Raw genomic sequence first — 54,865 nt, forward strand, 5'->3', positions numbered from 1 at the left:
CGATTCCAACGCGATGTGCAGCACCGTGTCCGTACTGACTTTGAGTCGGTAGACCGCTCGCTCAAGCCGCAACCGGCGCAGGTGCGCTTTCGGGTTCTCACCCACGACCGCACGGAAGACGCGGTGAAAGTGATGCGGCGAAAGACCAGCGACCGCCGCGATCTCGGCGAGGGTCACCGGCTCCTCGAGACGCTCCTCCATCCAGTGAAGTGCCCGGCTCACACGTTCCGCATGCCGCTGAGCGGTGAGTGGAAGGACGACTGAGGACACGCTTCGAATCTACGAGCGCCGGTCAGTCGGCGTCTCGACGTTTTTTGCGAATCCCACCGAAGCGACTCGCCCCAATGCCCCGAAAGGTCCATATGGACATCGCGTAGACATCTCCCCTGCGAAATGGACAACTCGGAGCGTGACATCTGTAGGAACCGGCTGACGATGAACTGCTGTCGGTCGTCAGAACTGGTCTGCGAGCGCCCTCCGCTGCGCATCCCAATCGAAGTCCTCCAACGTTTTGCGAGCCGGTAACCCGGCGGCCTTGATCCGCAGCTCTGCGCCCGAAGCGTTGCGCGCCGTGGTCTTCCGCGTGAAGGAGCCTGAGTGGGACACTTCTTCTGAGGGCCACCTGTAGGGATCGCTTTGGGGTCGTCGACCGCGCATGAAGGGAGAACCGTGATGACTGGGGATGAAGTGTTCGACACGATCGCTCACGAGATGACTGCGCTTGACGGTGTGTCACGGAACCACCGCGGCAGTCTCATCGTCTCGGGAAGCAGCAGTGGCGCCGTGCGCGCCATGACCAGCGGCGGGCAGGTGGTGGTGAAGCTTGACCCAATGCGCACGGCGGCTCTCGTTGACGCCGGCGTCGGGACACACTACAAGGGTCAGAAGAACGCGTGGCTCCAGCTTCCGGCCGACCTCGACTTTGATCACGTGCGCGGTCTCATCCTCGAGGCGCTGACTGCATGAGAAACCCTTCTTGATTGATGGTCCTGTCCCCTGGTGTGGTGGAGGATCCGGCCGGGTTGTCTTCGTCGTAGACGTTGGTGAGCCATCGTGGTGATAGTCAGTGAGGGCTCGTCGGATCTGATCGACGCGGGAAGCGACCGTGTGGATCGTTGCCGCTCCGCACGATCTCACCACGGAGCGCACCGCCCGCCGCAACTGGACCCGCCCGACGACGCTCGCCACCTGGCCGGGGAGGTCGACCTGAAGGTTCCCAAATACCCGGGGGCGTGACTCACGCCTCGAGGTTCTCGGTCCCGACGAACGCGTTGTGACGCCAATAGATGTTGTCCCGGAAGTGCGCAAACCCGACGCTTTCGTACGACGCAGCGACCTTCTTTCGGGAGCGCCGAAACTCGATCTCGGACAGGTGCTCCCACGGCACCGGTTGCGCGCGGAGAACGATGAGAGTCTCCCTCCCCGTGCCGGTCACCGTCTCCACCAGCGTCGTGAGCAGACGTGGACCAAGGCGCTGACCCCGGTACGGTGGCTCCACAAAGACGCCCTCGACGATCACGAGCTGCGACACCTGCTCGCCAACCAGCGGATCGCGGGAGTCGAGCCACTCGAAGACGTTCTCATCACCGAGAATCGACTCGGTGATCTCGAATGCTTCGCCGCCTACTTGATCGAACACGTCAACGACGTCACCCACCCGGTCGAGGTCGACGGTGTACGCAGTAGCGCGCGCGATGACACGACGCTCCGGCTCCCCCTCGTCGTCGTCATCGAAGATGTACAACGTCGCGTCAGCGGAGATCTTCGCGACGCCCGACGGCAACTCCGTCCAGTTCACGGAGTCCGGTACTCCGACCAGTGGCCGCGTGACCTTCACAATGCACTCAATATCCGTGAGGTCCACGTCAAGTCGCGCAACAACAGCAGACATACTCACCCCTTCAACAACGGATACGCGGCAACGGCATCGTGCCGACAATACCCGGGCGCTAGGGCGTGTCTCTTAAAGCCTTGAGCCAGATGGTGATGGCGCGTAGGACGACGCCGCCGCGATAGGTCAGGGCGAGTTTGTCGTAGCGGGTGGCCAAGGCGCGCCATTGCTTGAAGATGTTGAATCCGCGCTCGACGACGTTGCGGCGCTTGTAGGCCTCGGTGTCGTAGGTGACCGGGCGACCACCCTTGGCGCCGCGGCGCTTGCGGTTGGCGATCTGATCATCGCGTTCGGGGATGACGGCCTGGATGCCGCGCCGGCGCAACAGCTTGCGGTTGGCCCGGGAAGAGTAAGCCTTGTCACCCAGCGCCCGGTCGGGCCTGGTGCGTGGCCGGCCCCCACCCAGGCGCGGTACCCGCAGGGCGTTCATCACGTGCTCGAACATCGGGGAGTCCCCGCCCTGCCCGGGCCCGAGCAGCATCACCAGCGGCCGCATGTTCCCGTCGCACAGGTGGTGGATCTTCGTCGACAGGCCGCCGCGGGAGCGGCCGATGGCGTGATCAGGCGGCTCGATGCGCAGATTCGTGTAATTCGTCAGGTCCCCCTGTGTCCCGGGGCAGGTTGGTGGCGTGCTGATGGGCGCGGTTGATCGTGGAGTCCACCGAGACTTCCCAGTCGATCAGCCCGGCGGCGTCGGCATGGGCCAGCAGGACGCTGTGGATCTTGTCCCACGTCCCATCACCGCTGAAGCGGCGGTGCCGCTTCCACACCGTCTGCCACGGCCCGAAGCACCCGGGTAAGTCCCGCCACGCGATCCCGGTCCGGTAGCGATAGATGATGCCCTCCACCACGGTGCGATGATCGGCGAACGGCCGACCACGACGCCCCTGCGAGGACGGCATCAACGGAGCAATCAGCTCCCACTGCGCATCAGTCAGCAACTCCGTTCGAGACACACACCGAGCGTTCCAGCGACCAGCCCAAACCTTTGGGAGACACGCCCTAGTCGCTTTCCAGGAGAACTGGCTCTTCGCGCGGATGGCGAGCGACGTCTTGCCGAGTCTTTCCAGGATGATGATCGGGTTCATCGGCGCTGTGGTCATCGGCGTGGTCGTGGGGTTCGTTCTCGGTCAGGCGCACCGCCTCCAGGCGATGTTCGCACCCGTGCTCGAGTTCCTGCGCGCGATCCCTGCGGTCGCGTTGATTCCCCTCGTCATCATCGTGCTGGGCCTCGACGACACCGCGAAGGTGATTCTGATCACCTTCATCTGCCTCTGGCCCGTGCTCCTCAATACCGAAGCTGCAATCAGAGGAATGGACCCCGGACTGCGCGAGACCGCCCGGGTGTACGGCATCCACTGGTTCCGCTACGAGTTGCAGGTCGCACTTCCCGCGGCAGCTCCGCAGATCTTTGCCGGAATGCGCACGAGTCTTTCGCTCGCGCTCATCATGGTCGTCGTGAGCGAGATGATGGCGGGAGGCAACGGGATCGGCGTCTTCGTTCTTCAGTCGCAGAGGTCGTTCGCGATCACGGACATGTGGTCGGGCATCGTGCTCATCGGGATCTTCGGGTACGTGTTCAACCTGCTGCTCATCGTCGTCGAGAACCGGGTGCTCGCGTGGCACCACGGCGCGAACACCGCCGTGGAGTGACACCGCGGTCGAGAGGACGCCCTCACACCTCGATGCCGCCGCACCACACACGCAGAACGCGACGCGCGGCAGCGATGTCGGTGAGCGGATCGCCGTCCACCAGCACGAGGTCGGCTCGCAATCCGGGGGTGATCGCCCCCCGATCGTCGAGTGAGAACGCGTGCGCGGCCGTCGAGGTGGCAGCGCGCAGCGCTTCGGCTGTTGACAGGCCGGCGTCCACGAGCAGAGCGAGTTCGTCGTGCATGCTCTCGCCGTATGGCGGCATTGCCCGTTCGAGGAGCCCGATGTAGGCGTCTTCGTCGTGCATGCTCTCGCCGTATGGCGGCGATGCCCGTGTGAAGGACCCGATGTAGGCGTCGGTGCCGGCCAGGACCGGAACGCCCGCGGCATGCATCGCGCGCGTGCTCTCGTGGGCGTGTGCATAGCTCACACCGGGAACGCCCGCTGCGGTGAGATTCGCGGCGACGCCTTTCATCATCGTCAAGGTCGGGATGAACACCGTGCCCTGGGCGAGCATCGTCTCAGCCGTCGCATCGTCGAGCGCGCGGTCGAGTGGAGCATGGGTGATCATGTCGGCCCCCGCAGCGAGGCTCATACGCACAGCTTCGTACAGGGCTGCGTGCGCGATGACCTTGAGCCCCCGCGCGTGCGCAGCAGCCACGAGTGCATCGAGCACGTCCTGGGTGGGACCGGGCAGATCGGCGATGATCTTGATGTAATCCACCCCGTCTGCCACCTGCACCTCGACGAACCGCTCCGCCTTGTCGGGGGAATCGACCAGCGCGACGTCCGGATAGGTCGGAATGCGGCTGTGCGTGCTGCCCTGAGATGTCGCCGCCATGCCGGCGGTGCGGAAGTCAGCGACTCCCCTCAGTCCCCGCAACGACTGGAACTGTGATGCGGGCCATGTCGCCATGTCCAGGCCGGTGGTGACACCGTACGTGGCGAGCGTCTCGAGGGACTCGCGCCCCTTCAGGTGCATGTGACAGTCGATCAGGCCAGGAAGGAGCACCGTACCTTCCGCGTTGACGACAGCGGCACCGACGACGACCGCATCCGCTGATACGTCACCGATGCGCCCGTCGGGCTGGACGACGACCGTCGTGGGGGCGCTCAGACTGTGTCCGTCGAAGACCCTGGTGTTCGTGATCGCGGTCGCAGAGACTGCGCCGAGCGTGGAATCCGTCATGAACTGCTCCGTTCGAGGAGATGTAGATACGAGACATTATTGTTCACGGGCTGACTACTCTCCCGCCGACGCGTTGACGGCGGCGAGCTGCTCGTCGGGGGTCATGTTCATGAACGCCTCGAGCATCTCGGGAGTCATCTCGTAGACGGTCGGGAACTGCCCGATCGGCACGACGGAGTGCAGCACCCGGTCGCCGTAGACGTGCACGAGGTTGTAGGACTGGCCGCCGTCCTGGCCGCGGGCACCGGGGTAGGCGACGGCGAGGTCCTGCGTGTAGCAGGTCGCCGACGCGACCGACACGGGCACGCCCGCGAACGTGCTGGTGGTCGAGTAGTGCAGGTGACCGCCCAGGATGCCGCGCACGTCGGTGCCCCGGATGACCTCGGCGAGGCGCTCCTGGTCGCGCAGCTCGACCAGGGCGATGAGCCCGATCGGGCTCGGCACGGGCGGGTGGTGCAGCGCGATGAGGGTGCCGTCGGGCGCGGGGACTTCGAGCTCGCGGCGCAGCCACGCCAACTGCTCGTCGCTGATCTCGCCGTGGTGCTGCCCGGGCACCGTCGAGTCGAGCGCGATGATGCGCAGACCGTTGACGTCGTAGACGCGGTCGACGGGCTCGGACTGGTCGGCCTCCTCGTCGAGCAGGCCGCGGCGGAACGCGACGCGCTCGTCGTGATTGCCCATCACCCAGATCACCTGGGCACCGAGCTTCTCGGCGGCGGGCTCGACGATGGCCCGCAGGCGCTCGTAGGCGTCGGGGCGGCCGGTGTCGGCGAGGTCGCCGGTGAACACGATCGCTTCGGGGCGGGCGTTGGCCTTGGTGAAGCCGTCGAACAGCTCTGCGAGGTTCTTGTCACTGTCGATGCGCTCGTGCAGCAGGTCGCCGTCGCCCACGAAGTGGGTGTCAGAGACATGCAGGATGAAGTGCTCGGGAGCGGGATGCTGGCTCGCGATGTGCGACATGGTGTGTGTTCCTTCCGATCAGACCGCGGTGGCGGCGGGGTCGATGATCACGGCGGTGAGACGCTCGAGCTCGGTGGGGGTGAGTCCGTGGGCGAGGAGGTAGGCGCTGATCGACCCGTGCTCGCGGTCGATGCGCTCGAGCAGCGCCTCGAGCACCTCGGCGGGGCTCTCGGTGATGAGTTCGACCATTCCCGCGGTCAGTTCGATGCCGCGCTGTTCGAAGACGGCGGTCATCGCGTCTGACCACTCGCCGCGCAGGTTCTCGGCGGTGGCGGCGTAGTCGGCCACGACGTCGTCGCGGTCGACCCCGGCGGCGGCGAGCGCGAAGGCCACGACGAGACCGGTGCGGTCTTTGCCGGCGGTGCAGTGCACGAGCACCGCGTCGTCGTCGTCAGCCGCGATGATCACCCGGATCGCGTCGACCAGCTGCGCCCCGCGCTCGTCGACGATGTGGTCGTAGACGGGCACGAGTCCGACGTGCGTGGTGGCCTGCGCGGCCGGGTCGGCGTCGTCGAACACGGGCAGGTGGTGCACGGTGACCTCGAGCCCGTCGACCGCGCTCGGCGCTGTGGCGCGCTCGTCGCCGCCGCGCAGGTCGATGATGTGGGCGACGCCGATCTCGGCCAGCCGGTCGCGACCGGTCGCGTCGATGCGGTGCAGAGCATCTGACCGCAGCAGCTTGCCCCACCGGCTGGTGCCGCCGGCTGCACGGTAGCCGCCGGTGTCGCGCAGGTTGTAGAGGCCGGCCACGGCGTGGCGACGCTCACGAGGCGCCGCGGTCGCGGCATCCGGCGACGAAGCGGCCGCGGCATCCGTCGCCGAAGGCGTCAGGTCGAGGTCGATGGTCATTCGATCAGCCCCTGCGCGCGCTCGGCGGCCTCGGTCATAGTGGCGGCCGGGTCGGCGCCGTAGAAGACCGCGTCTTCGATGGCGGTGGCGAGCACCTGGTCGACCTGGGCGTAGCTGTCGCCGGGGTACGACACCCACGGCTCGAGCGCGTCGAGCTGCTCGAGGTTGGGCTTCACGAGCGGGTTGGCTTCGACCCAGTCATAGAGCGGTCCGCCCTCGTCGGCCATGCTGCTGCGCAGCGGTAGGTACCCGATCTGGGTCGAGATGATCTCGTAGGCGCGGGGGCTGGTCATGAACTGCATGAGCTCCCACGCGGCGGCCTGCTTGGCGGGGTCGGTGGCGAACATCGCGAGGAACGAGCCCGAGTTGGTGGGCACGACCGCCTGGTCTCCGAACGCGGGCAGGGTGTGAGCGTCGAGGGTCCAGCCACCGGCCTCGGCGCCCATCATGAACGCGCCCTGCAGGGCCGAGCTGTTGACGTGGATCGCGGTCTTCCCCTGCGCGAACGCCTCGTACTGGCTGGTGAAGTCCTCGTTGGTGAGCACGCCGTCCTCGTACATCTCGGTGAAGGTCGCGACCGTATCGATCGCGGCGTCCGAGCCGAACTCGATCGTCGTGCGGTCATCGCTCAGCACCTGGGCGCCGTTCGAGAGGAAGAGGCCCTGCATGCACCAGCTGCCGCCGGTGATCACGCACGACGCGCTCATCGAGGGGGCACCGGTGGACTCGGTGATCTGCGCGGCGGCGTCTTCGATGATCAGGTCGATATCACTGACGGCGGCGGTGCTCTTGAAGGAGCGACCGACACCAGAGAGCTGGATCGTTCCCATGAGTCGCCTTCTGCAAGCGACCTGACGAACCGGGGCCTTCCCGCGAAATCCGCTTGCAGAGCTATTGCAATCGAGGAAAGTGAATTTCCTGCAAACGGAGTGTCAACGCCCATCGCCGTGGTCGATAACGTCTGGCACGTCGGATGCCTCGGCGTCGGAGCCGTCGTCGGCGACGATGTCGAGCACCTCTTCGCGCACCGCGAGGCGCGCGCGGTCGGCGGCGTCGCTCATGCGGTCGGCGACGGCGATCTGCAGGGCGTTGAGCACGAGCAGCTGTACGAGCCCGCTGCCGAGAATGCCTTGATCCCACGCCTGGAAGCGCGCACCGGCGACGAGCAGGTGGTCGGCGCGGGTGGTGAGCGGGGTACGGGCGAAGCTCGTGACCCCGATCACGGTGGCGCCGGCGTCGACGGCGGCGTCCGCAACCGCGAGGGTCACCGAGTTGGCGCCACTCGAGCTGACGATGAGGCACACATCACCGGGGGCGAGCACGCGGGCGGTGAGGTGGGCGACCACGCCGTCAGCGGGCGCTTCGCAGGGCCGGCCGTTGACGGCGAACGCGACGGCCGACGCCTGGGCGGCGGCGTGCGAGGCGCCGGTGCCCGAGATCAGCAGGCGCGGCGCGCGGGCGATGGCGTCGGCAGCGGCGTCGAACGCGACCGGGTCGATCGAGGCGAGCGCGGTCTGCAGCATCCCACCCGCCCCTCGGCCAGCCACCGCAGAAAGCCCTCGGTGCCGGCGGGTGCGTCGGGCGCGGCGGTGGCGTCGGCGGCGAGGTCACGCACGAGCAGCATGCGCAGGTGCTGAAAGCTGCGCAGCCCCAGCGCCTGGGCGGTGCGGCTGACGGTGGCCGGCGACGTGTTGGCGGCTTCGGCGAGGTCGGCGCCCGACATGTCGACCACGTCGTGGGGTCGCTCGGCGCAGATGCGGGCGACGCGCTGCGCGCTCGGTACGAGCGACGGCAGGATCGAGAGGATGTGGTCGATGGTTCCGCCGAGCGGCGGCTCGTTGAGGGGCGAGTTCATGTAGCCGGTGATCACCTTTCGGGTTCGCCGCACATCGTATGGGCGCAATGCGACCACGACCCCAACCATAGGTGAACGCAGCGTTCATCGCCTCCGCTATCCGCGAAAGGCAATTTCATGACCTCCCTGCGTCCGCTCGAGCTCCCGAACAGTGCCATGCCCGCAAGGAAGTCGGCCAAGGGTGACTCGACCGAAGACGCCCACCTCGAGCGCCGCGATGGCGCCTACGATGACCGTCCGTGCGAGCCAGAGCCACGTGATCTGTCGATCCCGGCGGTCAAGCGCTCGAACGTTCCGCACGTCGATGTTCCGCTGGCGGGGGCGCCGGGGCAGCAGACACCGGTAACCAACGACGCGAAGAAGCCTGCCACGACGATGACGCCCGCAGCGCGGAACCAGAGGGCGGGGGCGACGCGCGAAACTGATCCTGCTCATGGCCCGATCAGACCGATGGCCACTCAGACGTGAAAGGGGAGACATCGCGTAGCCGCGATCCAGCAGAGAAGCTGAGGCGCTGTGAAACCGCCGCCCACATGATCGCGACGGTCGGCCGGCGTCCGAAATGTCCATATGGACATCGCGTGGACATTTCAACTGCGAAATGGACATTTCAGAAAGATCCCTACAAGATCGACGCTTGACCCGCACGCAGAAACCCCCTACTCTGTGAATGTCACATTCACTACTAACTGAGTAGAGGGAGACCCCACAGACCCACAGCCAGGGGAACCGCGCAACGCCGTTCCCCTCCCAGGGACAGGCGCCACACCGCAGCCTGACGAGCGCTCGCCGCGCTCTTCGCTCCGTCCCTCACGGCGACCGCCGTCCTCCCAACCAGGTCGCCGCCGCGGGGGCGGCTCCGTGACATAGCCGCCCCCGCACCTTCCCCTTCATGTCCGCGAAGAGAACGATCCGCGGCCTATACCCACAGACGCATCGGAGGATCCCATGGACAGCATCGACACCACCGCACCGGCAGACTGGCACGACTTCTACGTCGACCCCTTCCCCGGCCGCAAGGGCTCCGAGCGGATCACCGACACCTGCGGCAAGTGCATCGGCACCGGCCTGTACACCGGGCCCACCCACTTCACCGATGGCCACGGTCGCCCGATCTGCTTCGACTGCCACGGCACCGGCACTCGCAGCCGGCTCGTCAGCAGCGCTCGCGCCACCGCCCGCGCCCACGCGAAGGCGCACGCCGAGCACATCGACACGACGCGCGCGATCACCGCCCGTCGCGCTGCCTTCGAGGCCGAGCACCCCGGCCTGCGCGACCAGCTCACCGAAGCTCATCTGAGCATCCGGGAGGGCAACCCGCTGCGCGAGAAGATCGGCTACCTCCTCGACTCGCTCGAGGACTCCACCGGCACCCTCGACGCCGATGAGGTCCGCACTGCCCACGAGCTGCTCGAGCAGCTCGAGCGCGAGCTGGCAGCGCGCCGCCCCGTCCCCACGGGACGCACCCTCATCCAGGGTGAGATCCTCGCAACCAAGACCACCGACACCCAGTGGGGCATCACCGTCAAGATCCTCGTCCAGGGCGAAGGCTGGCGCGTGTGGGGCACCAAGCCCTCCGAGATCTCCTCCGCGACGCGCGGCGACGTCGTCGCATTCACCGCAACCGTCTCCGCCTCGGACGACGACGACAGCTTCGGCTTCTACTCCCGTCCCACCAAGGCGCACATCATCGCCGTAGGCATCCGCCGCACCGCATGAACGAGCGCCTCATGAACAGCCGCACCAGCCTGACGATCTACCCCGCCCACGACGAGCGGTCTCTGCATCCGCCGGCGCCGATACTCGTCGACGAGCACTACTTCGTCCGCTCCGGGCTCGAGCAGCTCCCCGCCCGCCTCATCGGGTTCAGTCCTGCCGGCGCGATCGCCATCACGGCATGGGTCCACGACGTGTTCCGCTCCCCCGAGCTCGCACGCGATCTGTACCCGACCTTCATCATCGCCGGCCGCGTCCACGCCCACCCAATCCCTGCTGCCCGAGTCACCGTGCGCGAGCCCTCCGGCGTCGTCCAGGTCGTCATCACCGACCCGCGAGGCAAGCGATACCGCCCCTACCTCGGCGAAGACCGCGACGTCGCCGACCGCATCGCCGCCGCCTGGGGTTCCCACCGCGGCTACTCAGCCACCGTCGAGCAGATCACCCCGGCGGCTACCGCCTGACCACACGATCGGAGATCACCATGCGCTGCCTGATGTGCGAAGAGCCCACCACCATGTACATCCCATCCGACGACGTCGATGGCGTCGGACTGCACAGCTGCGGCGCGTGCGGCTTCGAGATCGAAGCGCCTCGTGATGAGCCCATGCGCACCGTGCCCGCCGACAGGCAGCGCTCTCGACTTTCGGCGACGACGACGACGACGGTTGCGAGAACGCTGCAACCTCTCTAGTATCAGTGAATGTCACATTCACTACTTTCTGATTGATTGAGGAGATCGCCCATGAGCGAATCGGCAGAGACCGTCACTGAGGATGTCGTCTACGTCGGGCGCAGGCAGGCGGGCAATGGCAAGCTCGCGCACTGGTACCGCACGCTCGTCGACGGCGAGATCTCCGACAAGGAGCTCGGCTCGTACAAGCCGTACACGTCGGCGCCGGTCGGCGCGATCATCACGATCACTCGCCCGATCGACGAGCCGAACTCGCTCTACACCCGCGGGCTGCATGCGCCACGGATCACGGGCGCCTATGCCGACCGCGCGGCCACCGACGAGTGGCGTGTGACCGATCAGGCCGAGGCGCAGCGCGACGCGAACGAGCGGCGCGTCAAGCGGGATCTCGACGGGCTGCCTGCCGAGTTCACCGCAGCACTGGACACCCTGGGCGCGCACTTCTCCCGCCTCAACTCTCCGCAACGGGCGGCGCTGTTGTCGCTCGTCACCGCGAAGCTCCTGCGCTACTGAGGCCGAACGTGATGTCCACCCTCGACCTGCTCGACGACAGCTTCCCGCACGGCACCCCGGACGGGTACCGCCGCGGATGCCGCACTGCAGCGTGCCCCGCGCTCATCCCCTGCCGCACCATCCACACCCGCTATGCCGGCGACTTCTCCTTCGCGAAGCTCATCGACGCCGGCACGCCCCTTGCGGAGATCCTCGAGCGCGACGCAGCCGCACGCGACCAGTCCCGGCAGCGTGACAAGATCGCCGCTCGAGAAGAGCGCCGGGCCGCGGCCGAAGCCACGCAGCCCCGCCGACCCAAGCAGGCCTCGAAGCGCACACCGACAGCACGGCCCGCCCGCCCGCCGAAGACGGCGCCGCTGAGGATCGCGACCCCGCGACCGACGTTGCTGAGGACGCGCACGCATCCTGGCTATCAGTGGATCGACAAGGCCCGCCTCGCGGCCGAGACGCTCCCCGTCGAGCGTGCCAGCACGTTCGCGGAGACGGTCGACGGCTACGAAGCAGCGCTGGATCGTCACGTCGACGAGCTCGCACAGTGGCGCAGCGACCACCGGGATCTGCGCGTCCAGCTGCGTTCCGCGGTCGAGACGCTCAAGACGGCCACCATCGCCGCCGGAAGCGGCCTATCGGTCGGCGGCGTGATCGAGCGTGCTCTGCAGGACGCCACCGCCAGGCATCAGGCAGCAGTCGACGAGCTCGCGAAGCATGATCGCCCGGCACCGCCGGCCAGGCCGCGGATGCCGCGGCCGCAGACCCCGCGGGCCCCTCGCGTCTCCCGACCGCGGCAGCTGCAGCCGCACGGCACCAACGCCTGCCGGGCGCGTGGCTGCGATCGACCGGAGTGCATCGAGGCGGGCCGCGAGTATCACCGGCAGTGGATGGCAAACCGGAAGGAACAGAGCATCCCGGCCGAACACCACGGGACCGCCTACGGCTACCAGCTCGGCTGCAAGGACCGAGATCAATGCCCTGCCGAGATCTCCTGCGCCGACGCATCGCTGACCGAAGAGCGACGCCGGCGGCGGGAAGCCGGCATCGCCCCGCAGGCCCCGCGCGTGCCCGCTGACCCCGTTCGCCGGCACGTCCGACAACTGATGGCCTCCGGCATGACCATCCTCGAGATCGCCGACCGAGCGCAGGCCTCCAAGACCGGCGTGAAAGTCCTTCTCTACGGCCGCTCCGGCGCTCGTAAGGGAGAGCTGCCGGGCGAGATCGAAGCAGCGAAGGCGCAGCGGCTCCTCGCGCTGCAGCCGACCGCCTCCGCTGCGCAGCTCGCACGTTCCGCCTGACATCGACAGCTCAACCGCCGCAAGAAGGCCCCGCCGTTGAACTGGTCGCAGCGGGTCACCATGCGGATGATCGCCGATGGCCGGTCCCCCTCCGGTGGCGCCAGCTACCTCGATACGACAGGCCTGGGGATTCCCGGTGGCACCATCCAGTCTCTCCGCAGGCGCGGTCTGATCGAGCGCTACTCATGGGTCGAACCCGGCTGGGTGCTCACGAAAGCCGGCGTCGATGCCATCAACAGTGGCGCGTGTGACGAACCCGACAGCAGCATCGACGACTAACCTCACCGATCTTCGCAACTCGGGTGTCCGCGAACAGCGCCAAGACCGGCCTATACCCAGCAAGAAGGGCCTGCGGCACAGTCAGGCACGGGGGTTCCCCTACCAGACTCGCAGGCGTATAGTCAGTGAATGTCACATTCACTATTTGATTGAGGAGACAGGCCATGACCATCACCCAGGCCGCAGCCCCCACGGGCACCGCGGTCACCATCGCAGGAACCGTCCGCACACCGCTCACCCTCGTCCGCCGACTCACCGACCGTCAGGCGCGCGTAGGGTTCCGCGTCGAGACCGACGCCGGCTCATACAACGTCCACGCCAACGGGATCCTCGCCGAGATGCTCCGGCTGACGACCCACCGCGGCGACCGTGTAATCGTCCACGGCCCGGCTGTCACGTTCAGCCACCCTGCCCAGACCATCCCCGACCTCGAGGCCGACAGCGTCGAGCTCGACCTCCGCTGACCCACGACGAGGATGGACACCACGACGCATCAGCAGGAGAGAACCCCATGACCCGCATCTTCCACGTCAACGGCAAGCCCGTCGACGTCACCGACGCCGCCGCGGTCCAGGCACTCACCGCGGACGAGTACGCCGACCTGCTCGCTCAGACCCTCAACGACACCGACGCGACCGACACCGAGATCGTCGGACTGCGCCAGGACCAGCCCGACGCCGGCACAGGGTTCATCATCACCAACCCGCCCAACGAGAGCGGGAGCGAGCGATGACCGAGCGCCGGAACAACACAGCCCATCGCCGCGGCGTTGGTGTCCGCAGCGCGGAGGCTCGACGATGCCCCGTGTGCGGACGCGGCGCCGCGCTGGTGAGCGTCACTCCCCGCCCGCTCACGCCAGAGGAGACGACCACCTACTGCCGGTGGGACGACTGCACCTATGCGCGGGTGGTGCCCTCTTCGAGTGATCTGTCGCGGCTGCGAGACGGCACACATGCGACTGCGAGAGCGATCGCCGACGCCGAGGCTCGCGGAAGGATCGACGACGCTGCGAATCAGGTGCTGATCGACCGCCTGTACCCGCCGCTCGATTCGACCGGTCAGCCGTGGCGGAGCGCGTTCGATCATGCGCGCCAGGAAGGGCACAGCGAGGCCGAGGCATACGACTTCGCAGACGAGTACGCGGCCTACGTGGAGGACCGGCAGTACGAGATCCGCGATCCTGACCTGCCGATCCCGTCCCCGAGCGAGTACACGCGATGACCGGGCGTGAGAGTAGTAGGGATCGGCATCAGCGCACGCTGAGCGAGTGGACAACTCGCGCAATCCGGAGCATGTTGCGTTCCTCGGACCCGGCCACCGCCTTCGCACAGCAGGACGGGGTCATCAAGGATCGCATCAGGAACGAGCTCGGTCAGCACCGCCGCGCAACGCTGAGGGTGATCCTGCCGATCGTGCTGCTCGCTGTCGGCGTGGTGATCGTGGTCCCCGCCCCGATCGTGCTCCTGCCTCTTGCCGGCATTGCGGTGGTCTTCGTCATCATCGTGCGAGAGGACCGACTGGCCCGCCTGCACGAGGCGATCCAGCGTGTGGACCCCGACGAGGACACCCGATGAACGAGGCATCGCCGACCGTCACGCTGGACGTGCGCGCAACGATCGTGCGCACGATCCAGCAGCACACGGACGAGGCGGACGAGGAGGCCGGCTACATCGCGGACGACATCATGGACGCGCTGAGCCTGGGCAGCGAGCTCACGGTGACCGTCCCCAGGCTGCGGCGCCGCGGCGAGCACGAATGGCCGTGCGCGCTGTTCTACGTCGGGAACTGGAACGGTTCGCGGCCGCGTGCACGGTGCAGTTGCCCGCCTGCCGAGGCGGGAGCCGAAGGATGAAGGATCCCCGCCAGCTCTCCCAGGCTGAGCTCGACGAGTACCTCGACCAGCTCGTGCGTGACGGCGACGATGACAGCCCGGAGTTTCACCGCGCCTACCAGGTGTGGGAGGAGCTCAACGGCTGACGTTTGACCATGCCGCCCTCATCGGGGCCCTGCCGACCGGCGGGGCCCCGATTTCTGTCCGCGAACACCCCCAACCCCGGCCTATACCCAGCAGACGAACGGGAGAGGCCATGTGCGACGACATCGACCACGGAGGGCGGCGGTGCCCGTCGTCGACGGCCGAAGGGCAGCGGCGTCGCCGCGCCGAGAAGCGCGAGCGGAACGCCGAGAAGCAGCTTGAGGCCTTCATCGGCGCGACCCCGTTCCGGCCGGTCTCGGGCGAGCTGATGCGGATGAGCTCGCGCCCCAGCTATTGGGACACCGACGAGTGGATCGAGTACGAAGACACCCTGCGCGCGGCCGCGGAACGTCACGGGATCGAGATCTCCGAGCTGCAGCACGCGGACGGGCTCTGGGAGGGCACGTCGGAGCCTGCAGGCGCCTACATCGTCCACGCGGACAGCTTCGAGCAGGTCACCGACTGGGCCGGCGAGCTGGCGGGGCGGTATGAGCAGGACAGCATCATGGCCGGGTACTTCGACGCTGACGGCCCCGACCGGGTCTACAGCTTCGCCGCCGGCACCGGCTCGCAGCAGCAGGTCCAGGAGACCCTCGACATTCTCCGCGCCGCCGGCGCACCGGGAGGCAGGCTCTATGACGGCAAGCTCGAGATCGCGGAACCCGCCGAGTATCCGCTGCCGGCATCCGCCGTGAACGCGATCGCCGCCCGTCTCGGAACAGAACCCACCTTCGCTCGAGCGCACGTTGCCTTCGTGCCCGGCAACGACAGCTACCGTCACCACCAGCCGATCAAGGAGATCCAGTCGCTCAGAGAGCGGTACGCCGATGCGCACGGTTTCCCACAGCGCACGCCGATCCCCCGACTGACCGAGCTCGACGACATCGCTGCAGCGAGGGCATACGCGGCCGCACCGCACGAGCCCGCGCACCCGCAGGTCGCCCGCTCCTACCGATCACTGCGGCAGCACATCGGCGCTCAGTGGGACATGCTCACAGAAGCCGGCTACACCTTCGAGCCCTGGCACGGCGAGACCGAGCAACCCTACGCCGACTCTGCCGCGATGCTGGCCGATCTCCGCGAGAACAAGCACCTGTTCTACTTCCGCACCGAGGTCTCGCAGCACAGCGAGGGGGCCCTTCCGCCGGATCATCCGATGGCTCGCAGCGTTACGGTCACCCTGCCCACGGGCGAGCGGGCGCCGATGCTCGCCAACGACGTCTTCCGCGCCGTCCACGACGCGATCGCGCACAGCGAGGGCCACCAGTTCGGACCCTACGGCGAGAAGCGCGCCTGGTGGACACATCGTGCCTGCCTCCCCCGCGAAGCGCGGCTCGCGCTGTGGTGCGAGACGCGCGCGCAGAACTGCTGGACCAACGCCGGCCCCCACATGACCACGGAGGGGGAAGCCGGGCATCCCCGGCTCATTCGGCGAAGGGAACCGGGTTGGATGCCGCTGAGTGAACGCCCCTATGCGCAGCAGAAGTGCTGCCGCGTCGACTCAGCACTCCTCTAGTCCACGGCGGTTGACGAGGGTACGTCGCCCGCGTACCATCAGTGAATGTCACATTCACTACCGTTCTGATCTGAGGAGGACTCCATGACAACGGCCATCAAGATCACCCCCGCTGGCGAGATCGACACCATCCGCATCGACGAGCTGCCCGACTACCAGCGCGAGATCGGCGGCTGGGTCGCAGAGCTCCGCCTGACCAACGGCCACGCACTGCTCGTCGACGAGGAAGCCGGTCTCAAGGTCACAGAGCCGAACCTGCTCGCCTCGCTCTACCTGACCGAGCACGGCCGCAGCGCACTGCTGTTCAGCACCGCGCTCATCGTCGGGCTGCACCCCAGGACCGGTGAGTGGATCGACGTCGCCCCCGACGTCGACGAGCAGCTCCGCGCGATCGCTGCGCAGATCTGACCTCATGCCCACCCTGAACGCTCGGCCGGTACTCATGCCGGCCGAGCCGCCCTCCTCCCCCGCGAGCGACTACTGCCAGCGTTGGTCTCGCGGCGCCCATTCGTGGCGCCACATCTCCGAAGGCGGGTTCGACCCCCGTCTATACCAGGTGGCCCCGATCACGGAAGCCGCCGCGCGAGCATTCGTCATCGACGAGCACTACGCAGCATCCTTCCCCGCAGCACGCTTCTCGATCGGGCTGCTCACCCGCGACGACCGCTTCCCCATCAACGGCGCCATGGTCGACGAGATGGCACTGGTCGGCGTCGCCACCTTCTCCACCCCGATGAGCAGAGGAGTCCTCAGCTCCGTCTTCGGCACGCTCGAGCCCTACGAACAGAGCATCGAGCTCGGCCGATTCGTACTCACCGACACACCCGCGAACGCCGAATCCTGGTTCCTCGCACGCGCTTTCCGCCACGCCTACGACCGGGGCATCCGCGGCGTCGTCTCTTTCGCCGACCCCTTGCCACGGCGCCGACAGATCACCGAGACCCTCGACAACGGCACCACAATCGAGCGCATCGAACAGACCTCGCCCGGCCACATCGGCGGGATATACCAAAGCGTCAACGCGATCGCCCTCGGCCGCAGCACCGCACGCACCCTGAACTACCTCCCCCGCCGCGGCCTCGTGCTCTCCGAGAGATCTCTGTCCAAGGTAAGAGGACAGGAGCGAGGCGCCGACGCCGCCGAGCGACACCTGGTCTCGCTCGGCGCCCCCATCCGCCGCGCAGGGCAAGACCCGCGAGCCTGGCTGCGCGAGGCGCTCGCCGCGCTCGATGTCACGAAGATCAGGCATCCGGGGAACTTCCGATACGCCTTCCCTCTTGGCAGCAGCTCCCAGCGTCGCCGGCTGCCGATCGGGCTGCCGCGCACCGCGTACCCCAAAGCCGCCACCGACATCCTTCCGGGCTGAGACCCCCGCTGCAGGCGGGTGCAAATCGGAGTTGACGGGGCATATCGAATGCCTCATACTAGTGAATGTCACATTCACTACTCGTCCACTCTGAGGGAGGACACCATGACCACCAAGACCCGCCGCAGCGGCACCACCCGCCGCACCCCGGAAGAGCGCCGCGCACAGGCCGAGGCGCTCCACGAGCAGCTCACCGCACAGGTCGCCACGCTGGCCGAGAGCGAGAACTGGAAGGCCTGGCTGCGCTTCGCGCGCATCGTCCGCCGGCGCTCGTTCTCCAACCAGATGCTCATCCTCGCGCAGGGCGGCACCCACTGCCTCGGCTACCGCCAGTGGGAGACCCTCGGCCGTCACGTCGTCAAGGGCGCGAAGTCGATCAAGATCTTCGGCTACTCCACCAAGCGGATCGTCGAGGTCGACGAGGCCACCGGAGAAGAGTCCACCAGCAGTCGAGTGATCTACCCGGTGCTCTCCGTGTTCGACGTCCGCGACACCGATGGCGAGCCGCTCCCCGAGCAGCCGGCCATCTACCTCGAGGGCGACGACGTCGCAGGCCTCTTCGACCAGCTCGCCGACTTCATCACCGCGCAGGGCTGGGATGTCGCGCTCGAGGACATCGCACAGGACGGGCTCAACGGGTACACCGATGGCCAGGCCCGACAGATCCGGGTCGACAGCAAGATGGCACCGGCCATGCGCGTCAAGACCCTCCTGCACGAGATCAGTCACGCACTTCTGCACTTCGACGAGGGCAGCACCCGCGAGCACCGCGGAGTGATCGAGACCGAAGCCGAGTCGGTCGCGTACTGCGCCGGTGGCCTCCTCGGACTCGACACGTCCGCGTGGTCGATCGGGTACGTCGCAGGATGGGCCGGCGGTGACGTCGACCTCATCCGCAGCGTCGCCGGCAACGTCCTCCGTGCCGTCAACGCGATCGCCGACGCCATGCTCGGCGCCGACGACCAGGCCGCGGCCGCGTAACAGCCCTCGGGGGGCGGGCTCGCCTATGCCCGCCCCCGAGAATCTCTGTCCGCGAACACCCCGAACTGCGACCTATACCCCTAGACGAATACCCCGGAGGAACCCATGGATCTCGCCCTGTCTACCGCCCGCGACTTCGCTCCCCTTCTGCTGGGCAGCGGCGGCCTCGTCGGCATCCTCGTCACCGTCGACACTGCACGCCGCGCAGAGCGCACGGTACGGCGCAGCCTCAAGTTCCTCGTCACCCTTCTCCTCAGCGTCGCCGCGGTCGCCGCGGCCGTCGTACTCGGCGCCGCCCTCTTCCTCTGAACGGACCACTCATGAACCGCCGAACCACACGCCTCGCCTCCGCCGCCGGCGCTGTTGTCGTCGCCCTGCTCGCTGGCGCGATCGCGATCACCAGCCAGCCCTCCGGCGTCAGCGACCTCACCGACACCGCGCCCGCGCCTGTGCCTGTGCCTACCGCAGAGATCTCCGCGGACGCCGCCGCAGCCCTCGATGAGCTCGAGCAGCTCGTCGTGGCCGATGCAGCCGACCAGGACAGCTACGACCGTGACGCGTTCGGGCAACGCTGGGCCGACATCGACCGCAACGGCTGTGACCAGCGCAACGACGCACTCGCGGCCGCGCTCGAGAACATCACCACCAAGCCCGGCACACACGACTGCGTCGTCCTCACCGGAACGCTTCACGACCCTTACACCGGGCTCACGATCGCCTTCGAGCGCGGCCAGGGCACGAGTGAGCTCGTGCAGATCGACCATGTCGTGCCGCTCGCGTGGGGGTGGCGTCAGGGCGCCGACGAATGGGACGAGGCCCAGCGTGAGCGCTTCGCCAACGATCCTCTCAATCTGCAGGCCACGGACGGCAGCACCAACCAGTCGAAGAGCGATCGCGGCCCCTCCGAATGGATGCCCCCGAACGCGGACTACGGATGCGCCTACGCTGCGCGCTTCGTCGACGTCCTCACCGCCTACCAGCTGACGGTCAACCCGGCCGACTACTCCACGCTCCGCGCGCAGCTCGCCAGCTGCGCCGCATGACCCCCCACCCGAGAGGACTGACAACGATGAGCACTCTGAACAACATCGTCATCACCGATGACACCGGCACCCGTTACAACGATCTCTTCCTCGACATCCCGCTGGACAGCTACGAGATCTCCCGCTCCTCTGTCGGCTTCCATTCCGTCGACGCGATCGTGCCAGCCGACCCCTACTCGACCCGCGCATCCGAAGATGGTCCGCTCGGTGCACTGCTTTTCCGCTGGGCTCAAGCGCACGTCGCCGGCCGCAACTACATCATCAGCTGGCAGTACATCGACGCTCACGACGTCCATACCGTCGCCGTCGCCGACACCACCACTCGCGAGCTGCACTTCGTCAACCTGTTCGGCCACGTCATCGCCGGTCGACGCAGCTACAGGCTCCGTGAGCTCGCCGACGCGCTCGACCTCCTGATCGACGCCAGCTTCGACTGAGGACCAGGCCATGCTTTCCGACGAGGTCGCTCGACAGATCATCCACGGCAGCCCCGAGGGCTACGACCTCGGATGTCAGACCCGCGCCGGATGCGCCAACCACCACCACCCCACGCTCATGACCTGTTTCGCCGCCGCGATCGCCGTCCGCGATGACTGGCGCCTCGCGAAGCTGCCTCGCAACGAACCCCTCCCCAAATCCGCTCGGCGGCTACGCCGCTCCTCCCCCAGAAGCAAGGAAGGAACACCCTCATGACCGACCCCGAGCTCACTGCGTGGCCGGCACTGCGCCTCGGAGATCATGCCCTCATCCGGGAGCGCGCGACAGCACGCGAGCTCGCCGTCACCATCGTCGCTCTGCTCGAGCCGATCGAGGGCGAGGGTGAGGGCCTGGTCGACCACCGGGGCCGCGTCATCCGGCACCACTTCTACGACGCCCGACCCATCGCGGCCGACGTCGATCTCCCCGACCAGCGCGACGTCGACACACGCTTCGCCCGACTGACCGCAGATCTCCTGAACACGAGGACACGATGACCGCACCGCTCACCACCACCGAGACCCGCCTGCTACACAAGTCGCTCGAGCTCGCCGCCGGCTACGCGAACAATGAACGCGACGAGACCGCGATCCTTGAGCTCAGCGCACGCATCCGACAGGCACAGAAGACCATCCCCTCTGCACCGGACGCGCACACCACGATCCTCGCGACGATCGACGCCATAAAGCGCGCAGGACGCCACGAGCAGCTCACCCCTCAGCTGCTCGACCGAGTCGCTGACGAGCTCCTCCAATCCACCCCGCTCTGACCGCCCCGCGCGGTACACTAAGGCGCGGCACCCGGCTGTTGAGCAGGTTCCCTTCCGCCCCTCGGGGCGATGGCTCCTCCTCAGTTGGATCGTTGGTGAATGTGACAATTTCCACGCTCCGGCCGGGTGCCGTTTTCTCTTGCCCCGGTGGCACGCGATCATCGACGATTGCTCACCGGTGGACCAGTCGCCCTCACATACTCCGACCAGGTGCACTCGACAGCGAGCCTCATTGCATCGTCGGGGAAGTAGCCGATCAACACTCGCCGCTCGGGATCGCGATCGAACGTCACGGAACGCAGCAGCCTACGGCCGCGGATCTCGACATGGCGGATGATCGCGATCCTCTTGCTGTGGTCGAACACGTACCAGATCCCCGGCTCCGGCGACGCCTGCAGCTGAGACATCGGAGACCAGTGCTGCACCACAACAGCGAACACTATGCCGGCGCACCGACAGCCCCGTGCCGACGACGACCGCGTGACTCAGCTCGTCAGCGACCCGCCGGATCCGTAGGCGTCGTGGTCATACCGCTGTAGCGCAGCAATGAACTCGGCACTAGTGATCTCATAGCGAGCCACCGCGGCCGCGGCGCCGTGGAACAGAGCAGCGTTGGGATACACACGGCCGCACACTGGGCAGACCGCGAACTCGTCGGGGTCGGCCGAACCAGCAGCATCGAAGGCAAGACGCCCAAGACGATCGGCGCTCCGCCAGTCCTGAGTCCACGAATCATTGCCACAGGCGCAGACCTGATTCTCCCCTTCCTCATCGACCGTCGCGGTCCCATCGACGCGGACGGTCGGGTACGGCCAGCTCACGATGCCGCACTCGCTGCTGTCGCCTTGCGGGGACGTTTCTTCGGCATCGCGAGCTCGTCGACCGTGGTGAGCTTCGCATAGCTGGCGAACAGCGCTCGCAGTCGGTCAGCCTCCGTCGCTATCCCCCGCAGGCCCAGGGCCTTGTCGACAGCAGTGTCGAGCTCACGATGCGCCCGGAGCAGTTCGGGCGACATCGCGAGGGGGTTGTAGTGGTCTGCGAGCGAGCGTTCTGGGCGTAGCGCTCTCGCATCCAGAACGGCTTGCCCCCCGGCGATGATGGCGGCACGCTGCGTGTCGGTGAGGGCGGGCAAGGGGAAAGTGTTCCACGTCAGGGTGCTCGAGAAGCGCAGACGAGACTCAAGGCGACCGCCGATAGTGCGCTGCCAGGTGATGAATGCCGACGACGAGATCACTGCGAAGGCGAGGCCGTCTGGGTCGTCTGCCTTGAAGTTCGCGTCACCGCAGATCACATCAGGGGTGAACAGGGCGGTCGGGAAGAACTTGCGTGTCTCGCTCACATGCCGCGGCACACAGACATAGGGCGTGTCGGGTTGCGACCTTTGACCGAACAGGTGCGGCGTGTCCGCCATCTGTCGCGTGGACTCGGCCTTCGACGCTGCGCGGAACTGACGCACGGCATCCAGCCGCCCGCGGAGTATCGGGGATCGGGCGATGTCGCTGGGGTCAAGATCCACGAGCCACAGGCACCACCGGGGTTCGTTGTGGATGAGCTGTCGGGCGCCGACAAACGGCCGGACGTACTTCGCGGCGATCGGATCTGCCATCACTTCCGCATAGTCGGCCGGCTCGATCAGGAGATTGCCGTCGTCGCGAGCCATGTTCCCGAACACCATCGGAGGGAGAGCCGACGCCAGCGGGCTTCGCCGCTGATCGATTAGCACAATGGGACCGTCGACCAGGTATCCGTTGAGCTGATCCACGACGGGGATCTCGACGGGCTCGCCCTTGAGGTTTCCTGAGTAGTCGAACAGCCGCGCTCTCTTCCTCGACGGCCGGTCAAAACCGATCACCGAGCAATGCACTGCCGCAGCGCCGGGCGCTTCACTGGTCCACGCGAACGTCCGGTGCGCGAACTTGACGCGCCACCCTGCGGCAAACACAGGGCCGAAGAGCGCTGGCACCGGCTCTCCCTGTGCGATCGAGTTTGTCGAGACGAACGCGAACTCGCCTCGGTAGCCGGGACGGCCGAGCAGCTCGAGAGCCTTCGCGTACCAGCCGGTGACATAGTCCAGCCGACCGATGTCGTCCCTCCGCCACACGTCGCGAAGTTCCTGCGCTTGCTCGGTCGAGCGGGTGGCGTGGCCGAGGAAGGGCGGATTGCCCATGATGTACAGGTGCTCAGTCGGTTGTAGGACAGCTGCCCAGTCGACACGCAGCGCGTTGCCGACGACGATGCTCTTGATCTTGTCCAGCGGCAGCGGATCTGGTGCAGATCCAAGCGCCAGCTCCATCGCCTGGTTTGCCTGGTGTTCCACCAGGTGCAGCGCCGTCGCTGCGATCTGCGCGGGCCATTCCTCGAGCTCGATCCCGTGGAAGCTCGACAGCCGCACGGCGAGGTGCTCCTCGGTGAAGAACATTGTGCGGGCCGTCTCACCGGACAGCTCTTGGATCCGCAGCAGAACCTCAAGATCGAGGGCTCGCATCTGTCGGTAGCCGACCACCAGGAAGTTGCCACAGCCGCACGCCGGATCAAGGAATCGCATCAGCCCCATGTCCGCACGCAGCTTCTTGAGCTTGGCGGTGTCGTGGTACCCGTCCGTGAACCGCTGCCGCAGCTCATCGAGGAACATCGGGCCGATGACCTTCATGATGTTGGTCTCGGTGGTGTAGTGCTCGCCGAGCTCACGCCGAGCGGTCTTGTCTTTGACGGCCTGGAAGAGGCTGCCGAAGATGGCCGGCGAGATCGCCGACCAGTTGAACATTGCAGCCGCGATCAGCCGGTCACGCATGCCTGCGTCGAACGACGGGATCGACACCGATTCCTCGAAGACTCCACCGTTGACGTAGGGGAATCGCGAGATTAGCTCGTCGAGGTTTGACTGCCGACGAGACGGCTCACGTCCCATGACCTGGTACAGCAACGACAGCTGAGGCCCGAGGTCGGAACCATCCGTCGCGGTGCGGGTCTCGAGGAACTCGAGGAACAGATCGCGATCCCACACTCCGGCGTCATCGGCGTAGAGGGCGAACAAGGTGCGCACCAGGAACACCGACGCCTCGTGATCGTCGTACCCAGACCCCTCGAGGGCCTCGTAGAGGGACGCCATCAGCTTTGCCGCTTTGATCGACGCAGACTCCTGCGCCTTCGATCCGAAGGTGCGCTCACCGTACCCGGCGAGGAAGGCGAGCACGTCAGCGCGATCCCGCATCTGGGTCAGGGCGAACTCCTGCACACCCTCGCTCTCAGCGTGGAGATCGAGCAGACGGAACCGGCGGAAGTCGCTCGTGATTACCCACCGAGGAACATCCGGGTCAGGAAGGTCGTCAATGTAGTCGAGCGCCTGCTGCTCAGCCGCGACGAGATCCTTGCCGGCGGACTTCATTTCGATCAGCGCGAGACCAGGGATCAGCGCGTCGATGTATCCGCGCGAGCCGGTCGACGAGCGCTTGACACGCTTCTCGTAGAACGCCGCGCGGGTCTGGGTTATCCCGTACACGCCGAGCAGATCCCGGACGAAGGACTGCGCTTGCTGTCGCTCGTCGCCGGGCTCGTCCTGCCAGTCACGGGTGAACTGCGCAGCGCGGGCTCGGATCTCATTCATCGACAACGACTTCGGCACGATCCCAACGCTATCCGGCCAGACCACTCGCACCCGGTACTACCCGACCTCCGTCCGCAGCGTGGCGGCTGCTTGGCGCCACCACCACAGCGACGACGACGACGACGACGTCTTGACATGAGCGCCGACTGATTCTAGGGTAGTGAATGTCACATTCACCACCTGAGGGGGTCATCATGCGCGCGTTTCCCGTGAACCGCGACACCATCGACCTGTTGGTCACCGCCGCCTACATTTCCACACCCGCCTACCGCAGCAGCACTCCGCGCGAGCTCGCCGAGAACGCCGACCGGATGGGTCAGAGCCTCTGGGATGAGAACTACGCGAGCGTCAGCTACGCGATCAAGCAGCACATCGCCGCACCGCGCTACGAATGGCAGCCGGTCGCCGAGATCGTCCCCCATGCCGATGACGAGCAGGCGTTGCAGATCGAGCGCAGCCGTCTACTGCTCGCCGAAGTCTCCTGCCATCACCCCGGATGGGATCAGTCCCCTGCGCGTGACCTCGTCGAACGCCTCGGCGACGCGATCGCGCGACGGTTCGCTCACCGCCCGCTCGTCGACTCCCCGGACCACCTGGGCGTGAAGGAGTATGAGGGCCTGCATCGCGCCGCCGAGGTCTGGGAACGGGAGATCGGATTCCGCCACCCTCTCACGCACGACGCGGCCGCGCGGGAAGGGAGCCGGCCATGATGCTCACGATCATCCACGCGGCCGCGGAAGGCACCCTCATCGAAGGGACCAGCCGGGGCGACGGCACGGCCGATACTCTCAAGGCCAACGGCTGGCGGTGGAGCCGGGCGCTCGGATCTTGGTACATCCCCCACTCCCGCGACCGCGAACCGAAGATCGCGATCATCAACCGCACCGCCGAGCAGCTCACCGCTGCCGGGTTCGTCGTCGAGATCTCGATCGACTATGAACGCCGGGCCGCGGCCGTCGTCGAGGCTGACCTGGTCGACCGCAGGAACGATCGCGCTGCCGCCCTGGCGGTGCGCGCAGATCGACGACACCAGGACGCCACCGAAGAGGCAGAGCGCGCGGCCCGCGCGCTGCGACGCCTCCCCGAAGGTGGCGAGCCCATCAAGGTCGGACACCACTCGGAGGCCGGCCACCGCCGAGCGATCGGCAAGGCGGACGCGGCGATCCGCCGCTCCATCGACGCCGACGCGGCGGCACGGCGCGCCCAGGTGCGTGCCGACGTCGCGGCCGCGGCGACCGATGCACGGTATGCGCCGATCACCGTGGCGAACCGGATCGAGAAGCTCCGCGCAGATCGCGCCGGCATCCGTCGACGTCTCGACGGGTCAAGCCGCACCCTTCCTGGCGGGTATGTCGAGGTCACGGCTGCAGCCACCGGCGCCTACGCCGAACGGCTCGAGAGGGAGCTGGCCGCGACCGACGATCAGCTCACCTACTGGCAGGAGGTCCGCGCCGAGCAGGTCGCGACCGGCGCGGCCACCGACCACAGCAAGGACACCATCAGCGTCGGCGACCAGATCAAGTACTTCGGCGCCTGGTGCACCGTAACCCGCACCAACCCGAAGAGCGCCACCATCGTCGACGCCTACGGCCACCGCGGCACAGTCCCTTACACGCACATCCGCGAGCACCGTGCCGGCCAGAGCGGAGCGATCTCATGACCATCGCCGCCCGCCCCCGCACGATCCCGGAGCCCACGACTCGTTGGCTCCGCCGTCTCGTAATCGCGCTGCTGTACATCGCAGCCGCGGTCCTCTCTGGGTGGCTCGGGATCCTCGCCGCGCCGATCCTCGATCGCATCATCGTCACCGCCGCGGCGGTGATCCTCGTCCCCATCACCATCGCGCTCGTGATCGACTTCTTCAGCAACCCAGATTGAGCGTCCGATGCCCGCCTACAAGGTCCAATGGCAGCAGCGCGTCGACGTCACCGCCACCGTCACTGTGGAGCTCGACGAGCTCGCCGACTGGGCATGCGAGCATCTCGGGCTGCGCACCCTCGAGGCCGGTGCGCCGGCAGGCGCGGCGCCGGCAGGGGTTCGGATGATGCTCGAGCGGAACGGGCCTCTGCGGGAGCAGCTGCTGCAGCGGTGGGCAGCGGCGCACATGCCGCACAGATGATGTCCCGCTCCGATGAGCAGAGCAGAGGCCCCACCGGCGAAGAGCTGCCGGTGGGGCCTCTGTCGTCAATCACGCGAGCCGTTGCGCGAGCTCGTCGATCTTGTCGGGACGGAAGCCCGACCAGTGATCCTCATCCGTGATGACGACCGGTGCCTGCAGGTAGCCGAGCGACTTGACCTGTTCGAGCGCTGCGGCGTCTTCGCTGAGGTCGACGACGTCGTACTCGATTCCCTTAGCATCGAGCGCGCGGTGTGTCGCGACGCACTGTACGCATGATTTCTTGGTGAACAGCGTGATCGTCTTGTCGCCGTTCGTCAGTGTGGTTGTCATGGGTGATCTCTCCTCCTTCCTGGGTCTCGTTTGCTGAGCATGGCGGGCAGCTCAGACACGGGCAGCCGCGCGGCGCTTGAGCCACACGATGAGCGCGATCGCACCGATCAGGATCGCGAGGATGACGAGGATCTGTCCCCAGCCGAGGCCGACGCCGTCGACGACGGGGATCGCCACGGTTTCACCCTGCTCGAGCAAGTGGTACTTCAACATCCACGCGCGCAGCGGATCGAGGAACATCCCCAGCGACACTGCGCCACTGGCCAGGACGAGCACGGCGATCAGCAGCAGCGAGATCCAGTCGTCTTCCGACACGCTCTGGTTCGACACGCGATTCATCCCTTCTCTCGGGGCCGGTAGGCCCGCAGCATCATGACGGCCACGACGATCAGGCTGCTTCGGGTCGGCGGTAGCTGATCACCGAGTTGTCGAAGAGCGTCAGCAGCCCGTCCTCACCGCTGTCGAGGTCGCGGTATTCGATCGCGAGGTACTCGTCGTCGACGACGTCGGGCTCCACTCCTTCGACCACTCCCCACAGCCCCAGAGTCGCGTCGACGAGCAGGAGATCTCCGACCTCGAGCTCCACCGCGGGGCCCTCGAGGGATTCGCCGTATCCGTCGCCGTCAGCGGCCGCGTCGACGTCCGGTGCATCGTCGTCGACTTCGGGCACGAACCGGACCCGTTCACGAGAGTCCAGTGGGGTGACATTGGAGGGTCGAAGCGCGTCGTGCTTGGTCGTCGACGGTACCGATGCATCCCAAGCGACAATCTCGGCCGAGGACCACTGGAAGTAGTCGGGCTCGAGCTCCTCCCCCTCGCCGTCGTCGGTGAGCTCCGCTTCCGGGTCGCGCACCATCATCCGCTCGTAGTCGGCAGCGTCGGGACGCAGCGCCGCCAGGTGATCCCAGTCCGCCTTGTCGGTGGAGTCGAGCTTGGCGGGGTCGGGGGTGTAGAACGCCTGAATCTCGACGGGCTGAGATTCGGCGTTCAGAGTGACACCGCGGCCACGCTTGTTGCGAGGGATCGCGACACCGACCGCGAAGCTGTCCCACATCATGTTGGCGCCCTGCGGGGAGAGACGACCGAAGCTGACGCGGGCGCCGAAGTTGTCTCGCATCTCACCGCCGAGGAACTCGACGTCGGGGCGCTGCAGACCGAGCAGGATGTGGATCTTCGCCGACCGTGCCAGTCGCGCGAGATCGGAGAGCAGATCGAGAACGGGGGCCTGCGCCGGCGCACCCTTCGGCTTCACCGTCTTGTACCAGCGCTGCACGCGCGCCTTGAACGTCGCGTACTCGTCGATGATCAACGCGAGGGGGTCGAAGTCCTCGAGCCGGGCCGTGCCGTTCTCGAGCTGCGAGTACCGCTCCTCCATGAGCTCGTGCGCAGCGTGCAGCATCCGCACCTGGTGCTCCACCCGCGCGCCGACGAGCTCGACGTTGGGCCAGTCCCGGAATCCGGCGAACTCGATCCGCTTCCCATCGAGTACCCACACCCGCCAGTGAGCGTGCGCGAGATGGGTGAGCACCGTGTGCTGGAAGCTGGTCTTTCCCGATCCGGTTCCACCGATGACGAGGCAATGCGGGGAGACCGCCGGATGCCACGACTGGATCTGACCGTCTTCGTCAGGACCGATCGGGATCTTGAACGCCTTGTAGGCGGCGTGGGTGAGTGCGGCCGCGGGCTCCACTTCGTGCAGGACCATGTCGGGCATCGTCGGTCGGACCTCGAACGTGATCTTGTCGCCCTCGAGATCCCAGTGCGCACGCCACCGGCCAGGGAGCATCGAGGAGACCACCTTCTCGACCTGGGAGCGCCGCGCCGCGATCGCCATCTTCGGTCCCACGTTGTGCTTGACGTCGATCTTCGAGACCGAGCCGTCATCGGCACTCTTCACCGAGACGCTCGCGGTCGGGTCGATGACCAGCTTGACGACCTCGATCGCGCGCTGCTGCTCACGGGAGACCGGATCACTCACGGGTGCGAGCTCGACGACGAGCACGCACCGCCTCGAGTTGTGCTTGCGTACCCGGTACTCGGCACCAAGCCTGCGTGCAAGGCCTGCGAGGATCTGGTCGACGAAGCGGGGGTCGGTGTCATCGACGTGCGAGGCGTACCGGATCTTGATGCGCTCCGGGAGGCCCACCCATCCACGAGTCCACTTCACCGGCACGACGAGAGCACGGGTTGGCTGTGCCGCACCGAGCATCGGAAGGACCGCCTCGATCGCCGGGTCCATCCGCCCTTCCCGTTGGAAGGTCCGCACGCCGGATGCGACCGCGCCGGCGGCGAGCAACACGGCCACGACCCACACCAGCGGGATCAGATCGGTGAACGGGCGCACCGCGTTCAACCCGGTGGCGGCGGTCGCCAGTGCGATGCACAGCAGCGCCGGGATGATCCCGGTCAGCTGACGCCGAGGAAGAACACCCAGAGCCACCGTCGCCGGTGCAGGTGGGCGCGCCGGCGGACGAGATGCCACACGAGTTGTCGTTGCCATTCGAGCCTCCTGAGTGGGCCGAGTACTTCACGACCCTCTTGCGAGGTATAGGCCGGAGATCTGCTCCTTCGCGGACATCGCGGATTCTCCCCGCGTCTGACGCACTCGTGATGTCCCCTGTGCAAGAGTGTGCTCGAGGAGATCGCCACGGCGGCTGGAAAGGGTTATTGCGCCACATCGCGGCGCAGACCAGCGCAATACCTCCGCCACACCCGCGCTTGACACGGGTGATAGGATCAAGCCCGATCGGCGTTCTGCCGCAGGCACGGTTGTCGAATCGAGCTTGAACCCCTCCCCCTGGGAAATATTTCCAGCAGGCACACCCGCGCAGTTATGTGTCGTGTCTCACTCCAGTTGTCCGATTCTCACGGACCTGTCGAGTCGTCTCACTCCACTTGTCGGATTCTCACTCCAGTTGTCCGATGCTCGGCGCGCCGCGTAGTGCTGCTTCGAGGCGGGAGCAGCAGGGTCGGATTCGTGACAACTCGTGTGAGACAGACCGCTCTGCCGGGACTGCACCGCGAATGAGAGAAGTCCCGGTCAGCCCATCCGAGATCCGACAAGTCAAGCGAGATCCGACATTATGGCGCAATACTGCGCCGCACATCGGCGGCATACTGCACCGCACACCCGGTGCAACACGTCGCCGTGGCGCGGAGTCGGGTCAGTCGTTGGAGTCGGTCGGCGGGGTCTGCGCCTGTCGCCGGCGCTCCCACTCGCCTCGCAGCCATTCGCCCTGTCGTTGTGCTGCAGCGCGGCTGATCCCTCGCGCCTTGGCCGGCGCCGGCGGGAACGGGGCACCCTCGTTGTAGAGCTGCTCAAGGCGGTCGGCTTCCCGCATGAAGGCGACCTCGACGAGACCGGCCAGCGCGGGCGCACCCTCCGGCTCATCCCTCGTCGACCACCACGCAGCCTTGAGGCGCGCGTGCAGCGCGACCGGCAGGTAGTAGGTCTGATGGCGGTATCCCGCGGCTCCTCTTGGGTTCACACCCTGGGCACGGTCGGGGGCAGGAGGGAAAGGGGAGCCGGCGTTGTAGAGCTGCTCGAGGCGGTTGGTCTCGCGGCCGATGGCGACCTCGACGAGACCGGCCAGCGCGGGCGCACCCTCCGGCTCATCCCTCGTCGACCACCACGCAGCCTTGAGCCGTGCATGCAGCGCGACCGGCAGGAAGTATGCGATCGAGCGGTAGCCGGTGGCCGACACTGACCCGGCGGGTCGGTCGGTGTCACCAGCGGCGTTGACATCTGTTGAGGGCACGAGTCACCGTCTGGGTGGGAGAGGCTTCGGCCCCGTTTCGGGCCGGGGCTGCCCCCAGCCTACAGGCCGGTTTCCAGGCCGTCAGGAGGGTTACATGCCGCGAGTTGACTCGGTTTTCCAGGGGGGTCAGAGGCGTCGGCAAGTGCCGTCTGTGGGACAGATCTCGATGCCATACAGGCGGAGGAACTCTTCGGGGTTCACGTAGCCGGCGTACTGCGAGGGGGCACCGAGTGCAGTCGCCTCCTGCAGCCCGGCGACGGCCTGATTCGTCGTCCCGTTCTTGTTGACGGCCAGGTGCAGGTGGCATCCCCCACTGGGCGGCACGTTCCCGACGACACCGATCTGCTGGCCGGCGGTGACGGTGTCTCCGACGTCGACGAGCCGCTCGCTCTTGTACATATGCAGGTAGGACACCACGAACCCATCGGGGTGCTTGATCGACAACCACAGTGAGCTGCTGAGAGTCACCGTGCCCGGCAGGACCGCGTAGACAGGGTCGCCGCACGGGTTTGGCCAGCGCTGCAGGTCGATTCCGACATGCCAACTCGACGCACCCGGAACGGTGATGTCGCGCGGCCCGTAGCCGGAGGTCATCTGGTAGCCGGCCGCAAGGGGGAAAGCGGCCTGCCCGACGACAGTGCTGCTGTCGCAGCTGATCGACCCGCCGACCGCGGTGATGATCTGCTGTGCTGCGGGCTCCCACTTGTCGTAAGCGGTCGGGTATGCGGAGACCTGCACGGTCTGCGCGGCCTCCCCCAGCCCCATGTCCTCCCAGCCGGGGATGTCGAGCAGCCCACGCGGCGATCCGCCGTTGGGGCCCTCCTCGCCGCCGAAGAACGCCTTGGCTGCGTAGAGGGGGTCCATGAGCTCCTCGACGGTGCCCCAGCCCGACACACGCTGCTGGAAGTAGTTGACGGAGTCGTGGTCGCTGCCGACCGCGTCGTGCGGGTAATCGAGGGACTCAGGCACGGAGGAGTTGGCGTACATCTTCAAGCCGGACTCCTGCAGCGCGGTCATGATCGCGATCTGCTGGCCCCGCGCGGACACGCCCAGTGAGCGGGCGACCGAGAGGATGGTGGCCGCGTGGCCGAGCTCCGTCGCACCGAGGGTGCGGGTCGATCCTCCTGTGGTCTGGACCTCGAGCTTGTCGGTGGTCAGCGACCCCGCGGTGCACTGCGACGACCCACCGCCGGAGGCGCCGGCGATCGCCATCATCAGGAACATCGTGTAGCCGGCGAAGAGCACCACCGGCACCAGCACGAGCGCGATCACCCAGAGGACGACCTTGCGCGAACCACCACCGTCCCCGTCGTCTCCCCCATTGACGGCGCCGGCGACGTCGGCAGAGCGCTCGAGTACTCCCGATGCGGACATGCGGGGTTACTTCTGTGCGATCGCGAGCCGGGCGCGCATCTCACCGCTGCGCGGAGAGCGAGGCGCGCGCGCCGGCAGGGACGAGATGTCGACGACACCTGACGAGGGGCGCCGTTCGATGTGTCCCATGCCCGAGGAGTCGACGACGATCCGTCGAGGACCGTCCGGGGTGCGCGTGGGCGCCGGGCCCTGGTCGACGACCATCGAGACCACCTTCGGGTCGCCCGCAGCTCGCGGCTTGCTCGCGCCTGCCGCGGCCGCGGAGACAGCCTTCGACGCTCCCTTGCTCGCGACTCGGCCACCGACCTCGAGCGCCGCGGCGCCGGCGGCGCCGGCCACACCGCCCGCTGCGGCACCCTTGCCGATCCGCGCGGCCGTGAAGACCAGGTCCGCGGTCTTCGAGGCCTTGGCGGCAGCACCCGCGCCAGCGCCGCCCCCAGAGCCCATCTGAGGCGACGGGAGGGCGGGACGGCTCGGTGAGCCGCCAGAGGGCGTCGAGGGCGGCTTGGGAGCCGCGGGCGGGCGTGTAGCGGTCATTGTGCCGATGTCCTGCGCAGCCCCCGCGCCGAAGTTGATGGAGCGCGCGTCGACCTTGTTGTCAGGGCGACGCAGCGCCGCGGCCGCGACGGTGGATACGGCGCTCATCGCCGCGACGGTCTTGACCCCGTCGCGCTGCGCCGGCGCGCCCTTGCCGATGCCGTACTTGGAGAGCTGCTCGGCGATCGACCGGCCGGTCTTCTTGGCAATGCGACGCGCTCGGATGATGAGGAACAGCAGCACGATCATCACCAGCGTCGCAAAGGTCATCTGCGCGACGAGCGGGATTCCCAGGCTGCTGAGCCCGGTGATCGCTGCGACGGTGAGCTTGAGGACGGCCGCCATGACGACTGCCATGAAGACGATGGCGACCAGGCCCATGAAGGTGTCGGCGAGGGACTTCCACAGCGGGTATCGGTTGACCGGGAGGATCCCGATGTAGACGTTCCACATGGTCTTGAGTGCGGAGATCAGGAAGCCGAGAACCGTGACTAGGAACAGCACCCCGAAGGCCATCGGCAGGATGAACAGGGTGAGCGCTCCGGGGGTCATCGTGACGGCCGTGAGCACCTGGCCGAAGTTCGGATTCTGGTTGAACGTCTTCGCCGCCTCGTCGCACCCGCCGACCGCGTCACGGACCTCGTTGCCGCCGGTCTGGATGGGCGCCGAGTTGGTCATCGTGTCGGTGAACGTCGCGGCGCACTGCCCCTCGAGGGCGTGGCCGAACGCGATCGTCTGCGCAGGGATCTTCACGAAGATGTCGACCAGCTGCGACGTGACCGCAGCTGACAGCAGGTTCTCGGAGTCGAGCTCCGTGCTGTTGATGTCGTCGGTGACGACGACGGCAGCGATCTGACCGCCGTACTCCTGGGCGGTGTCGAATGCTCCGCCTGCGGCGGTGAGCGAGGCGATCGGGTTAGCGAGCAGACCGGTCGCCAGCACCGCACAGCACGCAGAGATGAACAACTCCGCCCACCCGGTGGAGTGCCGGCCGAGCATGATCGCCAGGCCCGCGACACCGCCGGCGATCGTCAGCGCGAACGGGATCCATGCGATCTCGCCGAGGAAGTCCTGCAAGAGGTCGGCCAGCGCGCCGAACGGTGCCGCGACGATGTCGACCCACTCGAAGGAGAGCAGCCAGTTGCAGAACCAGATCATCCACGACACCAGACCCAGATGCCCGGTCCAGATCGGGTCGATCCACATGGAGATGAAGAACTTCCCCATCGTGAACACATCGCCGCGGTCCAGTGGAAGCACCGTGTAGTTGGTCAGCGGGACGCCGTCGCTGTCAGTGATGTCGCCGCCGAGCATGAACGGGGACGAGCCGCCGCCGTCAGCGGCGAAGGCCCAGTACGTGTTGCCGAACAGGACCAGGAACAGGTCGATCAGGACGACGGCGATGACCTTGCTCCACCGCGGGTGATCGTGCGCCCAGAAACGGACCCGCCAGAACGCGCCGCCCAGAGTCTCGAAGGTGTGCCGGTAGAAGGTGATCATGGTGTCACCAGAGACGGGGTCGACAGCACGGCTTCGCGGCGGTCGGGGCGCTCGGGCAGCGTCTTGCGGAACTTCCCGATTCGACCGCGCTGGTCACGGATCAGTCCCTCGCCGCGCCGCTCCGGGGCGACCTTTCCGTCCGCCCCGAGCGGGGACAGGTCTTCGGTGACCACCTGGACCATCGCCGGGTCCGCGGGCTCGCCGGTCAGCCACTCGATCGCGCGGCGAGCGAGCTCCTTGTCGGTCTGGCGCATCACGTAGCGGGTCTTGAGCAGGCCTCGGGTCTGGGTTTCTCCGAAGTCGGCGGGGTCGTGCGAGCCGAGGGCGAAGAACGCGCGGTGCTTGCGACCGTCGCGGATGCCGATGCGCAGGTCGCGCTCTCCCTCCGGTGACTGGGTGATGTGGTGGCACTCGTCGAAGTAGGCGCCGGCGAGCTCGCCGGGGTTCATGAAGCAGACCTCGCGGGAGATCCCCATGAGCATCGCGTACATGGCGCGGCCGTAGATCTTTTCCAGGGGCATCTCCTCGAACAGGTGCGCGTGCTCGAGCTCGGTCTTGTCTGGCAGCGACAGCCCATGGGTGAGGAAGACCAGGGCACGCGATTTCAGGTCGACAGCGGTCAGCCCGTCATTGAAGAGAACCTCGCCGATGTCCTTCGACGCGACCAGGTTGATCAGGCCCGACAGCTCATCGCTCTCCGCCGAGGAGATCGTCTTGAGGTGCGCCCGCAGGCGACCGAGGCTGGTGATGTCGTGCGCGGCGACGTACTCCGGCTCGAGGAGGCGGGACAGGGCGACGCCTCGGGAGTCGCGGGCCCGGATGCCGAGCATCACCGCGAAGAGCGACTGCACCATGCGTGCGCCGACGAGAGGGCCGAACACCCGCAGCGGGTCCAGCGAGTACTCCGGGGTCATCAGGTCAACGATCGTCGTGGTGTCCGGCCGGAGGCTCTGCGCGAAAACCGCGTACTCCTTGGCCTCTGTGCGGTCGATCGCGACGACGCGGCCGTTGCGGTCGACCGTGTCGCCCATGTCTCCCTTGAGCAGCACGCTCTTGCCGGCGCCGAGCTCGGCGACCACGCCGAAGCTGGCGCTGGTGTCGGCCTGGATACTGCCGTCCGCGTCGCGGAGGATCGGGGTGTGCCGGGCGGTGCTGATGTTCTCGCCGAAGCGGGCGCCCTTCTCGTCTCCGAGCTCGTTGCTGGAAAGCGGAACGCCGGTCGCGAACTCCCGGCCCGTCGTGATCTGGGTGAGCTCACGGACGATGCGCCCGGTGGGCGTGCCGGGGATCATCGCCCACCAAAGCTCCTCCTGACCTCCCAGGGGAGCCTCGAGGAGGAAGTCAGCGCGCTTGTACTCGTCTGCCACGAACCGGCCCTTAGCCTTCGCGAGATCGGCGGTATCTGCCCCCACAGCGAACAGCACCGTCGCCTGAACCTCGACCTCCTTATCGGAGCGGTTGAGGGAGGCGTGGTAGGCGGCCAGCGTCTCCGCGATCTCTCCGAGGTCGGATCCGCCGCCGGTGATCGTCGCGGTGCCCTCCTGGTGCTTGTACTGCTCCTCGAGGGCGGTTTCGGCCTTCTTGTTGCGACGCTTGACCTCGTCGGCGCCGGTGACGGTGAAACGGATCCCCCAGTCGACGTCAAGGGGGAACTGGTCGACGTGTGAGATCCACTCGACGCCGGGCGAAACCCAGCCGGCCTTGGGTGCGGCGACCATGGCCTGCACCACCTGGTAGGACGACGTCTCGTCCGCGTAGGGGCTGTGCACCTTGAGGTAGCGGCGCTTGAACGGGAGGAACTGCTGCCCCTTGGGAAGGTCGCTCTGTCCGCCTTCGTCGAGCCATGGGTTCGGCATCGCGGAGGGCATCTGGAAGTGCGCGAGCTCGTCGACGCCGAATCCGTCCTCGGTACCCTCGGCGGGCGGGACAGGGGCGGCGAGATCTGCGGAGAGGCCGCGCTGCTGCGAGTGAAGGGCGATCCAGATCTGCTCGGCCGGCGTTGCACGGGTCGGCTGGAACGCGGCCGGGATGCGAACCTCGATCTCCTTGGCCATCCGCGCGGCCGCAGCGATCTCGGAGTCGGTAGGCAGCTGACGGGGAAGAGCCAACGTGTCGCGCAGCTTGGTGTCGGCGGCGCGCACTGCCGACCTCGCGCGAGCCTTCATCGAACCGGCCGCGAGCGGGACCGAGAACCAGAACGCGCGCGTTCCAAGCGGGATCTGCTCGAGCGCGTCCAGGGTCAGCTCGACCTCGCGCGCCCAGTCCGGACACTCGTCGATGCGAACACCGTCCAGCATCCGCTCCACGACAGACACCGGATCCAGGTCAGCGCACAGCCCCAGCAGCAGTCCCTCGCCCCGGTGCGCCTGGAAGAGCGCCTGGTGGTGCGCCTTGACGAGCTGCTTTGCCGCCGTGGTGGCGTAGGCATACGGGAGCGGCTGCAGCCGCCACGTAGCCCAGACCACGCCCGAGCGGGTCCACATCAGGTTGCTCGTCATCGCTGTTGCCGGAATCTGCATCGTCGTCTCGTTTCTCAGTCGGTCGGCGTGGCCAGCAGCAGATCGCGACCGCCGCTGAGGGGTGCCGTGATCGGCGTGCCGCCGAGGATGGGGAGGAGGGCTGCGTAGCTCGTGGTAGCGGGGTCCGCACAGATCGGCCCACGCGCGGTCTCCGCCTTGACCACGAGGGTCTTGATGACGTAGCCGCGGCCTCGGCCGATGATGCCGAGCGGGATGTCGGTGTTGTTCATGGTCAGTTGCCTCCTCGGGCTTGCTGCAGCAGGCGCTCGACGCCGCTGACCGCGTGTGCGGGTGCGTGCGCCGGCAGCGGCGTCGAGCGCGGCTGCAGGACCGGCTGCGCCACGACGGGCGCTTCCGGTGCGGGTGCGGTGGTCTCGCTATCCGGGGTGGTGAGCGTGGCTCCGACCGGCTCGGCGATCGTTGTTCCGCCGCCTGCGAAGTGGGGCGGGCGAACCCGCATGGTCACTCCGCGGTAGCGGCCGGCTGCGGGGCGGGTCATCGCGGACAGGCCGCTGGTGATGATGCTCAGCAGGTTCCGGCGTGTGGCCGGGATCCTTCCGGCTCCCCACGCTGCTCCCCAGGACACGAAGGCAGCGACGGGGATATCGACGATCGGAGAGCCAGTCCCCCACACGCTCTGCGTCAGCAGGGCGACGACCAGGACGATCGCCAGGACGACGCCCTGCGTCAGCGTGTAGGGGCCCCCGGGGATCTTCGTGCCGTCGTGGAGACGGCCGATGAACTTTGGGAACCGGCGGCTGCGCGTGTAGAAGCGCGCAACCTCTCTCTCTTCGTCGCGATCGGCCACGTTCGCCCCTTTACGCGACCAGCCGGTAGACCGTGTCGCCGGCCGCGGTGGTGGTCTCGTTGAGCACCAGGGCGTCCGCCGGAGCTGCGATCTGATGGATCGTGACTCCGATGGCGTCGACGGTCTCGGTCTGGATGAGGCCCATGACCCACTCGCCACCGCCGGCGGCGAGGAACATGGCCAGGCCGCACGCGATGCCGGTGATGATGGTCGTCGCCATGGCGAACCGCACCTTGGCGGCGACGACGAAGAAGATCACTGCTGCTGCGAGAAACACGACCGCCCGGAAAGCAGTCGTCGCATCAGCGGTGATCCCGTTGATCCAATCGAACATGGTTGGTGTTCCTTCCTTAGTTGCCGTTACCGGACGGTGTCGGCGTGGGGGTTGTCGATCCCTTGTCGGAGACCGCTTGCGGTGCAAGATCAATGGCGCTGACCTCCCAGCGGGAGGCACGCGCGGTGAGGGTGAGCGTGTACGTCGAGGTCACTTGCTGGTCCAGCGGGCTCAGCAGTGAGACGGTCGCGAGCACCTTGAGGGTGTCGCCATCGCTCGGGGACTCCGTAGGCGTCAGGTCTGACCGCATCTCCTCGACGTTGACCATCACGTAGGGGGCGGGCGAGATCGCCACGAAAGATGTGTCCGGGGCGCTGTATCGGGACAGGTCACCCGAGCCGGCAAGGTACGCGCCGAGGAACGCCGACACTGTCTCCGCGGACGGGTCAGAGGATCCGATGGTCTGCTTGTAGACCAGCGACGTTGTCTCGCCCTGGACGGGAGCGGAGATCTGGGCCGGGAGACCGACTGCCCTCACCGTGTCCCCGTTGACCGCGATCGCCACCTGGAAGTAGCGGCGCGGCCAGCTCGTCGTGCTGGTGTCGTCGGAGTCCGTCACCGACAGCTCCTTGATGTTCGCCGCGACGACGACGTTGACGAAGTCCGAGCCGTCGACGGGCGTGATGGAGACCACGGACAGGTCGCGGTACTCCCAGGCCGTGACCGACAGCTGCCGCAGCGCCGCCAGGTCGACGTAGGTAGCCAGGTCGCCCGGTGCGTCCTTCGTCGCGCTCAGCCACGAGGAGACGAAGCCCTCCGCGTAACCGCCGGCAGCCTGCTGCTGCGTGCTCAGTCCCGCTGCCTGCGCCTCGGGCGCTGCGGCGACGACGGGCGCCGGACGTGCGGCCGCGGCGAAGAGCGCGATAGGCCCACACGCGATCGCGGCGAACAGAAGCGCGGACAGCAGCTTGCCGCCCAGCTGCCGACCATGGGTCCAGCTGCTCCCCTGTGCCGGGACGGTCTTCGTCTCCTTGGCCGGCTTCGACGTCTTCTCACGACGCGCCATTATGCAGCTCCTCCCACTCGCAGCTGCGCCACCCGCAGAGCTGCCGGCACCGCTGCCGAAAGCTCCTCAACCGCCTTCACCACGCGACCATGCGTGGAGGGGTCGAAGGGTGCGTCGAGAGTGCTCGCCACTGCTTCCTCGAACCCCTGGCGCGCACGGATCGCGCGTGCAGCGTCGGGCTTGAATCCTTCCCACATGGCGTCGTCGGCGCTGTCTGCGGTGCTGCTCTCGCTCACGTTTCTGTCCCTTCCGCGGAGTCCTGATGCCTCCCGACCAACGGGGGCATATCTGTATAGGCCGGGTTTTCGGCCCTTCGCGGACATCGCGGATCGAAGAAATCTTGCGTGGATATTGCGCCCATGCAGCGAGGCATGGAAACCGCCCCTGAACAGGTATTTACAGCATCGGATCGCAACTCAGATCCACCGAAGCCAGCATCCGCCGATCGGGCGCTCTCCTGCCCGGCCGGAACTTTCCAGGATCTGAACCAGGGGTGCTGAGGAACGTGGCCCTTCGTCAACCGACGTCACGACGAAGGGCCATTTCTCATGACTGCTTGGGCGAAGACATCACCTCTTGCCGACCAGCTGTTCGATGAGTGGAACAGCTTCCACTCCCACACCACTCACCACTTCGGAACGCTCGGCGAGCTGACTGGCGATGAGGCCGTGAACCTCATCCGGCAGCCGCAAGCTCCCGAACAGCGCGACGCGCTCCTGCTCGAGCTGCTCACCCTCGAGCACGCCGGCGATACCATCGCCGGCCGCGTCCTGCTCAAGTCGTTCATGCCGCTCGCGCTGCGGCTGCCGAGCAGCTGCAGCAGCATGCGCAGCCTGTGGCAGCACTCCCCCGCCGACGCCCGTACCGCGACGATCGGCGTGCTCTGGGAGGTCATTCACACCTACCCGCTCGAGCGGGTCCACTCCGTCTCCGGAAACATCCGCCTCGAGACGATCAAGAACCTCGGAGTCTGGTTCGGCAGCGAGCACAGCGTCGACGCAATGCCGGTCGAAGACGAGCTGCTCGAGAAGATCGCAGGCCCCGACGAGAGCGATGACGTCTTCCGGGATCTGGTGACGATCCTCACCTGGGCGATCGACTCCGGCACCCTCCGCCGCGACGAGGTCCAGCTGCTTGCTCGCATCGAGCTCGCGGAGGGTGATCCCGGTGTGGCGCGTGAGGAAGCAGCTGTCGAGCTCGGCGTCAGCCGGGAGACGCTCAACCGCCGAGTGTGCCGAATCCGCACCAAGCTCATGCAGGCCGTCAGCGGCGACATGGAGGCCAAGGTCTCCTACGCCCCGCGCCGCAGCTGAGCCAACCCGCCATCCAGGGGGCAAGCGCAGTCGACGAGTCGAGCGCTCCCCACAGGCCGGAGCAACACTCCCGCTCCGCCCCCCCAGACAGACAGGGCCTCTGGATGGCCCCCAGGGGCCCTGTCTTCCCCTCCGCCTCACTCGGAGCCCTCCTCATGGCCGAAATCGCCTCAGCAGGCCGCACAGGCCCGTCTACGCCCGCATCCATCGTTTGGATGCCCCACCACGACTCCATGACCAGCCCTCGCGACACCGCGCACCCCACCATCGCCAGCGCCGCGCTACACACGCGCCACCCCGCCGCCATGCTCTGCGCTGTACCCTCGCAGCAACACCGCGATAGCCTCCGCCACTCCCCCGCCAGATCACCGCATCACTTGCGCGATACGCTGAGCAACCCCCGCGCCATACCCGCGCCAGCCATCCGCAATATCAACTGCAATATTCGCGCTATTACATCGCCCTACCCGCGCATGCTGTTGCGCTCTAACGTGCGCATTACGAGCGCCCGGCTGTCGCCTGTACGGCCCCTTACTTGCGCATTGCTTGTGCCCGTATGTAGCCACTATGGCGCGGGTCTTGTTTTAGATGATGCGCACTGTCAAGCGCTCTGCTTGCGTTGTTCTTGCACCGACAGAGCGCGTTCATCGCACAGTTCTAGCGCCGTAGCTCCACATGCTCTAGCGCATGTGTCGCGCCAGACACGCGCGATTGTTGTTGCATATAGGCGTGAATGTGACGCTATACTGGCGCCCATGAACCCGCCACAGTTGCCCCATACCCGCGCCACACATCCGCACACCGCGCGCTCGACTGGCGCGACCGCTGCCAACGCCCTCAGCCGTGGAGGCCGATCGTGAGAATCATCGGCGTCTGCAACCAGAAGGGCGGGGTGGGCAAGACCACCACCGTCATGAACCTCGCGGCCGCGCTGTCCCGCGCTAACAATGTGCTCGTGGTCGACGTCGACCCGCAGCAGTCCGCAGCACGCTGGGCCGAGCGCGCGGGGGATGACCTTCCGTTCGACTTCGCCGCCGACGTCGACCCCAACAACATCATGGGATTGCGTGACCTCGACGGATACGACATCGTCCTCGTCGACACACCTGGCAGCCATGAGAACACCGGCGTTCTCACCGCAGTCCTGCAGGTCGCCGACTTCATCGTCCTGCCGCTCGAAGCGGCCACCATGGCCATCGAGTCCGTCGCGGACACGCTCGCCGAGCACATCATCCCGACTGGGGTGCCCTACCGACTCCTGCTGAACAAGATCGACACCCGCCGAGGCGGGCGGCGACTCGAGGACTGGGAAGAGCAGCTCGACACCGTCGAGTTCATCGAAGGACAGATCGGACTCCCGCGGTTCCAGCGTCACATCCGCCTGTCCGCGAGCATCGAGGACGCTCCCTACGACGGCAAGGTCGTCACGCAGTACACCGATTCCCGCAAGAACCAAGCAGCGATCTCCGACTACACCAGTGTCGCGTTGGAGCTCACATCGCTGTGGGCCAACCAGATGAAGGAGGCCTGACGTGGCACGCCAGGATCTCGGAAAACTCACCCGCCGCGCCGTGCCGACGCCGGCTCCCGCAGAACCCGTGGAGCCCACCGTCGACCAGGCTCCGCCCACCGAGCCCGTCCCTGCAGCGGCGGTCGAACCTGCGGCCGCTCCTGCGAAGAAGCAGGCGCCGCGCAAGCAGCCGACTCGCACGACCCGCGCGGAGGACGAAGACGGGGGAGAGGGGGAGGAGCGGGAGACCGCGACCAAGGGCGTCCCTGTCCACCTTCCGGTCCCGCTGAACGACCGACTGCAGGCGTACATGGCCAAGACGCGCAAGAGCCACCAGACGGTCCTCCTGGACGCCGTCTCGGCCACCTATAAGCGTCTTCCTGAACTGATCCGCCAGGCCACCGCCGGCGGAGAAGAGACTGACGAGGACTGGACGGATCTGTTCAACCGGCAGAAGCGTCCCGCCCCCGTCACTGATGCGGGGCCTCGCGTCAAGCACACCGTGCGCGTTGCCCCGTCGTACCGCGCGATCCTCGATCGCGTCACCGCTGAACTCGATGCTCCCTCCCGGAACTTCGTCATCATCACCGCCTACGAGGCATTCCTTCCGCCTCTCGAATAGACGGTGCGGTGTCCAGCTACAGCAGAAGACCAGCTGTCGCGACAGCGGTATATGAGACACTCACCGAACTGCTTAGACACCTACGCCACATCCGCCCACGTTGAAGGACTGACTTCCAATGACCACCACCACTGACCGCAAGAGCAAGCGCACGAAAGACACCACCGAGCAGGGCGAGCAGAAGCAAGGACTCACTCCTGCAGTCCTGCAGCCGACGAAGTCTCGCCGGCGCCCCGCGATCATCGCCCTCGGCATCGCGCTTGTCCTCCTCGGCGGAATCGGCGTGTGGTGGGTCACCACGAACCTCACCCGCACCGTCAGCGTCATGGCGACCAGCGTCGATGTCTCACGCGGGGAGACGATCACCACAGACGACCTCACGACCATCCAGCTCGCCGGCGGGCAGCAGGTCGACGCCGTCTCCGCCGCGGATGCCGCCGACCTCGTCGGAACCACCGCGCTGGTCGACCTGCCCGCTGGCACCCTCATCACGTCGGCCAACACCGGCGACACCCTCGCGGTGCCGTCCGGCTCCTCGATCGTGGGCGTCACGCTCACCCAGGCGCAGATGCCCGGCTACCAGCTCGCAGCAGGCGACAACGTCCGTGTCGTCGAGACCCCCGTCACTCAGGGCGACCCGCCCGTCGAAACCCCCAAGAGCTTCGACGCCACGGTGTTCACCGCCACCTACGACACTGAGACCCAGGTGTGGGTTGTCGACCTGGTCGTGCCGAACCGTGAAGCACCCGACATCGCCGCTCGTGCCGCCACCGGCCGTGTCGCGCTGGTCATCGACTCGACGGGGGAGTGACCCCGCATGGCGATCATCTTCCTTGCCAGCGCGTCCGGCGCCCCCGGCGTGACCACCGCCGCCGGCGCCCTGGCCCTCAACTGGTCCAAGCCCGTGATCCTCGTCGAGGCTGACACCACCAAGACCAGCAGCATCATCCCCGGACTCATCCGCGGGCAGGTCTACCACAGCACCGGACTGACCGAAGCGGCCGTCGCAGACCAGTACGGCGCTCTGACCCCTGACAAGCTCTGGGAGCAGACCGTCGAGCTCAGCCCCCGCTCAGTGCTCATCCCCGGCTTCAAGAGCCTGCAGGGCGCCGCCGGCGCGGGCCCCCACTTCTGGCGGGCACTGCTCGACGCGCTGCGACCCTACGAGTCCGCCGGTTACGACATCCTCGTCGACGGCGGGCGCCTCCACGTCAACGACCCTCGTCTCCCGCTACTGCGCGAGGCGGACAGCATCACCCTGTTCACCGATCGCACGTTGCCCTCCGTGGCAGCCGTGCTCGCACACTGGCGATCCCTCGACGAGAACCGCAACACCGTCCCCGAGTGGCTGCTGAACACGCTCAACGAGATCGGGCACGCCAGCTACGTGGATCTCCTCGTTACCGAACGCTCCACCACGCAGGAGACCTGGCCTCTCAAGACCGTCACCAAGCAGATCGGCATGAACCTGCTGGGCACCATCCCCTGGGATCCGAAGGGCGCCGCTATCTACTCGGTCGGCGCACCCACCCTCGGTGCCCAGCGCACCCCCTACTCGCGGGCCATCGGCGCACTGCTGCACAGCTACAGCGATGTCCTCAACACCCGCACATACACAACCACCGACTGGGAGGGACAGCAGTGAGCGACTCCACGCCCGACCCTGCAGACCTGGGCAACATCCCGTTCTTCACCGCGCCAGCACCGGCCACCGCGCCGGCACCGGCAACACCGCAGGCACCAACGACCGCACCGGCCGACACGGGCCTGCGCAACCTGGGACACGCCGCCGCGCACCTGACCCGTGCGGCGCAGCGGAACGCTCCGGCCGAAGCCGCCCCCACGACACCTGCTGCTCCGATCGTGCCGACACCGCCCTCCACCCCCGAACGGCCTGCACCCGAGGTCACTCCGCAAACCACCCTCGACGCGCGCAGCGATCTGCCCTGGGCCGACATCGCCGCCATTCGCGACGAGGTCTCCCGTGAGCTCGCCGCGGTATTCAGCGAGTCCATGGACATCACTGCCGAGCAGCGCGAGCAGACAGCGCAGGACCACATCGTTGACCGGGTCCGAGCTCGCGTCGACGACCAGACCCGACGCCCCGGCGAGGGCCGCTGGCCGGCGCCGATGCAGACCGCGATCCGGCAGGCCGTCTTCGACCAGCTGTTCCGCCTGGGTCGGCTGCAGCCGCTCGTCGACGAGCCCGACGTTGAGAACATCCACATCAACGGGTTCGACGACGTCTGGATCTCCTACGCGGACGGCCGCGTGGTCAAGTACCAGTACCCGATCGCCGAGAATGACCGTGAGCTCGAGCGAGAGATCAACCTGCTCGCCGCCCGCTCGGGTGAGGGCGGACGATCGTTCACGAGCGCCCGGCCGCGACTGCACATGGACCTGCCCGGCGGAGCGCGCCTGGCAGCGATCGCCGAACCCGTCGCCACCCGCCCCACGATCGTCATCCGTATCCACCGCCTCGTCGACGTCACCCTCGACCAGCTCGTGGAGCGCGGCACCATCACCCGCCAGGCGGCAGCCTTCCTCCGCGCGGCCGTCATCGCCGGGGTCTCCGTCGTCACCAGCGGCTTCCCCGGCGCAGGCAAGACCACACTGCTGCGCGCGCTCGCCGACTGCATCCCGGCCGAGGAGAAGATCGTCACAATCGAGATGGAGCGTGAGCTCTACCTTCACAAGATCAACGACCGCCACCCTCGAGTGGTCTCGCTCGAGGCGAAGCCGGGGGAGGGGGAGCGTGGCGCCGATGGGCGGCTGCCTGGTGAGATCACCCCCGAAGACCTGGTCTACGACACCCTCCGACTGGACACGCAGCGCTTCATCGTTGGTGAGGTCCGCGGGCCTGAGATCTACGCCATGATGCAGGCCATGCAGTCCGGTGTCGGGTCGCTGTCCACTCTGCACGCCGCCAGCGCAGACGACTCGATCGACCGCATGTCGGCGCTGATGCTGTCGCGCGGCAACAACACGACCCCCGTGTACGCCTACCGGATGATCGAGCAGAACATCAAGATCGTGGTGCAGATCTCGAAGATCATCGACCCCGCTACCGGCAAGCCCCGCCGCGTCGTCACCGAGATCGCCGAGATCCTGCCCGGCGAGGAGCAGAACAACTCCCGCCCTGTGGCTTCTCAGGTGTTCCGCTTCGACCGATCCACCGGCAGCCTCATCACCGCTGACATGCCATCGCCGCGGCTCCTCGAGGAGCTCAAGTTCTACGGCTTCGATCCCGCGAACCTGGGAGTGTGAGATGACTACCGCAACCCTCGCTCTGTGCATCATCGTCGCGGTGGCCGGCGCGATCCTGGTCATCCTCGGCGCCGCCCATAAGCCCAGCACCAGTGGGCTGCCCACGCGCAGCGCACTTCGCGGGAAGGCGACACGCGACTTCACCCGCACGCAGCAGATCCAGCTCGTCGGCGGCGCCGCGGTCGGTCTGGTGTTCGCGCTGATCACCGGATGGTGGCTGCTCGTGATCGCGGTGCCCGTCGCCGCTGTCGGCCTGCCATGGCTGCTGCAGAAGGGCCCCGAGGAGAACACGATCGCCAAGCTCGACGCCCTCGAGTCCTGGACCCGCAGCCTCGCCGGCCTCACCGTCTCCGGTGCCGGCCTCGAACGCACCATCGCCGCATCGCTGAGCAGCTGCCCCGAAGCGATCCGCCCACAGGTCACGCAGCTCGTCGCGCGCATCAACGCCCGGTGGACCACCACCGCGGCGCTGCAGGCGTTTGCCGACGATCTCAACGACGAGACCGCGGACGTGCTCGTGATGCATCTTCTCCGCAAGGCCGAGCTCCGCGGCTCCGGTCTCGCCGCCTCGCTCGAGGATCTCGCCAAGAGCATCTTCGAGCGGGTCAAGATGCGCCGACAGATCGAAGCCGACCGCGCCACCCCGCGCAACGAGGCCAGGTTCGTCGTCTACTTCACCGTCGCGCTGCTCGTACTTCTGGTCCTCGCCCAGCAGTACTCCGCCCCCTACGGCACCCCGATCGGTCAACTCCTGTTCGCCGCGTACCTCGTCAGCTACGCCCTCGTACTGCTGTGGATGCGACGCATCAGCCGCGGCGTGCCGGCACCCCGTCTGCTCGTTGCCTCCGAGAAAGCTGGTGAGAAGTGAACCTCGCACTAATCGTCCTCCCTGGCCTCGTCCTGGGGCTCGGCTTCGCGCTGGTCATCGCCGCACTGGTGCCCACCCAGCCCAGCCTCTCCGCAGCGCTCGATCGGATCGGCACCACCACCGTCGCCGCCGACCCCGCCTACGCCGCCACCCTTGAGAACCGGGTAGGCTCAGCCGTCCTCCGTCGCGTCGGCGACAGCCCCTCGCTCAAGATCCCCACCCGCGATCTGCGCCTGATCGGCATGAGCGTCAACCGGTTCCTGTACCAGAAGGTGCTCTCCGCCGGCCTCGGCCTCATCGCCCCCATCGCGATCGGACTGATCTTCCAAGTCCTCGGCCTGACCGCGTTCTACATCCCCGCACTGTTCGGCATCCCCCTCGCCATCGGCGGCTGGTACCTGCCCAACCTGCTCGTCCGCGACCAAGCCGAAGCCGCCCGCAAGGAGTTCTCCCGCTCGGTCGCCGTCTACATGGAGCTCGTCGGATCCGAACGCATCAGCGGCGCCCCTCCCGGCAAAGCCCTCGAGTCCGCAGCCCAAGTCGGACGCAACTGGGCCTTCGTCCGTATCCGCCAAACCCTCACCGAAGCCCGCTACGCCGGTACCGCCCCCTGGGACGCGCTCGAGCAGCTCTCCGTCGAGATCAACGTCCCCGACCTGGGTGAAATCGCCAAGGTGATCAGGCTCTCAGGGGAGCAAGGAGCATCGGTATATGAGACACTCAGGGCACGGGGGCAGAACCTCCGGGACCGACTTCTGAATGACGAAGTGACGGAGGCGAACAAAGCAACCAACAAGATGACCATCCCGATGACCCTCACCGGCGTCCTCTTCATGCTCCTCCTCGGCACACCGTTCGTTCTCAACGCTTTCTTCTGAAAGGTTGTTTATCCACCGATGTCCGCGAAGGCTCCAAACCGGGGCCTATACCTAGTAGACCAAGCACCACCCACCCAGAGAGAGAAAGGAACCAGGATCCTATGTCGACCCTGAGCCGAGAGTTCCTGTCCCGCATGCGCGGGCGGGCAGCTCGCTTCACCGAAGAGCCCGAACGTGGCTCCATCACCCTCGAGCAGGTCATCTGGACCGCCGGGATCGCGCTCGCCGCGGTGGCCGTCGTGGCGATCATCGTCACCGCGATCAACGCCTACGCCGGTCAGATCCCCACCGGCTGAAAGAGCCACCCGCAGATGGTCCGCACCACCAACCCCGGTCACCGGCAGCGCCTCAGAGAAGCGCTCGCCGGTGATCGGGGTGCGGCCACGCTGCAGAACACGATCATCGCCCCGGTACTGCTGCTCGTCCTCGCGGTCTTCCTGCACCTGGGCATCATCCTTCACGCCAACAACCTCGCCCACGCCGCCGCCACCAGCGCCTACAACGCCGCCCGCGCCTACAACGCCAGCGGAACAGACGGCTCCACCGCCGGCCTCGCTGTCCTGAACCAGTCCGGCTCACCGATCAGCGGCGCGTCCGTCGCGGTCGACCGCGGCGCCAACACCGTGACAGTGACCGTCACCGGCAACGCCCCCTCCTTCGTCCCCGGACTGACCACCAACATCGACGTCACCGTGACCGGCCCCACTGAAAGGTGGGTCAACTGATGCGCACCATCCGCACCCTCATTGCCAAGCTCCGCGACGACCGCGGCTCCGCCGGCCTCGAGATCGCCATCCTCGCCCCGGCCCTCGCCGCCGTGCTCGTGCTGCTCGCAGCTTCCGGACGTCTCGCTCTGGCCGGCAATGCCGTCGAGTCCGCAGCGTCAGCCGCAGCTCGCGAAGCCTCGCTCGCGCGCACCACAGCCGAGGCGCAGGAAGCCGCCGAAGACATGGCGCGGATCTCGATGGAACAGTCCGGCGTCAACTGCACCACCCTCTCCGTCAACATCGACGCCTCTGGCCTGAGCGCCCCGATCGGGACCACCGGCCGAGTCAGTGCGACCGTCTCCTGCACCGTCGCACTCAGCGACGCCGCCATGATCGGCCTCCCCGGCACCCGCGACCTCACAGGCACCGCTGCTTCTCCGGTCGACGCCTACAGGGAGCGGCGATGAAAACCATGATCCAGAGGCTCCAAGCCAAGTTCCGTGACGACAAGGGCGTCGCGACGATCTACTTCGTCATCATGACCGTCGCGTTCCTCGCGATCGTCGGACTCGTCGTCGACGGCGCCGGCAAGGTGCAAGCCAACCAGCAGGCCTACACCACCGCAGCCAGTGCCGCCCGAGCCGCAGCGAACGCGGTCAGCGGCCAAGCGATCATCGACGGCACCACCGCGATCGACAGCAACCGAGCCGTCAGCGCCGCCAACGGCTACCTCGCCGCCGCTGGCGTCGGAGGAAGCGTCGCCGTCAGCGGCGACCGCATCACCGTCACCGTCGACACCGACTACTCGGCAACCTTCCTCCCCGTGCCGTTCCCCGTCCAAGCCACAGCCACCGCAGAGCTGATCACCCAATAGGAGCCCCACCATGAGCATCAAGCGCCTCGCCATCGCCGGCATCATCGCCGCCGCACTGACGCTGACCGCATGCACGGGCACCGGCAACCAGAACCCCACCGCCAGCCCCACAGACACCCCGACCCCCACGCCTACCGCCAGCAACGCACAGGTTCCGCCGCCGGCGAGCGAGGATGAGGCGATCACCGCAGCGGAGACCGTGCTGACCCAGTACTTCGTCACACGGGGCGAGGTCAACGCAGCTGGTGGTACCGATACTGCGCCGCTTGAGGCGTGGGCGACCGGGCGAGCTCTCGAGGTCGCTGTCAACGATGCAGCTGGCATCGCAGAGGGGCCGATTCTCAACGTCGACCAGGTGAACGTCGAAGGCCCCGCAACCACAGAGGGAGCGATCAAGTACGAAACGGTTGCTTCCTACGGGCAGGAGTGGGAAGGCATCGAGAACGGTCTTGTCACGATCAATGCCTGCCAGGACGCGAGCGAGTACAAGGTCTGGGCTAGCGACGGGTCGGAGGCCATGCGCCCCGAAGCTCGCAGCACCTTCGACTACCAGGTCGTCTACGACAGCGAGAGCGAGACCTGGCTGGTTTACAACCTGATCAGTCTGGGGGAGAGCTGCTGACCGTAGCTCGGGAGATCGCATGCTGAAACGACTAGTCACCGCCCTTGCCTCGATCGCCTTGATCGCAGGCACCTTGATGGCCACGGCTGCGCCTGCTAATGCTGCCGGTGGTGTTTGGTGTGACCCGGAGTCTTCGCGTTGCTACCTCACGATCTCGATACCTTCGGATCCGGCGCCGAACCCGGACAGCAACGGGTGGACCCCTGGCGCACCGACCTGCTACTACGAGAACTCGCAGTCTGGCCTTCTGCAGCTGGGCTGGACCGAGGATCAGATTCGAGTGTTCGAGGGCGGCACCTACCAGCGCTTCTACGCGATCATCGACTGCGGTGGATCCGACTCGTACTGGTCGAACACGCGGCAGTGCTACGTCTTTATGAAGGACGGCGTATGGCCGGCCCGCCCGCCGGGCTACTCGCAGGAGGCCGGCTACTACGGCTGCATCATGTTCAACCCGACGCCCGGTGGATCGCCGGGCCTGGGCACGGAGAGCAACTTCTGGGGTGAGACGGTCCCGCCGGGGCTGCGGGTGCTCACTCCGGGTGCCGCTGCTCAACAGCTCATCTCCACGTTCGCCCTGCGCGGCATCGACATCGGCATGGCTCCCGAGGTCAACCCGGAATGGGGTCACCGTCGCGGCTACGTCGGGGTGCCGATCTGGCTCTGGGTCAACAACCCCGAGCCCCTGACCTGGGGCCCCTATACGGAGACCGCGACGCTGGGTGGGCAGACGATCACGGCGACCGCTCAGGCCACGTCCGTTCGCTGGCAGATGGGCGACGGCGCGTCGACGACCTGCGGCAACACCGGCACCCCGTACAACGTCGGCTACGGCATGACGACGTCGCCGACCTGCGGTTACCAGTACACGTCGACCTCGAGCCGGAACCCCGGCGATCGCTTCACGGTCACGGCCACGACGAACTGGACCGTGACGTGGACCTCTCTCGCCGGCCCCGGCGGCACCATCAACCTGACCACCAACAGCGCAGTCGACCTCGAGGTCAACGAGCTGCAGACGGTCATCGTCCCCTGACCCCCAAGGAGGCATCATGAACCGCATCGGAAAGGGCCTCGGGTCGCTGATCCTGCTCGCCGTGCTCCTGGTCGGTATCCCCGCCGGGCTCGTGTTCTTCGCCGGCAACCCGCTGCCGTCGTGGGACGAGCTCGTGGCCGGGTTCACGATGCGCGACTACACCGGATCCTTCCTGATCGGGACGATCATGCCGATCGTCGCGTGGATCGCGTGGGCGACCTTCGCTGTCGGCTTCCTCGCCGAGCTGCCCGCGCAGCTGCGCGGCGTGCCGCGGCCGCGGATCCCTGGCCTCGGCGTCCAGCAGAAGGTCATGGGCGGTCTGCTCGCCGCAGTCATCGCACTGTTCTCGCCCGCGGCCGCGTTTGCGTCAGAGGTACCCACACAGCCTTCGGTGTCGATGAGCACCTCTGTCGTCTCGGTTGCGACCACCGAGGCTGCGACTGAGGAGGCCCCTGTCGTCGAGGCAGGCCCGCAGTACGTGGTGACGGGTACGGACACACTCGCCCGGATCGCGGAGAGCACGCTGGGCGACCGCAGCCGCGCTGCAGAGATCTCCGCGCTCAACCTCGGTGTGCAGCAGGCCGATGGGGGAGCGCTGACCGCATCGGGATGGCTGCAGGAGGGATGGGTGCTCACCCTGCCGGCAGACGCCGTCGTGCCAGCCGCAGCGGATGTCGCGGCAGCGCCTGCAAGCGCCGAGGCGGAGACGGTCACCGAGATCACCTACGAGCAGCGTGCCATCGTCTCCGGCGACACCCTGTGGGACATCGCGGCCGAGGAGCTCGGCGACGGTACCCGCTACCCCGAGATCTTCGAGGCCTCGAAAGACATCGTTCAGCCTGGCGGCGGCACCATCACCGATCCGAACTGGATCTACCCCGGCCAGCAGGTCAACATCCCCGTGGCCACCGTCGTCCCCATCGCTCCGACCGACGACGCGGCGGGCACCACCGGCAGCACTGGCTCGATCGACACGGACGAGGGCGCTGCCGGCGCCGTCGACGTCGACGCAGACGAGGGTGCTGGTGCCGCGGGTGCTGGCGGCGGCGCCGACGAAGGCGCTGGCGCGTCGGGTGCGGATGCCGCGGCCGAGGACGAGGCCACAAGCGGTCTGGGGTTCACCACGGATGCCACCCAGGCGCCCGCCGACGAGGCGCCCGTCGACGAGGCTGCAGCTCCGGCCGCGGCCGTCGACGTCGACGAGGACGACACGAGCGGCATTGAGGACTACTTCCAGGTCGCCACCATCGGAGGCATCGGCGCCACACTCGCCGCCGGCCTCCTCACCCTCCTCGGGTGGCGGCGTCTCAAGCAGCGCCGCGACCGCAAGCCCCGCCAGCGGATCGCGATGCCCGACGAGACGGTGTCCTCCGTGGAGCTCGAGCTGCGCGCCGTGGAGAACCCGCTGGGCGCCGAGGCGGTCGACACAGCCCTGCGCCACCTGGCCGTGTGGGCGCAGGAAACCGGCAGCCGGCTCCCCGCGCTGTACGCCCTCCGCCTCGATGAGAGCTCGGTCGCCGTCTACCTCGACGAGCCGACCGACCTTCCGGCACCGTTCACCCAGTACGACCCCGAAGACAAGCTCGCTTGGATGGTCGCGCTGACCGACCTCGAGCCTCTCGACACGGTCCCGTCCGCGCCGTACCCGGCGCTGGTCATGCTCGGCCACGACGACAACAACGGGCACATCTTCGTCGACCTGGAACGGATCGGTGCGCTCAACGTCACCGGCGCCACCGGAGAGCTGCGCCAGGGCGTGCTTACCGCCATCGCGATCGAGCTCGCCGCGAACACCTGGTCTGAGGACGTCCAGGTCACCCTCGTCGGCGTCGGCGATCGCCTCCCGCTCGCGCTCGGCAGCGGCCGCGTGCGTCACGTCGAGGACACCGACACGCTGCTGCGCAACCTGCACGGACAGGCCGCGGCGGTCGAAGCTGCTCTCGCTGAGCTCGGCGTCGACGGGCTCGAGCAGGCACGTACTACCGGAGCGGATGCGGAGGCCTGGGCGCCGGAAATCATCATCCTCGGCGACAACCCGGACGAAGCCACCCGTGAAGCCATCAGCGAGCTGGTCACCCGGATCCCGCGGGTCGGTATCGCAGCTGTCAGCGCCGGCCACCTGACGGGCAGCTGGAACCTGGCACTCACCGAGGACCGTCGAGCTCAGCTCGAGATCCCCGGCACCGGCGTCGCCATCCCGATCACCCCGCAGCTTGTCGGCACGCGCGAGTACAACGAGATCCTCGCGCTGTTCGACGTCGCCACAGAGGGCGCCGCTACCGGCGTCGCGCTCGACGACGAACTCGAGCTCGACGAGATCCCCGCCGCTGCAGTCGAAGCCGACGAGGTCGAAGCCGAGCAGCTCCCGCTCGTCGACGAGCCCGACGTCGAGATCTCCGAGCCTGTCGCCGCCGAGAAGGAGGCGGAGATCTCCGAGGCGGACGAGGCAGCACCCGCCGCCGTCGACGAGGAGCCGGCGGAGACCGTCACGGTCGACCTGGTCGACGAGGAGGCCGCGGCCGAGCACGACGAGCCGCTCGCGGCGATCACACCGCTGCACCGTGGGCCGTACCTGCAGCTGCTCGGACCCGTCGAGGTTCGCGGCGCGCGTGGAGAGGCGCCGGTGAACCCGAACACCGCCGCGCAGTGGCGATCGGCAATCCGCAAGGGGACCGAGCTGGTCGCGTTCTTGTCGGTGAACCCGAACGCCACCGCCGAGCAGGTACACGCCGTGTTCTGGCCCGGCCAGATCGCCTCGGGCAAGAAGGCAAACGACGACCGCAACGGGCTGACCTCCAAGACTCGCCGCTGGCTCGGACAGAACGATGACGGCGAGCTCTATGTGCCGCTCGTGACGACGGGGGAGTACCGGCTGCACGAGGACGTCCGCTCCGACTGGCAGGACTTCCTCGGTCTCATCGGTGACGAGATCTCTGACACCCCCACCGACCGGCTGCTCGCTGCGCTCGAGCTCGTCAAGGGACAGCCCATCAGCGGCGTCCCCGACAAGCGCTACGTGTTCGCCGACCGGCTGCGCAACGAAATGATCGCGACCATTGGCGACGTCGCCCATGAGGTAGCCACCCGCAGCCTGTCCACAGGGAAGGTCCGACACGCACGCCTCGCCTCCGCGATCGGACGCATGGTCGACCCCATCAACGAGGTCTTCTGGCGTGACGGTCTGCGCGCCGAGCACCAGGCAGGCGACCACGCCGGCGTCGAGCGACTGATCACGCAGCTCGAGCAGAACCTTGCCGCCGTCGACGAGGACTACGAGCCCGACACCGAGACGCAGTCCCTCATCGCTCAGCTGCGACAGCGCCACGCGATCGCCAGCTGACCCATGACCACAACTCGTGAGGCCCCCCAAAGCGCGCGCGCGGGACGTTTCCCGGCGTTGCGGTACCCGCTCGCGGCTGTGGGGGGCTTCGCTCTGTCAGCGGCCATCACAGCGCCCCTGAGCCCCGATCTCGGGCTCACGGTCGGCAGTTGGGTCATGATCAGCGTCTACAGCGTCTACGGGGCGCTCCTGGCGCGCACGGACCTGCAGGAGCGTCGACTGCCCGACGCGCTCACACTCACGCTCGCCGCCTTCCTGACGGGCACCGTCCTCGCTCTCGCGATCACTGCCGGCGCCGGCGGTGCAGCGATCTCTGCAATCAGCGGCGCACTCGGCCTCGCGGTGTTGCTGGCAGCGTTCGGGCTGCTCGGGCAAGTCGGTTTCGGTGACGTGAAACTCGCTCTCAGCGTGGGGCTGCTCACCGGGTGGCACACCTGGTACTTCCCGTTCATCGCAATCGCGGTCGCCTACGTCCTCGCGTTCCCCCACGCGATCATCGCGGCGGTGCGACGCAAGCACGGACACGAGAGCACGGACCTCCCGTTCGGCCCCTACATGATCGCCGCCGGCCTGGTCGTCGCGATCGTCGCCACCCTCGCCACCCTCGCCAGCTGAATGTCCGACGAGTACTACAGCCCCGAAGGGGAGTACCTACGGCGCGTGCTGCGGCGCAGGCGCGCGCGGACCGAAGTCGCGGCCGCGGGCTGGTTCGGCCGCAGACGCGCACGCGACCAGCTCCGTGAGCTCGAAGAGAGCGACGGCCTCGACGATGCAGCACAGCGATGGGCGCGTTCGATGCTGCTGACCGAGATCGCGAACGCCTGGGCGCGGACCTCCCGGCATTCCAACGAGTGGCATCCGCGACTGCTCGAGCACCTTCCGGGCCTCGCCGAGGAGGCCGCGGCCGAGGCTGTGCTGCAGGCC

68 protein-coding genes (1 of these 68 cut by a window edge) are annotated in these 54,865 nt (G+C 67.3%); 45 read left to right on the forward strand and 23 right to left on the reverse strand.

Going from position 1 to position 54,865, the window contains the following annotated elements; genetic code table 11:
- Positions 1-201 (reverse strand): helix-turn-helix domain-containing protein (locus ABC271_RS00005; RefSeq protein WP_272877982.1); only part of this gene is annotated, 201 nt, incomplete at its 3' end.
- Positions 202-687: 486 nt separating this feature from the next.
- Here ABC271_RS00005 and ABC271_RS00010 point away from each other — a divergent pair.
- Complete coding sequence (locus ABC271_RS00010; protein WP_043341934.1) at positions 688-966, forward strand: hypothetical protein; 279 nt, start codon at positions 688-690, stop codon at positions 964-966.
- 271 nt (positions 967-1,237) lie between these two features.
- Here the strand turns inward: ABC271_RS00010 and ABC271_RS00015 are convergent, their stop codons facing one another.
- Together ABC271_RS00015 and ABC271_RS00020 are read right to left on the reverse strand one after the other, a co-directional pair.
- Complete coding sequence (locus ABC271_RS00015) at positions 1,238-1,798, reverse strand: GNAT family protein (RefSeq protein WP_138176231.1); 561 nt, start codon at positions 1,796-1,798, stop codon at positions 1,238-1,240.
- Between the two features lie 151 nt (positions 1,799-1,949).
- A protein-coding gene (locus ABC271_RS00020; RefSeq protein ID WP_241186004.1) for an IS5 family transposase occupies positions 1,950-2,793 on the reverse strand; the annotation gives its coding sequence in 2 pieces (ribosomal slippage) (positions 1,950-2,486 and positions 2,488-2,793; 843 coding nt in all).
- Positions 2,794-2,962: 169 nt separating this feature from the next.
- On the opposite strand from ABC271_RS00020, the gene ABC271_RS00025 reads away from it, so the two are divergent.
- A complete protein-coding gene (locus ABC271_RS00025) occupies positions 2,963-3,544 on the forward strand; it encodes an ABC transporter permease (protein ID WP_005052801.1) in 582 nt (193 codons plus the stop codon).
- A gap of 22 nt (positions 3,545-3,566) precedes the next feature.
- On the opposite strand, the gene ABC271_RS00030 is transcribed toward ABC271_RS00025, so the two are convergent.
- From ABC271_RS00030 to ABC271_RS00055, 6 genes are all read right to left on the reverse strand, one after another.
- On the reverse strand, positions 3,567-4,733 hold the full coding sequence (locus tag ABC271_RS00030; RefSeq protein WP_045245739.1) for an amidohydrolase family protein: 1,167 nt from the start codon (positions 4,731-4,733) through the stop codon (positions 3,567-3,569).
- Between the two features lie 54 nt (positions 4,734-4,787).
- The gene (locus ABC271_RS00035) at positions 4,788-5,693 is read right to left on the reverse strand and encodes a phosphodiesterase (RefSeq protein ID WP_005052799.1); all 906 of its coding nucleotides are present in this window, start codon (positions 5,691-5,693) and stop codon (positions 4,788-4,790) included.
- 18 nt (positions 5,694-5,711) lie between these two features.
- Positions 5,712-6,542, reverse strand: a complete 831-nt coding sequence (locus tag ABC271_RS00040; RefSeq protein ID WP_005052798.1) for a tyrosine-protein phosphatase — start codon at positions 6,540-6,542, stop codon at positions 5,712-5,714.
- Positions 6,539-7,372 carry an extracellular solute-binding protein gene (locus ABC271_RS00045; protein WP_005052797.1) on the reverse strand — a complete coding sequence of 278 codons (834 nt, stop codon included), beginning with the start codon at positions 7,370-7,372 and terminating at the stop codon, positions 6,539-6,541. Before ABC271_RS00045 ends, ABC271_RS00040 begins: the two co-directional genes overlap by 4 nt.
- A gap of 102 nt (positions 7,373-7,474) precedes the next feature.
- Positions 7,475-8,065 carry an SIS domain-containing protein gene (locus tag ABC271_RS00050; protein ID WP_005052796.1) on the reverse strand — a complete coding sequence of 197 codons (591 nt, stop codon included), beginning with the start codon at positions 8,063-8,065 and terminating at the stop codon, positions 7,475-7,477.
- Entirely contained in the window at positions 7,981-8,454 is a 474-nt protein-coding gene (locus ABC271_RS00055; protein WP_164743636.1) for a MurR/RpiR family transcriptional regulator, read from the reverse strand. Before ABC271_RS00055 ends, ABC271_RS00050 begins: the two co-directional genes overlap by 85 nt.
- Before the next feature lie 60 nt (positions 8,455-8,514).
- Between ABC271_RS00055 and ABC271_RS00060 the strand changes: the two genes are divergently transcribed.
- The 22 genes from ABC271_RS00060 (at position 8,515) to ABC271_RS00165 (ending at position 21,015) form a co-directional block, all read left to right on the forward strand.
- Entirely contained in the window at positions 8,515-8,865 is a 351-nt protein-coding gene (locus tag ABC271_RS00060) for a hypothetical protein (RefSeq protein WP_005052795.1), read from the forward strand.
- Positions 8,866-9,345: 480 nt separating this feature from the next.
- The gene (locus ABC271_RS00065) at positions 9,346-10,116 is read left to right on the forward strand and encodes a hypothetical protein (protein ID WP_217316627.1); all 771 of its coding nucleotides are present in this window, start codon (positions 9,346-9,348) and stop codon (positions 10,114-10,116) included.
- Between the two features lie 11 nt (positions 10,117-10,127).
- Positions 10,128-10,577: a hypothetical protein gene (locus ABC271_RS00070; RefSeq protein WP_062633397.1), complete on the forward strand. Its 450-nt coding sequence runs from the start codon at positions 10,128-10,130 to the stop codon at positions 10,575-10,577.
- 281 nt (positions 10,578-10,858) lie between these two features.
- Entirely contained in the window at positions 10,859-11,320 is a 462-nt protein-coding gene (locus ABC271_RS00075) for a hypothetical protein (RefSeq protein ID WP_005051901.1), read from the forward strand.
- Positions 11,321-11,331: 11 nt separating this feature from the next.
- The gene (locus ABC271_RS00080) at positions 11,332-12,609 is read left to right on the forward strand and encodes a hypothetical protein (protein WP_005051902.1); all 1,278 of its coding nucleotides are present in this window, start codon (positions 11,332-11,334) and stop codon (positions 12,607-12,609) included.
- A gap of 36 nt (positions 12,610-12,645) precedes the next feature.
- Positions 12,646-12,888 (forward strand): hypothetical protein, encoded by a 243-nt coding sequence (locus tag ABC271_RS00085; protein WP_005051904.1) that lies wholly within the window; start codon positions 12,646-12,648, stop codon positions 12,886-12,888.
- A 164-nt stretch (positions 12,889-13,052) separates the two neighbouring features.
- Positions 13,053-13,352 (forward strand): hypothetical protein, encoded by a 300-nt coding sequence (locus ABC271_RS00090; protein WP_062633405.1) that lies wholly within the window; start codon positions 13,053-13,055, stop codon positions 13,350-13,352.
- Between the two features lie 47 nt (positions 13,353-13,399).
- Positions 13,400-13,621 carry a hypothetical protein gene (locus tag ABC271_RS00095; protein WP_005052790.1) on the forward strand — a complete coding sequence of 74 codons (222 nt, stop codon included), beginning with the start codon at positions 13,400-13,402 and terminating at the stop codon, positions 13,619-13,621.
- Positions 13,622-13,692: 71 nt separating this feature from the next.
- Positions 13,693-14,109 (forward strand): hypothetical protein, encoded by a 417-nt coding sequence (locus ABC271_RS00100; protein ID WP_043341034.1) that lies wholly within the window; start codon positions 13,693-13,695, stop codon positions 14,107-14,109.
- A gap of 71 nt (positions 14,110-14,180) precedes the next feature.
- On the forward strand, positions 14,181-14,462 hold the full coding sequence (locus ABC271_RS00105; protein WP_043341033.1) for a hypothetical protein: 282 nt from the start codon (positions 14,181-14,183) through the stop codon (positions 14,460-14,462).
- Positions 14,459-14,740 carry a hypothetical protein gene (locus ABC271_RS00110; protein ID WP_005052783.1) on the forward strand — a complete coding sequence of 94 codons (282 nt, stop codon included), beginning with the start codon at positions 14,459-14,461 and terminating at the stop codon, positions 14,738-14,740. The genes ABC271_RS00105 and ABC271_RS00110 overlap by 4 nt, the downstream gene beginning before the upstream one ends.
- On the forward strand, positions 14,737-14,865 hold the full coding sequence (locus ABC271_RS00115; protein ID WP_005052780.1) for a hypothetical protein: 129 nt from the start codon (positions 14,737-14,739) through the stop codon (positions 14,863-14,865). Before ABC271_RS00110 ends, ABC271_RS00115 begins: the two co-directional genes overlap by 4 nt.
- Before the next feature lie 110 nt (positions 14,866-14,975).
- Positions 14,976-16,379, forward strand: coding sequence for a hypothetical protein (locus ABC271_RS00120; protein WP_005052778.1), 1,404 nt, complete (start codon positions 14,976-14,978; stop codon positions 16,377-16,379).
- Between the two features lie 84 nt (positions 16,380-16,463).
- Positions 16,464-16,787 (forward strand): DUF3846 domain-containing protein, encoded by a 324-nt coding sequence (locus tag ABC271_RS00125; RefSeq protein WP_005052776.1) that lies wholly within the window; start codon positions 16,464-16,466, stop codon positions 16,785-16,787.
- A gap of 4 nt (positions 16,788-16,791) precedes the next feature.
- Positions 16,792-17,745, forward strand: a complete 954-nt coding sequence (locus tag ABC271_RS00130; RefSeq protein WP_139833212.1) for a Mom family adenine methylcarbamoylation protein — start codon at positions 16,792-16,794, stop codon at positions 17,743-17,745.
- A 105-nt stretch (positions 17,746-17,850) separates the two neighbouring features.
- Positions 17,851-18,726, forward strand: a complete 876-nt coding sequence (locus tag ABC271_RS00135; protein ID WP_005052771.1) for an ArdC-like ssDNA-binding domain-containing protein — start codon at positions 17,851-17,853, stop codon at positions 18,724-18,726.
- Between the two features lie 105 nt (positions 18,727-18,831).
- Complete coding sequence (locus ABC271_RS00140) at positions 18,832-19,035, forward strand: hypothetical protein (protein WP_005052768.1); 204 nt, start codon at positions 18,832-18,834, stop codon at positions 19,033-19,035.
- An 11-nt stretch (positions 19,036-19,046) separates the two neighbouring features.
- Positions 19,047-19,769 carry an HNH endonuclease family protein gene (locus ABC271_RS00145; RefSeq protein ID WP_005052767.1) on the forward strand — a complete coding sequence of 241 codons (723 nt, stop codon included), beginning with the start codon at positions 19,047-19,049 and terminating at the stop codon, positions 19,767-19,769.
- A 26-nt stretch (positions 19,770-19,795) separates the two neighbouring features.
- On the forward strand, positions 19,796-20,206 hold the full coding sequence (locus ABC271_RS00150; protein ID WP_005052764.1) for a hypothetical protein: 411 nt from the start codon (positions 19,796-19,798) through the stop codon (positions 20,204-20,206).
- A 10-nt stretch (positions 20,207-20,216) separates the two neighbouring features.
- Positions 20,217-20,462 (forward strand): hypothetical protein, encoded by a 246-nt coding sequence (locus ABC271_RS00155; RefSeq protein WP_005052762.1) that lies wholly within the window; start codon positions 20,217-20,219, stop codon positions 20,460-20,462.
- On the forward strand, positions 20,459-20,743 hold the full coding sequence (locus tag ABC271_RS00160) for a hypothetical protein (RefSeq protein WP_005052760.1): 285 nt from the start codon (positions 20,459-20,461) through the stop codon (positions 20,741-20,743). Before ABC271_RS00155 ends, ABC271_RS00160 begins: the two co-directional genes overlap by 4 nt.
- Entirely contained in the window at positions 20,740-21,015 is a 276-nt protein-coding gene (locus ABC271_RS00165; RefSeq protein WP_005052758.1) for a hypothetical protein, read from the forward strand. The genes ABC271_RS00160 and ABC271_RS00165 overlap by 4 nt, the downstream gene beginning before the upstream one ends.
- Positions 21,016-21,500: 485 nt before the next feature.
- Here ABC271_RS00165 and ABC271_RS00170 read toward each other — a convergent pair whose 3' ends face one another.
- On the reverse strand, positions 21,501-21,836 hold the full coding sequence (locus ABC271_RS00170; RefSeq protein ID WP_005052756.1) for a hypothetical protein: 336 nt from the start codon (positions 21,834-21,836) through the stop codon (positions 21,501-21,503).
- Positions 21,833-24,619: a DNA methyltransferase gene (locus ABC271_RS00175; RefSeq protein WP_005052754.1), complete on the reverse strand. Its 2,787-nt coding sequence runs from the start codon at positions 24,617-24,619 to the stop codon at positions 21,833-21,835. Before ABC271_RS00175 ends, ABC271_RS00170 begins: the two co-directional genes overlap by 4 nt.
- A 194-nt stretch (positions 24,620-24,813) precedes the next feature.
- Here ABC271_RS00175 and ABC271_RS00180 point away from each other — a divergent pair, with 194 nt between their 5' ends.
- Genes ABC271_RS00180 through ABC271_RS00195 form a run of 4 tightly spaced genes read left to right on the forward strand, consistent with a single transcriptional unit; the run spans position 24,814 to position 26,738 of the window.
- Positions 24,814-25,329, forward strand: a complete 516-nt coding sequence (locus ABC271_RS00180) for a hypothetical protein (RefSeq protein ID WP_005052752.1) — start codon at positions 24,814-24,816, stop codon at positions 25,327-25,329.
- Positions 25,326-26,279, forward strand: a complete 954-nt coding sequence (locus tag ABC271_RS00185) for a DUF3560 domain-containing protein (RefSeq protein ID WP_005052750.1) — start codon at positions 25,326-25,328, stop codon at positions 26,277-26,279. The genes ABC271_RS00180 and ABC271_RS00185 overlap by 4 nt, the downstream gene beginning before the upstream one ends.
- Positions 26,276-26,497: a hypothetical protein gene (locus tag ABC271_RS00190; protein WP_005052747.1), complete on the forward strand. Its 222-nt coding sequence runs from the start codon at positions 26,276-26,278 to the stop codon at positions 26,495-26,497. The genes ABC271_RS00185 and ABC271_RS00190 overlap by 4 nt, the downstream gene beginning before the upstream one ends.
- Positions 26,498-26,504: 7 nt before the next feature.
- Positions 26,505-26,738: a hypothetical protein gene (locus ABC271_RS00195; RefSeq protein WP_005052746.1), complete on the forward strand. Its 234-nt coding sequence runs from the start codon at positions 26,505-26,507 to the stop codon at positions 26,736-26,738.
- Positions 26,739-26,807: 69 nt separating this feature from the next.
- On the opposite strand, the gene nrdH is transcribed toward ABC271_RS00195, so the two are convergent.
- The 12 genes from nrdH to ABC271_RS00255 all read right to left on the reverse strand — a co-directional run bounded on the left by nrdH (position 26,808) and on the right by ABC271_RS00255 (position 39,140).
- On the reverse strand, positions 26,808-27,068 hold the full coding sequence (nrdH, locus tag ABC271_RS00200) for a glutaredoxin-like protein NrdH (RefSeq protein WP_005052743.1): 261 nt from the start codon (positions 27,066-27,068) through the stop codon (positions 26,808-26,810).
- A 51-nt stretch (positions 27,069-27,119) separates the two neighbouring features.
- Positions 27,120-27,398 carry a hypothetical protein gene (locus tag ABC271_RS00205; protein WP_139833205.1) on the reverse strand — a complete coding sequence of 93 codons (279 nt, stop codon included), beginning with the start codon at positions 27,396-27,398 and terminating at the stop codon, positions 27,120-27,122.
- Positions 27,399-27,456: 58 nt separating this feature from the next.
- Complete coding sequence (locus ABC271_RS00210) at positions 27,457-29,568, reverse strand: FtsK/SpoIIIE domain-containing protein (RefSeq protein WP_005052740.1); 2,112 nt, start codon at positions 29,566-29,568, stop codon at positions 27,457-27,459.
- 664 nt (positions 29,569-30,232) lie between these two features.
- Positions 30,233-30,826, reverse strand: coding sequence for a ParB family protein (locus tag ABC271_RS00215; RefSeq protein ID WP_005052738.1), 594 nt, complete (start codon positions 30,824-30,826; stop codon positions 30,233-30,235).
- 126 nt (positions 30,827-30,952) lie between these two features.
- A complete protein-coding gene (locus ABC271_RS00220; RefSeq protein ID WP_005052737.1) occupies positions 30,953-32,200 on the reverse strand; it encodes a M23 family metallopeptidase in 1,248 nt (415 codons plus the stop codon).
- 6 nt (positions 32,201-32,206) lie between these two features.
- Complete coding sequence (locus ABC271_RS00225) at positions 32,207-34,237, reverse strand: hypothetical protein (RefSeq protein WP_005052735.1); 2,031 nt, start codon at positions 34,235-34,237, stop codon at positions 32,207-32,209.
- Complete coding sequence (locus ABC271_RS00230; RefSeq protein ID WP_005052733.1) at positions 34,234-36,756, reverse strand: ATP-binding protein; 2,523 nt, start codon at positions 36,754-36,756, stop codon at positions 34,234-34,236. Before ABC271_RS00230 ends, ABC271_RS00225 begins: the two co-directional genes overlap by 4 nt.
- A 14-nt stretch (positions 36,757-36,770) precedes the next feature.
- Positions 36,771-36,986 carry a hypothetical protein gene (locus ABC271_RS00235; RefSeq protein WP_005052730.1) on the reverse strand — a complete coding sequence of 72 codons (216 nt, stop codon included), beginning with the start codon at positions 36,984-36,986 and terminating at the stop codon, positions 36,771-36,773.
- A gap of 2 nt (positions 36,987-36,988) precedes the next feature.
- A complete protein-coding gene (locus ABC271_RS00240; protein ID WP_005052728.1) occupies positions 36,989-37,564 on the reverse strand; it encodes a hypothetical protein in 576 nt (191 codons plus the stop codon).
- Positions 37,565-37,574: 10 nt separating this feature from the next.
- Positions 37,575-37,898: a hypothetical protein gene (locus ABC271_RS00245; RefSeq protein WP_005052725.1), complete on the reverse strand. Its 324-nt coding sequence runs from the start codon at positions 37,896-37,898 to the stop codon at positions 37,575-37,577.
- 16 nt (positions 37,899-37,914) lie between these two features.
- A complete protein-coding gene (locus ABC271_RS00250; protein WP_005052723.1) occupies positions 37,915-38,904 on the reverse strand; it encodes a conjugal transfer protein in 990 nt (329 codons plus the stop codon).
- Positions 38,904-39,140: a hypothetical protein gene (locus ABC271_RS00255; protein WP_005052720.1), complete on the reverse strand. Its 237-nt coding sequence runs from the start codon at positions 39,138-39,140 to the stop codon at positions 38,904-38,906. The genes ABC271_RS00250 and ABC271_RS00255 overlap by 1 nt, the downstream gene beginning before the upstream one ends.
- A gap of 312 nt (positions 39,141-39,452) precedes the next feature.
- Between ABC271_RS00255 and ABC271_RS00260 the strand changes: the two genes are divergently transcribed.
- The 17 genes from ABC271_RS00260 to ABC271_RS00340 form a co-directional block, all read left to right on the forward strand.
- Positions 39,453-40,217: a hypothetical protein gene (locus ABC271_RS00260; RefSeq protein ID WP_005052717.1), complete on the forward strand. Its 765-nt coding sequence runs from the start codon at positions 39,453-39,455 to the stop codon at positions 40,215-40,217.
- Positions 40,218-41,073: 856 nt separating this feature from the next.
- The gene (locus tag ABC271_RS00265; protein ID WP_005052715.1) at positions 41,074-41,748 is read left to right on the forward strand and encodes a ParA family protein; all 675 of its coding nucleotides are present in this window, start codon (positions 41,074-41,076) and stop codon (positions 41,746-41,748) included.
- A 1-nt stretch (position 41,749) separates the two neighbouring features.
- On the forward strand, positions 41,750-42,349 hold the full coding sequence (locus ABC271_RS00270) for a hypothetical protein (RefSeq protein WP_005052713.1): 600 nt from the start codon (positions 41,750-41,752) through the stop codon (positions 42,347-42,349).
- A 118-nt stretch (positions 42,350-42,467) separates the two neighbouring features.
- Positions 42,468-43,160 carry an SAF domain-containing protein gene (locus ABC271_RS00275; protein ID WP_005052710.1) on the forward strand — a complete coding sequence of 231 codons (693 nt, stop codon included), beginning with the start codon at positions 42,468-42,470 and terminating at the stop codon, positions 43,158-43,160.
- 6 nt (positions 43,161-43,166) lie between these two features.
- The gene (locus tag ABC271_RS00280) at positions 43,167-43,994 is read left to right on the forward strand and encodes a CpaE/TadZ family protein (RefSeq protein WP_005052708.1); all 828 of its coding nucleotides are present in this window, start codon (positions 43,167-43,169) and stop codon (positions 43,992-43,994) included.
- Entirely contained in the window at positions 43,991-45,616 is a 1,626-nt protein-coding gene (locus ABC271_RS00285) for a TadA family conjugal transfer-associated ATPase (protein WP_005052704.1), read from the forward strand. The genes ABC271_RS00280 and ABC271_RS00285 overlap by 4 nt, the downstream gene beginning before the upstream one ends.
- Position 45,617: 1 nt before the next feature.
- Complete coding sequence (locus ABC271_RS00290) at positions 45,618-46,484, forward strand: type II secretion system F family protein (RefSeq protein ID WP_005052702.1); 867 nt, start codon at positions 45,618-45,620, stop codon at positions 46,482-46,484.
- Positions 46,481-47,362 carry a type II secretion system F family protein gene (locus ABC271_RS00295; RefSeq protein WP_005052700.1) on the forward strand — a complete coding sequence of 294 codons (882 nt, stop codon included), beginning with the start codon at positions 46,481-46,483 and terminating at the stop codon, positions 47,360-47,362. Before ABC271_RS00290 ends, ABC271_RS00295 begins: the two co-directional genes overlap by 4 nt.
- Positions 47,363-47,463: 101 nt before the next feature.
- A complete protein-coding gene (locus ABC271_RS00300) occupies positions 47,464-47,658 on the forward strand; it encodes a hypothetical protein (RefSeq protein WP_005052697.1) in 195 nt (64 codons plus the stop codon).
- A 15-nt stretch (positions 47,659-47,673) separates the two neighbouring features.
- Positions 47,674-48,087 (forward strand): TadE/TadG family type IV pilus assembly protein, encoded by a 414-nt coding sequence (locus ABC271_RS00305; protein WP_005052695.1) that lies wholly within the window; start codon positions 47,674-47,676, stop codon positions 48,085-48,087.
- A complete protein-coding gene (locus ABC271_RS00310) occupies positions 48,087-48,536 on the forward strand; it encodes a hypothetical protein (RefSeq protein WP_005052692.1) in 450 nt (149 codons plus the stop codon). The genes ABC271_RS00305 and ABC271_RS00310 overlap by 1 nt, the downstream gene beginning before the upstream one ends.
- Positions 48,533-48,943, forward strand: coding sequence for a pilus assembly protein TadG-related protein (locus tag ABC271_RS00315; RefSeq protein ID WP_005052691.1), 411 nt, complete (start codon positions 48,533-48,535; stop codon positions 48,941-48,943). The genes ABC271_RS00310 and ABC271_RS00315 overlap by 4 nt, the downstream gene beginning before the upstream one ends.
- Before the next feature lie 10 nt (positions 48,944-48,953).
- Positions 48,954-49,565 carry a hypothetical protein gene (locus ABC271_RS00320; RefSeq protein ID WP_005052688.1) on the forward strand — a complete coding sequence of 204 codons (612 nt, stop codon included), beginning with the start codon at positions 48,954-48,956 and terminating at the stop codon, positions 49,563-49,565.
- Between the two features lie 280 nt (positions 49,566-49,845).
- Entirely contained in the window at positions 49,846-50,601 is a 756-nt protein-coding gene (locus ABC271_RS00325; protein WP_253247343.1) for a hypothetical protein, read from the forward strand.
- Between the two features lie 16 nt (positions 50,602-50,617).
- Positions 50,618-53,941: an AfsR/SARP family transcriptional regulator gene (locus ABC271_RS00330; RefSeq protein ID WP_005052682.1), complete on the forward strand. Its 3,324-nt coding sequence runs from the start codon at positions 50,618-50,620 to the stop codon at positions 53,939-53,941.
- 156 nt (positions 53,942-54,097) lie between these two features.
- Positions 54,098-54,556 (forward strand): prepilin peptidase, encoded by a 459-nt coding sequence (locus ABC271_RS00335; protein ID WP_172400032.1) that lies wholly within the window; start codon positions 54,098-54,100, stop codon positions 54,554-54,556.
- On the forward strand, positions 54,557-54,865 hold the 5' portion of the coding sequence (locus ABC271_RS00340; protein WP_005052679.1) for a hypothetical protein. It continues 573 nt past the right edge of the window; 309 of the gene's 882 nt are visible here — the first part of the coding sequence; it begins with the start codon at positions 54,557-54,559; the stop codon falls past the right edge of the window. It abuts the gene before it with no gap.

The organism is Microbacterium canaveralium, assembly GCF_047238045.1.
In the GTDB taxonomy this organism is placed as follows: Bacteria; Actinomycetota; Actinomycetes; order Actinomycetales; family Microbacteriaceae; genus Microbacterium.

What these genes read in the sequence shown, in the direction of transcription:
- ABC271_RS00025 (WP_005052801.1), top strand. Translation starts at nt 2,963, where the DNA reads ATGATGATCGGGTTCATCGGCGCTGTGGTCATCGGCGTGGTCGTGGGG.
- ABC271_RS00030 (WP_045245739.1), bottom strand. Translation starts at nt 4,733, where the DNA reads ATGACGGATTCCACGCTCGGCGCAGTCTCTGCGACCGCGATCACGAAC.
- ABC271_RS00035 (WP_005052799.1), bottom strand. Translation starts at nt 5,693, where the DNA reads ATGTCGCACATCGCGAGCCAGCATCCCGCTCCCGAGCACTTCATCCTG.
- ABC271_RS00040 (WP_005052798.1), bottom strand. Translation starts at nt 6,542, where the DNA reads ATGACCATCGACCTCGACCTGACGCCTTCGGCGACGGATGCCGCGGCC.
- ABC271_RS00045 (WP_005052797.1), bottom strand. Translation starts at nt 7,372, where the DNA reads ATGGGAACGATCCAGCTCTCTGGTGTCGGTCGCTCCTTCAAGAGCACC.
- ABC271_RS00050 (WP_005052796.1), bottom strand. Translation starts at nt 8,065, where the DNA reads ATGCTGCAGACCGCGCTCGCCTCGATCGACCCGGTCGCGTTCGACGCC.
- ABC271_RS00060 (WP_005052795.1), top strand. Translation starts at nt 8,515, where the DNA reads ATGACCTCCCTGCGTCCGCTCGAGCTCCCGAACAGTGCCATGCCCGCA.
- ABC271_RS00065 (WP_217316627.1), top strand. Translation starts at nt 9,346, where the DNA reads ATGGACAGCATCGACACCACCGCACCGGCAGACTGGCACGACTTCTAC.
- ABC271_RS00070 (WP_062633397.1), top strand. Translation starts at nt 10,128, where the DNA reads ATGAACAGCCGCACCAGCCTGACGATCTACCCCGCCCACGACGAGCGG.
- ABC271_RS00075 (WP_005051901.1), top strand. Translation starts at nt 10,859, where the DNA reads ATGAGCGAATCGGCAGAGACCGTCACTGAGGATGTCGTCTACGTCGGG.
- ABC271_RS00080 (WP_005051902.1), top strand. Translation starts at nt 11,332, where the DNA reads ATGTCCACCCTCGACCTGCTCGACGACAGCTTCCCGCACGGCACCCCG.
- ABC271_RS00090 (WP_062633405.1), top strand. Translation starts at nt 13,053, where the DNA reads ATGACCATCACCCAGGCCGCAGCCCCCACGGGCACCGCGGTCACCATC.
- ABC271_RS00095 (WP_005052790.1), top strand. Translation starts at nt 13,400, where the DNA reads ATGACCCGCATCTTCCACGTCAACGGCAAGCCCGTCGACGTCACCGAC.
- ABC271_RS00105 (WP_043341033.1), top strand. Translation starts at nt 14,181, where the DNA reads ATGTTGCGTTCCTCGGACCCGGCCACCGCCTTCGCACAGCAGGACGGG.
- ABC271_RS00110 (WP_005052783.1), top strand. Translation starts at nt 14,459, where the DNA reads ATGAACGAGGCATCGCCGACCGTCACGCTGGACGTGCGCGCAACGATC.
- ABC271_RS00115 (WP_005052780.1), top strand. Translation starts at nt 14,737, where the DNA reads ATGAAGGATCCCCGCCAGCTCTCCCAGGCTGAGCTCGACGAGTACCTC.
- ABC271_RS00120 (WP_005052778.1), top strand. Translation starts at nt 14,976, where the DNA reads ATGTGCGACGACATCGACCACGGAGGGCGGCGGTGCCCGTCGTCGACG.
- ABC271_RS00125 (WP_005052776.1), top strand. Translation starts at nt 16,464, where the DNA reads ATGACAACGGCCATCAAGATCACCCCCGCTGGCGAGATCGACACCATC.
- ABC271_RS00130 (WP_139833212.1), top strand. Translation starts at nt 16,792, where the DNA reads ATGCCCACCCTGAACGCTCGGCCGGTACTCATGCCGGCCGAGCCGCCC.
- ABC271_RS00135 (WP_005052771.1), top strand. Translation starts at nt 17,851, where the DNA reads ATGACCACCAAGACCCGCCGCAGCGGCACCACCCGCCGCACCCCGGAA.
- ABC271_RS00140 (WP_005052768.1), top strand. Translation starts at nt 18,832, where the DNA reads ATGGATCTCGCCCTGTCTACCGCCCGCGACTTCGCTCCCCTTCTGCTG.
- ABC271_RS00145 (WP_005052767.1), top strand. Translation starts at nt 19,047, where the DNA reads ATGAACCGCCGAACCACACGCCTCGCCTCCGCCGCCGGCGCTGTTGTC.
- ABC271_RS00150 (WP_005052764.1), top strand. Translation starts at nt 19,796, where the DNA reads ATGAGCACTCTGAACAACATCGTCATCACCGATGACACCGGCACCCGT.
- ABC271_RS00155 (WP_005052762.1), top strand. Translation starts at nt 20,217, where the DNA reads ATGCTTTCCGACGAGGTCGCTCGACAGATCATCCACGGCAGCCCCGAG.
- ABC271_RS00160 (WP_005052760.1), top strand. Translation starts at nt 20,459, where the DNA reads ATGACCGACCCCGAGCTCACTGCGTGGCCGGCACTGCGCCTCGGAGAT.
- ABC271_RS00165 (WP_005052758.1), top strand. Translation starts at nt 20,740, where the DNA reads ATGACCGCACCGCTCACCACCACCGAGACCCGCCTGCTACACAAGTCG.
- ABC271_RS00175 (WP_005052754.1), bottom strand. Translation starts at nt 24,619, where the DNA reads ATGAATGAGATCCGAGCCCGCGCTGCGCAGTTCACCCGTGACTGGCAG.
- ABC271_RS00180 (WP_005052752.1), top strand. Translation starts at nt 24,814, where the DNA reads ATGCGCGCGTTTCCCGTGAACCGCGACACCATCGACCTGTTGGTCACC.
- ABC271_RS00185 (WP_005052750.1), top strand. Translation starts at nt 25,326, where the DNA reads ATGATGCTCACGATCATCCACGCGGCCGCGGAAGGCACCCTCATCGAA.
- ABC271_RS00190 (WP_005052747.1), top strand. Translation starts at nt 26,276, where the DNA reads ATGACCATCGCCGCCCGCCCCCGCACGATCCCGGAGCCCACGACTCGT.
- ABC271_RS00195 (WP_005052746.1), top strand. Translation starts at nt 26,505, where the DNA reads ATGCCCGCCTACAAGGTCCAATGGCAGCAGCGCGTCGACGTCACCGCC.
- nrdH (WP_005052743.1), bottom strand. Translation starts at nt 27,068, where the DNA reads ATGACAACCACACTGACGAACGGCGACAAGACGATCACGCTGTTCACC.
- ABC271_RS00210 (WP_005052740.1), bottom strand. Translation starts at nt 29,568, where the DNA reads ATGGCAACGACAACTCGTGTGGCATCTCGTCCGCCGGCGCGCCCACCT.
- ABC271_RS00220 (WP_005052737.1), bottom strand. Translation starts at nt 32,200, where the DNA reads ATGTCCGCATCGGGAGTACTCGAGCGCTCTGCCGACGTCGCCGGCGCC.
- ABC271_RS00225 (WP_005052735.1), bottom strand. Translation starts at nt 34,237, where the DNA reads ATGATCACCTTCTACCGGCACACCTTCGAGACTCTGGGCGGCGCGTTC.
- ABC271_RS00230 (WP_005052733.1), bottom strand. Translation starts at nt 36,756, where the DNA reads ATGCAGATTCCGGCAACAGCGATGACGAGCAACCTGATGTGGACCCGC.
- ABC271_RS00235 (WP_005052730.1), bottom strand. Translation starts at nt 36,986, where the DNA reads ATGAACAACACCGACATCCCGCTCGGCATCATCGGCCGAGGCCGCGGC.
- ABC271_RS00245 (WP_005052725.1), bottom strand. Translation starts at nt 37,898, where the DNA reads ATGTTCGATTGGATCAACGGGATCACCGCTGATGCGACGACTGCTTTC.
- ABC271_RS00250 (WP_005052723.1), bottom strand. Translation starts at nt 38,904, where the DNA reads ATGGCGCGTCGTGAGAAGACGTCGAAGCCGGCCAAGGAGACGAAGACC.
- ABC271_RS00260 (WP_005052717.1), top strand. Translation starts at nt 39,453, where the DNA reads ATGACTGCTTGGGCGAAGACATCACCTCTTGCCGACCAGCTGTTCGAT.
- ABC271_RS00275 (WP_005052710.1), top strand. Translation starts at nt 42,468, where the DNA reads ATGACCACCACCACTGACCGCAAGAGCAAGCGCACGAAAGACACCACC.
- ABC271_RS00280 (WP_005052708.1), top strand. Translation starts at nt 43,167, where the DNA reads ATGGCGATCATCTTCCTTGCCAGCGCGTCCGGCGCCCCCGGCGTGACC.
- ABC271_RS00290 (WP_005052702.1), top strand. Translation starts at nt 45,618, where the DNA reads ATGACTACCGCAACCCTCGCTCTGTGCATCATCGTCGCGGTGGCCGGC.
- ABC271_RS00300 (WP_005052697.1), top strand. Translation starts at nt 47,464, where the DNA reads ATGTCGACCCTGAGCCGAGAGTTCCTGTCCCGCATGCGCGGGCGGGCA.
- ABC271_RS00305 (WP_005052695.1), top strand. Translation starts at nt 47,674, where the DNA reads ATGGTCCGCACCACCAACCCCGGTCACCGGCAGCGCCTCAGAGAAGCG.
- ABC271_RS00310 (WP_005052692.1), top strand. Translation starts at nt 48,087, where the DNA reads ATGCGCACCATCCGCACCCTCATTGCCAAGCTCCGCGACGACCGCGGC.
- ABC271_RS00315 (WP_005052691.1), top strand. Translation starts at nt 48,533, where the DNA reads ATGAAAACCATGATCCAGAGGCTCCAAGCCAAGTTCCGTGACGACAAG.
- ABC271_RS00320 (WP_005052688.1), top strand. Translation starts at nt 48,954, where the DNA reads ATGAGCATCAAGCGCCTCGCCATCGCCGGCATCATCGCCGCCGCACTG.
- ABC271_RS00330 (WP_005052682.1), top strand. Translation starts at nt 50,618, where the DNA reads ATGAACCGCATCGGAAAGGGCCTCGGGTCGCTGATCCTGCTCGCCGTG.
- ABC271_RS00335 (WP_172400032.1), top strand. Translation starts at nt 54,098, where the DNA reads ATGATCAGCGTCTACAGCGTCTACGGGGCGCTCCTGGCGCGCACGGAC.